Source organism: Microcoleus sp. M2_D5, assembly GCF_036701935.1.
GTDB lineage: Bacteria > Cyanobacteriota > Cyanobacteriia > Cyanobacteriales > Microcoleaceae > Microcoleus.
In genome coordinates this window covers 25,154-82,824 of sequence record NZ_JAUBRP010000003.1, presented here as the reverse complement: position 1 = coordinate 82,824, position 57,671 = coordinate 25,154, and the positions used below count along the sequence as shown (strand labels likewise).

Below are 57,671 nucleotides of genomic sequence, written 5' to 3'. Positions count from 1 at the left end.
GCAGCAGTCGATTTTTGGCGAACAGAAAAGTGCTTAAAAATCCGAAACCGCAGCAATAAAAGAAGAGGTAAAATCCTCTTCTTTTTATTATTTTTGGATACAGAAACTGGGTTTTTAACCATCCTACTTGGTAGAAGGGGTAAGGTGTGCAGTGCTCACCTTACATAATTTTCAGATGTTTGCCAGTTGCCAGTAAATTAGGCGATCGCTGTTTCTCTGTCTGCTGTAGTTGCCACGTTATGGAGCACCGGCTGGCGAGTTTTTAAGTTAAACCGGTATCCGTGGGGGAGGATGTGCAACTTGGCGCCGCAAATCGCTAAAGCTTCATCCTTCAAAAGTCCATCTATATTGTCGTGAAGTTTTTCCGACTCGTCGATGACTGTTACAGCGCTTTCGCCAATGACTTCCAACTCGTCACCGTGGACTAAAATAGCTGTATTTTCGTCAATACCAAATCCCAACACGGCAGGTTGCAGCAAGAGTGCGGAAACTAAGCGTCCCAGACGACCTCGCTGGGCGAAATGCTGGTCGATGACAACTCCTGGAAGGAAACCCATTCCTGGGCCCATTGCTACCACATCAACGCGGGGATTTGTCTCTGAGTCTCCTTCAATAATCATCATGTCTGGCATCATCGCCGCGCCGGCACTGGTGCCGCCAATGATAATCCCTTCAGAGTAGCGCTTGTGCATAGCCGCGTCGAGTTTGGTGTCTTTCAAGCAGCTAATAATCCGCGCTTGATCTCCGCCGGTAAAGAATATGCCGGTGGCTTGTTCGATCGCTTCTAAATAATCTGGATTGTTGGCATCTTCCGGTTTCTGGGTGTCAACAACTCGCACATCTTCAGCGCCAAGTCGCTCAAACACTCGGATGTAATTATCTCCTACTTCTCCCGGCAGGCTCGTGGCAGCAGTCATGATCGCAATGCGGGCTTTAGTGCCTCCGGCGCAACGCAAGAATTCCCGGAGAATTTTGCAGTCCCCCTCTTTGTCTTCCGCGCCACCGATAATTAGCAACTTCCCCTGAATTTCGTTGCTCGCCATATTATCTCTACTTTTAATTTATTAAATTTCACTTAAACACAAAATTCCTTTTTCCGAAAACTGCCAAAAGGTATATATAGATACAAAAAAAGCTCAGACTTCTACCACTTTAGAACGCACACAGCAAGGGTGATATGGAATGAGAATTAAATAAAATCCACTTTTCCTGTTTGTTGTGGGATGGGCGTCCCGCCCGCCCAGAAAGGACGGGCGGGACGCCCATCCCACAAGAAAAAAGGGAAATTATTTAATTGACGATCCTATGGGTGTTTACTCATCCTCGACGATCGACAAAACAAACTTACCCCCCCTAACAGGATATAGGAGGGGTCAAGAGATGAGCTTAAATTACAGGGCCCGCGGCCGCGCGGCGATCGATCCGGTTTCCGATCCGATTCTTCGCTAATCCTCCTCTGATTGCTCGTAGAAATCCGGTTGATGAGCGTAAGTCCTCAATGAGTCCGATCGCCCGTTAGTGCGATCGCTCGATCAAATTGCTCAATATGGTACTCGCGCGTTCTAAAGGGAGGTGTCTGGGTTTGCCGTTCCAGACAATCTGATATTCATTGCTGTTTTGACCATCGCCGTAGCCAGAAATTAGCTTCCGGTGAAAGGCTTCCTCAGCTAAGTGGTGGACTTTTTCTCTGAGAGCAGTTTGTGCGATTTTCATAATTTGCTGCCTCTTAAATTTTCTTTCACTGTCATAAACAATTATAAGTACACTGTGTACCTCTCAAAAGTTATAGCTTTTTTTGCGAGGGAGGAAAGAGGCAGTCATTAGTCATGAATGCTTAGTCATCAATACTTAGTCATGAATGCTTAGTCATCAATACTTAGTCAGATGTTGAAGGAACAAGGAATATTTTCCCACTCTCACCATCTCCCCCTCTCCCCATCTCCCCATGTCTCCCACTCCCCTTTCGGGCAATACTGAAGGCAGAATTGGTCGGAGTATTTGTCTGACTGCTGGAATATCTATGCCCCCAGGTAGTATCGCATCCACCGGCTATAAAGTTACCGTAAAAAGTTAGCTCAAAGGAGGTTAGAAAATGCTGCAAGAAAAAAGCACAGAAACAGCGCGCATCAATGCTCGAAAAACCGATATTTTCGATGTGTTCAACTTCAAACACTATATCGGGCCCAACCCTTATTTAGACACCGCGGCTTTAGTTTTTGATTTAGCGGTGACGGGGGGGAGCGAACCTTTGCCGATCGCACATTACCATACAATTATTAGCGATCGCTACCCGCAACTGCTGCACGAAACTTTCTCGAACCATGCCCAACTGTTCGGTCGTACCGCCTCAGAAGTAGCAAAACTCGACATGGGTTTGCACTTCCAACACTGGAACATCAAGCCATTTTCTTACTTTAACAGAATCAGCATAGAAGCACTTCACGCCCGCACCGCCAGAGCCGTAGTTTACGCAGTTTGGGATTGGTTTGAAGCCATCAATCAAAATCAAGACTTTCCCTTGGAAGCACAAATGGGCGCGCTGCAAAATATGTTCCGGCAGTCAGTTTACGGAGGGCCGACAGTTTATTCGTTAATGCGATCGGCATCCCAAAAAGGCATTCCCGCATTTTATTTGTGGGATGAAGGACTAATGCAATATGGGTACGGTAAAAAACTGGTTCGCGGCTCTGCAACTACTTTTGATTCTGACAGCCATTTAGACTCAGATTTTACCACGCGCAAAGACGATTGTAAAGCTTTTCTCGCTACATTAGGATTTCCTGTTCCCAAAGGCGATATCGTCTCCACAGAAAACGGAGCTCTGGCAGTTGCTAGAGAAATTGGCTACCCAGTTGCTATCAAACCAGTAGTCGGTCATAAAGGAATTGGCGTCACAGCAGATGTCCGAGATGGTGAGGAATTGCAGGCGGCTTTTAAAAGAGCAGTTAAGGCCATTCCCGAAACAGATCCGGTGCGAGTAATTGTGGAAAACAGCATCAAAGGATCGGATTTTAGGCTGCTGTGCGTTGACGGCAAATTTGTTTCGGCAACTGAACGCCGACCCGCTTCGGTAACAGGTGATGGCGACTCAACAATTCGCGAATTGATCCGCCGTGAAAACCGCAAACCAGAACGTTTGGATACGCCTACTTCGGCGATGAGCAAAATTCAGTCCGACGAAGCGATGGAAATGTATCTGGAAGAACAAGGGCTGTCATTAGATAGTGTGCTAAGTCGCGATCGCACGGTGTATCTACGCAAAGTCGCTAATCTTTCCGCAGGCGGCGTCAGCATCGACGCTACCCGCACTATTCACCCGGATAACATTGTTTTGGCTCAAGATATCGCCCTACATTTTCGGTTAACTTGTTTGGGAATTGATGTGGTAACAGAAACTCTCGCCAAATCTTGGAAAACCGGGAATTTTGGGATTATCGAGATCAATGCCGCGCCGGGAATTTTTATGCACCTTAACCCTGCTGTCGGCGAAGGAGTTGATGTACCTTCCCATATTATCGAAACTTTCTTTGAATCTGGAAAATCAGCCAGAATTCCGATTATTACTTTCAACAGAATTTCGGTACATGACATACAAGAAACCATCGACCATATTCTGTTGCAGCATCCCGATTGGACAATCGGTGCTGTTTGTCGCGGTGGACTTTTTGTTAACCGTTCTGAAAAAGTTTTGAATAAGAATTACCATCTGAACTTGCAAAGTTTGCTGCGGAATCCCAAGCTCGATTTGTTAATTGCTGAATATCCCGAAGAAATTTTGGAAGCTGAGGGAATGTTTTATCGGGGCAGCAATATGGTCGTGCTGGACAATCCGGGGGAAACTGAGATGATGTTGGTCAGAGAAAGCACTGATGACGATACTGTTGTGATGAGGGAAGGAAATAGTATTTCTATTCGCCGCCAAGGATTGATCGAACAGTATACTCTGGGGGATGATGAACCCTTTACACGGGTTTATTTGAAGGAAATAGGGACTGTTTTGTAAGCTGTTCCAAATTTAACTTTGCTTTGTAGGGCGGGCCAGGAGTGTCCGCCCTACAAAATTTTAAATAATTTTTCTCGTTCCTGGGTTATTGCGGGACACGAAGTTGGGGAACGCCCAGATTTGAGCTCGCTTCGTTACAGTTGGTTTCAATTCCTCAGTCGTGGATGCACTATTCCTAAGAAACCCGGTTTCTTCTCAGATTTTTCGTTACCAAACCAATATTTTGGTAGAAACCGGGTTTCTGAGGCTAAGTCGTATTTGTGCGATCGTAAGTTTTTAGACAATCTGGTTTCTGCCCTGTCGATCGTGCTATCAAGGACTTTTACAAGTCTTTAAAAAATAGCACTTCGGTGGCAGAAGGTGTGGAAATATGAATTTTGCGAGCAATTTGTTTAATTCGCTGACCGAAAGTTTACTGTCGCACCGTCGCTACATTCCTGCAGCGCTGACTCTTTGCACAGGTACGAGTTTGTCATTGGCAGCCGCAGCCGTTGTGTGGCATGGGGAAAACCAACGAATGCAAGCTGAATTCGATCAGCAAGCCGATCGCCTGAATGTGACTTTGCAGCAAAGCATCAACAAAAATTTAGAAGTTCTGTACTCACTGGAAGCATTCTACAGGGCGTCTACTGAAGTTACCAGAGAAGATTTTAAGCAATTCGCTCAACCTGCCCTTGCCCGAAATGCTGCTATACATTCTGTTAACTGGATTCGGCGCGTGCCTGCTGCCCAAAAAGCAGCTTACGAACGGACAATTCGAGCCGAAGGTTTTCCGGCATTTCAAATTTACGAACGAACTCCTGACAAAAAGCAGGTCAAAGCAAAAGTGCGATCGGAATACTTTCCCATTATTTACAGAGAAGCATTAGAAGAAGATAACAAAGCGATCGGTTTTGATGTTGCCTCCAGCCCGGATCGCAAAACAGCTTTAGAGAAATCGGTGAATACCGGGAAAATAGCTGCTTCCGGGCGGATTAGATTAGTCAGCAACAATCAACCGGGATGGCAAGTATTTCTGCCAGTACCCCGCCCCACAACTTCTGCTGATAACTCGGTCAAGGGCCGCCAAAACCTCATGGGAGTTATTGCGGGTCTGTTTCAGATCACGAGTATGGTCGATTCCTCTTTAGAATCGCTAAATTTAGACAAGATTAATTTTTACCTCTATGACAACTCTGCTATAGAGAAAGAACGCTTTCTGGTGCGCTACGACTCACAAGCTAAGCAGTTGATAGATAACCCAAAACACGAAAAGCCAGAGTTAGCTAATTTGCGGGGAAAAATCTGTCAAAATCCTAGTGCTTGCACTCGCCTATTTAACGTAGCAGACCGCCAGTGGAAGCTGCTAGTTTTGCCTGGAAAGGGGTACAACAGTCTGAGGACACATCAGGGTTCGCTGGCCATTGGGGCGATCGGGCTATTGATGACTGGCAGCTTGACGATTTACCTGTTGATGTCTCTAGAACGTACTGCAAAAGTAGAACAGCAAGTGTACGATCGTACAATTCAACTAAAACAGCGCACCGCTGAACTAGAAACAGCACTAAAAAATTTGCAAGAAGCTCAATTTAAACTAATCCAAACTGAAAAAATGTCCAGCCTGGGGCAGTTGGTGGCTGGAGTTGCCCACGAAATTAACAATCCTGTCAACTTCATCTCTGGCAACCTGATCCATACAGGCGCATATACTAGAGACTTGCTGGAACTTGTGGAAATATACCAGCAGCAATATCCGAACCCAACGCCCGAAGTGCAAGCGAAACTAAAAGATATTGATTTGGAGTTTATCAGTGAAGACTTGCCTAAAATCCTACAATCTATGAATATGGGAGCTGAACGGATCGGCCAGATCGTGCTTTCTCTGCGGAATTTTTCGCGCTTGGATGAAGCCCAAATGAAGTCGGTTAACATTCACCAAGGCATTGACAGCACCTTGATGATTTTGGATAGTCGGCTGAAACCCCAACCTGGTTTTCCGGGCATTAAACTTATCAAAGAATACGGAGATTTGCCATTAGTGGAGTGCTGGGCGGGACAATTAAATCAGGTATTTATGAATATTTTGAGCAATGCTATTGATGTTTTATCTGATGCAGAAAATCAAAAAAGGCTCGAAAATAACGCCTCGAATTCTGCCTTTTTACCTACTATTCGGATTCGCACTGAACTTTTAAGTTCTCATTGTGTATGCGTGCGAATTGCTGATAATGGAACGGGCATGACGGAGAATGTCAAAAAACGTTTGTTCGATCCGTTTTTTACTACCAAGCCTGTAGGCAAAGGTACTGGCTTGGGATTGTCTATCTGCTATCAAATAGTGGAAAAACATCAAGGTTCGCTCAGGTGCGTGTCGGCTCCGGGAGAGGGAACTGAATTCTGGATTGAGGTGCCGGTGCGGCAACAGTCTAAGCAATCTGTTTCTAAGGTTTCACCTGCGGCAGGTGTCAATCGATTTTAGATTTTAGATTTTAGATTTTAGATTGATTTGCGCGAGATAAATTCGGGTGGCAAGTTTCATGGGATACAGGTTTTTTATTTCTGGACGGATGAATCCGGGGCTTGTATCCTGGATGCGGGAATTGTCAATTGGAATTAGCGGAACAAATCTCGCTTCTAGCGGAGTCTTCCTGGGAGCATCTCAATGAAAGCAGCCCAGCTATAAATTGGAGACAGGAGGCAGGAGGGGGCAGGGGCAGGGGGCAGAAGGAAGGAGGAAGAAGGAAGGAGCCAGAAGAAGTGTTTTTACAAATATGAGATGCTCCCTAATTCCTGTTTATAAAACGTAAAATTTCCGCACTTTACTTGGGAAAGTTTCGGATTTCGCACTCTACTTTCAACGGTTAACTGTCAACGGTTAATTGTCAACAGTCAACTGTTATAGTTATTAGCAAACCTGTGCTAATTTCCAGTGGAATATTGCCGAAAAAAATATCTGGGGTTTTACCCGTCGTAACAATTTATAATTGTAGCAAGGCCAGATTACCAATTATTAACTACGATGTCTTTACAATCTATTAGCATACCGCCCACAACGGATCGCAAGCCTGTCGCTTTGATTGTCGCTTTGCATGGATGGGGTGCTAATGCTCGGGATTTGACTTCCTTAGCACCCTTTTTCAATTTGCCGGATTATCAGTTTGTGTTTCCCGATGCCCCCTTTCCCCATCCCCAGGTAATGAGTGGCAAAGCGTGGTATAACCTTCAAACCAAAGACGCTCAGGGATTGGTAGAAAGCCGGCAATTGCTGAGGGAATTTTTGCTGTCTTTGGAAAGCAGCACTGGCGTGCCTTTGTCTCGCACAATTTTAGGCGGCTTTTCTCAAGGCGGAGCGATGACTCTAGATGTGGGATTGACTTTGCCCCTAGCTGGTTTAATTTGTCTGAGCGGTTATTTACACCAGATTTCACCAGTTGCGGGGAGTGTTTTGCCACCTGTTTTAATCGTACACGGTACTCAAGATACTATTGTGCCTGTTAGTGCTGCTGTGCGATCGCGCGAGAATTTGACGGCTTGGGGAGCTCCGGTGCAGTATCGAGAATTTAACATGGGACACGAGATTCTGCCGGAAGTTATAGAGGTAATGCGAAGTTTTGTTGTAGAAACTGTGTCGAAATCTGATTAAAGGTTTAGTATATAGTATGGCGGAAGTCTCGGGCAGGGGAAAAAAATGAAAACTTTAACCAAAGCATCGCGCGATATTGCTGTACTTACTTCTCAGGATGTGGCAGAATTGGCTGTCCGTTTGGAAGTTGACGATTATACAGATCCTTTTGAGGGATTGAATGATTGGCATTTGTTGCGATCGCTTGCCTTTCAGCGGCCGGAGATGGTTGAACCTTATCTCCACCTTCTGGATATGGAAGCCTACGACGAAGCATAGACTGAAAAATCTAGCTTAAAAATTTCGACGGAATTGAGGAAGAAGTTAGCAGCATATTTTGTTGCAGATTAAACAGATGAGTGAGGGATTTTAGTCTGTTTTTATCTTAATTTCTTTCTTGATTCTTTTTTATGAGAAAAAACATACGGTTCGATCGTTCGGACTCGCAGTCAGAACGATAAAACCAATCTGCCAATTATTCAATTCCTCAATTTTTCAATCCTAAAATTCTTAAAATCTAAAATCTAAAATCTAAAATCTAAAATCCTATGATGGGCAGACGAATTTTAATCGGGGTTAGCGGCGGGATTGCGGCTTACAAAGTTTGCGAAGTAGTTTCAACTTTAGCGAAAGCTGGAGCTGAAGTTAAAGCTATTCTTACTGATGCGGCAGGGGAGTTTGTCACGCCTTTGACTTTTGCTACTCTGTGCCGCCATCCTGCTTTTACTGACAAAGATTTTTGGCAAGCAAGTCACGGGCGGCCCCTGCATATTCAACTGGGAGAATGGGCGGAAGTTTTTGTGATTGCTCCCCTGACAGCTAATACTTTGGCTAAGTTGGCGGGGGGTTTTGCTGATAATTTGCTGACTAATACTGTCTTAGCTTCTACTTGCCCAATTTTGCTGGCACCGGCGATGAATACGGATATGTGGGATCAGCCGACGGTTGCCGGTAATTGGCGGGAAGTGTTGAGTTATCGGCGCTATCATGCTGCGAATCCGGGGGCGGGAATGCTGGCGTGCGATCGCGCGGGTGTCGGCCGCATGGCAGAACCTTATGAGATTTTGCCTCATATTGAATCGCTGTTGTATGCGAAGGGCGATCGAGATTTAGCCGGTCTTCGGGTGTTGATTAGCGCCGGAGGAACGCGGGAACACCTCGATCCGGTGCGGTTTATCGGCAATCCTTCCAGCGGCAAAATGGGTATAGCTTTGGCGCAAGCTGCACTGCACCGCGGCGCGACAGTGACGCTGGTACACAGTATAACTGGCGAATTGCCGCTCTCAGGTGTGCGGGCGATCGCAGTTGCGAGTGCAGAAGAAATGCGGCAGGCGATGCTGCAATGCTTTCACGATGCGGATTTGACGGTGATGGCGGCGGCGGTAGCGGATGTGAGACCGGCCGAGCACAGTAGTGAGAAATTGCCGAAGCGATCGCTCCCGAATTGTTTGCCTTTGGCACCGGTAGCGGATATTGTGGCAGAGTTGGGAAATTTGAAACAGCCGCACCAAAAATTAATCGGGTTTGCAGCACAAACTGGGGATCTTGTCAAGCCGGCTTTGGAGAAATTGCGATCGAAGAAACTGGATGTAATTGCCGCAAACCCGATCGATAAAATAGGAGCGGGTTTCGGGACTAATACCAATCAAGCAATATTAATTAATGCCGCCGGCAAGCAAGTAGAAATCGCACCTTGCAGCAAGCTAGAAATGGCTCACCGATTGTTTGATTTTGTGAAGGAGGGGTGAGGGCGATCGAACTGCGATGATGTTACCAATTTCGGATTTTTCGCAGTGGTGGGGGCGGGTTTTTGAGATGGTAGGTTTCTAACATAAATGGTTGGTGAAACCCGCCCCTACGATGGCCTGTAGGGGCGGGTTTTACAAATAATATTTGAGGCCCGCCAACAATTTATATAAACCCGCCCCCACACAACCGATAATCTAGATTAACCTTTACTGCGATCGAAATAAGGCTACAATCTGCTAGAAATTAGCTGGTTCGGGGGATAATTCTGATTCCCCCAAATCCGTTGATTTCGAGTCAGCCGACAACTCAGTCTCGGCGACAGTAATTTCTAGTTTAAATCCTAATGCTTCGAGCAATTATACCAAACTGTAAATTTCCGCACCGCCGCTTTCAGTCAGCATCTTGTCGAGTTTTTCGTGATGTTCTTTTGCTGAATCAGAAAGAGCATTCATCCTGATTTTAGCCTCAATTACCTTTCTGATGGAATTTCTCAGGAGTGCGGGTTCAGGGTCTTTTTCTTCCAAAATAGCCCCGATAAAACCACCAGCGTGTTCGGCATCTTTGAGAGATTCAATTAGGGACTCGCGGTAGCTATCGCTGGTAGGCATTTTCATTGAATTTCCGTGGTTGTACTTCCATAATTTTATCGCAGTCGATCAGCAATTTCTATCGTAAGTGCGATCGACAGTGCATTAAGTGGGCAAATAAATCATACTTAAGACAGAGGTATTCGATAGACCAAATAGTAAACCTTATTTGAGGAAACAAAAGTTTAAATCAAACAGGGCATTGTGAATGAACTTAAGATCGATCGCACAAACCAATCTACTATTCGGCAGCCTGATAATTAGCCTCGGATTGCAACCACTTCCAGCAGCCGCGCAATCAGTCACCGACGCCCAAGTTTCCGCCCTTGTAGAAGCGCTGCGACAAGCCGCCCCGCCACAAGCCGCAAATGACGGAATGTACAGTCAGTGGCAAGTTTTACCGAACAATATTTCCCGCTGGGCAAAATTCTGTACCAAACAAGATTTAACACCGCAACAATTTGAGGCTGACGCGACAAAAGCCAAATCAATTGTTACCTGTATCGTGGGCGATTTGCTGCGCGACGAATACAAAGCTAGCAGCAACAATGAATTAACCGCTGTACGCCGCGCCGCTTGCTGGTGGATGACAGGCGACTCCGCAGCTTGTAAAAGTGGCGCCACTGCTACTTATGCGGATAAGGTTGTCAGCGTTTACCAGAAGCAGCCTAAAAAGTAAGGTTTGTGCTGCGGGATTTGGAATTTTTGACCGCAGATAGGGGCAGATTAACGCAGATTAACGCAGATTGGCGATCGGTTTCATTCCCCGATCGCCAATTCATCTTCTTTTAAAGTAACTGTTAGCCTAAATCCTAACGCATCCAATAACGCGATCGAAGTGTAAAGTTCAGAACCGCCACTTTCCGAAAGCATTTTATCGAGTGCCTCGTGATTTACTTTAGCTTGCTTTGAAAGATTGTTCGCCAGCAAACCTGCATCAATTACGTCTTGAATTTCCGCCCGCAGCAGTTGAGAATCCGGTGATTCTGCTTCTAAAGCCACACTCAGGTAAGCCGCAGCTTCGGCGAGGTTTTTTAGAGATTCAATTAGTGCGTTCAGCCAGCTATCACTGGTTTGCGCGATCGCGTTCTTCATATTCTGGACTTATAGTGTAACCCCGACAGAACTAAGGCAAAAAAATTGTTTATATCAAGTTCGGTTAATTGCTTATAAGAACCGGCCGGGCGGGTTTATGAGATTGTCAATTTTAGGCAATTATTATTGGTGAACCCGCCCCTACAGGAATTATATCTATTTAACCGAACCTGATATTACGCGCCAATTATTGGGGTAAGGTACGCACTGTGAACCCTACATATACTGCAAACAAACTTATCGGTAACTAAGCTGAATTACCCATTCTCTGCCTGACTTCTCATCAACTTTTGCACGCTGGCTAAAGCCCGATTTAATTCATAACTCTTTCTTTGTGAATTCTGCAAAAAAGCCTGCTGTTCTTCTTCAATCATCAACACATCCTGCCGCACCAAACCATCTAATAACTTTTGTGCAGCACCGAAACAACTATCTTTGATAAACTTGCGAAACCAAACAGGCAATTTGTGCAGCCGCCAAAACGCATTTAATGAGGTAAAATGAATTAAATAAGCACGAGTTGCTGTCTCGCTCACCGGACAAACCAAGCAGTAAATCTTAAAGTCGCTCCCCAAAGTTGAAACCCAGTGCGGGTAAACATAACTCACAGCCAGCGGTTCCGGGTGCAGTCGGCGCAGAGATTTAAAAAATAACTGGGAAATTGACCAAATTTTATCTATTTTGTAATAACTTTGTGCCTGATAGCGAGCAGTTACTTGATGCTCGTTTTCTTCTAAAGTATCTAACACTGGATTTGCCCAAGCTTGCCAATCATCGTGCAAGTGTCCGTGGTACATATCCATCAAGTTTTCAATTAAAAATGAATAGTGTGCCTGACAGTCGATGACTGAAACTGTGGCAATATAATTGAGATGTTCCCACTCTGGCAAATCCAATAAATCTATTTTATCGGCTTGGGTTTCGTCGCCGGCAAACAGCCAGATAAAACCGTTTTGTTCCTGGACTGGATAGGAGCGAATTTTGCAGTTAGGTAGCTTTTGATTTTCTGCTAAATAATCGACTTCGGCGCATTCTCCGCTTGTATTTAGCCGCCATCCGTGGTAAGCGCATTCGATTAAATCGCCTTTAATTTGGCCGTGGCTGAGTTTAACTTGTCGGTGCGGACATCTATCTTCTAAAGCGTTGATTTTGCCTGCACTGTCGCGGAAAAGTACGATCGCCCGATTCCAGATTTTAGCAGCGATGGGCCCAGTTTGCACCTCGCTGCTGCGGGCGATCGCATACCAGCGATCGAGATTAATGCCCAACTCGCGGATGTGAGTTTTTTCCCCTTTTCCAGCTACCGATTTTATCGCGTTGTTTTGCATTACAAATATTCCCAGATTACGCCCATAAAACAACCCAATTTTACAAAATAACAGCCCGGAAAGCAACGACCGTAAATTTTTCTAAATCTCCGTTCTGACAAATACCTATCGCTAGCTAAATGCTTCAACCACCCGGGCGACAATCGAAATTTTAATAATCTTAAAGCATTGCGAAATCCGTAGGTGGAACAGTCTGGATTAAAATCTCTCGCTGCACCTAATATGTAGCCTATTGTAGCAGGTGTCTCGACTTCCGATATATTATCTATAAAGACGATTTTTCCGTGCGGATTTAACAAGTTTTTAATTGCATGGAGGGCGGCGGGAAGGTTTGGCAGGTGGTGAAAAGTAGCAGAACTAACTATTAAATCAAATTGGCGATCGAGCGCTAATTGACTGGCATCCATTTGGATGTATTCGATATTGGGGGATGAGCGTTTTTGACGGGCTATATCTAGCATTTTTGCTGACAAATCAATGGCGACCACATTCTCGTAATACTGGGCTAATTCAAAAGCAAGAATTCCCGAACCGCAGCCAATATCTAAGACTGCACCTTTGCTGACTGATAGGTTGTTAGTAAAGAAATCGTTCTGGTTTTGCAACGAGGCCGCGAAATCGTATTCTGTTGCAAAAGCATCAAACGTTACAGATTTATTGCGAATTTTGCAGTTACTATTTAGCATTTATTATTGCTTTATACTCATTCAATAATATTTTAACCGCATATCCACCCCGCTTAACGCAGATATTTTTTTTGTTGGCAAGCTCTGCCTTTTCCCCTCAGCGAAACCACCCCCGCAAACGGTAACTCATTTTAAAAAAATAATGCAACTTTAGGAAATCTCTAAACCCTTATTGAATCAGTGATTTCCATTTATTCAAATCTAAAATCTAAAATCTAAAATCTAAAATCTAAAATGGTATGACAGGGGGCGGGTTTCACCGAGGATACCAGCCGATAATTGACGATTTATAAAGCCCGCCCCACTGCAAACCTTAGATTTTTAACACGCCTTCGGGATTCACCGTCAAGAGCGATCGCCTCTGCAAACCCTCCTGAGATAAAATAGCATTAGCTGCCAACAAACCGCTGCTAACCGCCCTTTCCATCAAACCGCACGGAAACGGCATTTTCACCCAATCTCCCGCAAACAACAGATTCGGAACAGCGCAGCAAGTTTCTGGTCTTTCCGCATAGCTACCGGGCGGATATCCAGAGAAATTCTTTTGATTTACCAATTCCCGGTGCAGCATATTTGCCTCTTTTAATTCCGGTACAATTTCGTACAATTCTTGCTCAAAAGTCGCCAGCAAAACTTCCTGATTCGGAAATTCCTTCTCCTTGTAACAATAAGCGTGCAGTTCCACTACACTACCGCCAGTTTTCTGATTCCACTCTATGAACTGATCCTGAATTTTGTGGTAAAGCGTAATGCTGTCAGTCAGTTTGTAGCCGGAAAGCGAACTGAAATTGCTGTGTTCCCAGGGAAATTCGCGATCGAACCAAAAACGGCCCACCGCAAACGGATCGGCTATTTTCAAACTCTCTATCCGACTCTGCACCTGCGGATTTACCTCACCGCTGGCCAAACTAAACAAATGCTGCATCCCCGGAACATCTGCCGCCAAAACATAATAATCAGCCTTCAATGTTTCTCCCAAATCTTGCGGCTGCGATTGGTTAACTTTTGCTGCTAACTGTACCTCATCTGCTTTTTCATCGACTACCTTAAATCGAGGCAAATCCCGCTGAGCAGGCCCGCTCAAAACTCGCCCTTCGGCATCAAAAACTGCGCCGTGACAAGGACAGTGAAATTGACCGTCGTTTTGTTTCTGAACTGTGCAGCCTTGGTGAGTGCAGCTCAGAGAAATTGCTTCTTTGCCCGACGGTGCGGCGGCAAATACGCTGTCCCCAGCGCCGAAATATTCGGTAGAGTTGCTGTCAGTTAACAACCTGTTTCGCTTCACCCAAAAAGGTATTTTACTTTGCACGTCTCCCGACTGATAACTCAGAGAATCAATCTTGCCGTTTTCCCAGCGAATTTCACTGACGGCGACATCTGTCAATACTTTGCCGCCTTTACTTTCAATGGCTCTGGCAATAGGCTGCACCAAACTCGTGCCCATATCTTGTCGCGTACCGTTGAATGCTAAACCCTCTGGATTTCCGAAAAAGTAAAAGTGGAAAAATTGCATTAATTCTCCCGCGCTCAATTCGTCGGGAGCGTTGAGGCTGGACTTGGCGAAAGGCAGAAAATACAAGTCATAAAGTCCGCGCGGAAATTCACCTTTTACCCAGTCGGCTACTGATATATTGTCGAGGCGAGCGAAACTTTTTTGAGTTTGAAAACCGCCTATTTCTCGAAATACTTGCCAGTGAGCAGGTTTGGTCAGATTGATTCCCCACTTGAGCCGATTGGGAGAAGATATCCCCAAGTCAACTATATTCCAGGGAAAAGCTGAATGGTTCGGACGGAAAACTTCGGGTTTGTATTTGCCGTCTCTAAACACAACGGCGTAGGATTCTAAAGATACAAAATTATCGGTAATTTCTAGTTCTTCGACAACACTTTTGAGGTTGTAGTATTGCGGAAAAAAACCGTGGAAACCGTGTTCCATCATAAAAGTTTCGTTCCCGACTTGTATCGGCCAACTAGCAATTTTGCCGCCGAGTTGGGGCGATTTGTCGAGCAATGTTACGGCGAAACCCCGCTGGGATAGCTCGTAAGCACAGGCGAGCCCGGCCAAGCCTGCCCCGACAACTGCAACGGTTTTGCGCTGATTCAGCATTCGCGGCAAGTCAAGAGAATCTTGCACAAAAACGGCGGGCTCTGGCTTGGAAAACCGAGAGTAGCCCAGCAGCCCGCCTGCGGCACCGACTCCGAGGAATTTGAGGGCGGTTCTTCGAGAAACTGGTTGGGATAGCGGTGAATTGGTTGATTGACTCATCAGCGGTACGCGGTAACGGGCTTTAAACACAAATACGCCATAAGGCATATATCATAGACCGAAATCAGGATATGTGAAGAAATACTAAGACACATCCCCCAATCGGATCGCGATCGCACTTGATATGGTTCGATCGCACACAATGTATAGCAGAAGCAAGAAGGCTTTAGTTATCGTCGCCAGAGAAGCAAGAAAAAAGAACGAAAGAGCGATCGACCGCATAGGGTAAAATTCTCTAAATAATTAAGTATTGTTATTTATATTGCTCAACTCTTAGCAACCGCCGCCAATGATGTTAAAAGACTAGGAGCTTTTCAGGCAAAATATTAGGCAAAAGGCAGTCTAGACAAATTGTATGAAATAACCTGGCAGATATCCGAGGCAAAACAATTAACCAGTCGAGCTTTAAGTAAGTTGGCGCACAAAGACTGAACTCTTTTAAAACAAGTAAATACACATAATATATCTACTGAAATTACTCAATATAGGGTCGCTCGATTTAGGGTATTCCTCACTCAACACCAAGACAAAACCCGATTAAACCTGAGAACTGCGGATGTGCCACAAAAAGTCAAAGACGCCCCTAGAGGTAATGCCTGTTAAATGCGCCTGGCTGCTATGTAAAAAACAAGACTTACATGAATAAAGCGGCTTTTTGCCTAAGTCCTGTTTGTGCAAAACTTCTGCATAATGTACAAAAATTTACATAAATGGTGAATTTCTTGGCGCGGGGACTCTGTTGGCGCTGCTGTCCACACCCTACGGTAGATATTTGCGGTTGGTGTTGAATGCTAAAATAATGCCGCGATCGCCAGCACAGTCAATCAATTTTAGATTTTAGATTTTAGATTTTAGATTTTAGAATTGAAGCATTCACTTGCGCGAGATAAATTCGGGGGATCCTCGATCGGATACAGGTTTTTTATTTCTGGACGGGTGAATCACGTGGCGGGTATCCTGGATGCTTGCGGTCAAAATTTTCACCCACATCCAAACTTTTGCCAACTGCTGCCGCCAACGGCGCTATTAACCGCCCCAAATTATGCAGTACCAATCCCAGCAGCAACGCCAAAAACACACGACTCAGAAAAAAATTAAAAAAGCTATTTTTTACTGTTTGATAGCAATATTTTTCTGCTGGAGTACCGCGAACCTCGCTACAATTGCCCAAAACACAGGCCAGGGCGGGCCGGGCGGGCTAGAAATGAGAAATTTGCTCGATCGGGGAAACCTCACTGAAGCCGTAACCAGAATAGAAGAAAGCTGGGAAGAAGACTATCAAACATACTTTGAACAAGACTTTAAAGGCCGTGCGAAAACGGCCGAAGCAATATCAAAAACTCTCTCCCGTTTAGCAGTTCAAACCAAGAAAAAACCCGCTTTAATTTACGCTATCGGGCGCACCGACCAACTAGAATTAATCTTAATATTACCCGATCGCCCGCCAATTCTCCGCAGCGTCCCGGAAGCCAAACAAGAGAAACTGCTCTCAGTAGTCCAAGAATTAGGTAGCGAAATCACCAACCCCGTAAAACTCAACACCACCACCTATCTAGAACCAGCCCAACAACTCTACAAATGGATAGTTGCACCCCTAGAAACAGATTTGGAAACAGCAAAAATTGAAACCTTGCTATTTTGCGTCGGCGCAGGTTTGCGAACCGTACCCTTAGCAGCAATGCACGACGGAAAGCAATTTCTGATCCAAAAATACAGCCTAGCCCGCATCCCCGCTTTCAAACTCACAGACAGCAATTACACCGACCTCAGAAACGTGCAAGTCCTAGCAATGGGAGCATCAGATTTCGCAGAAACGGCGAACAAAGAACCGCTGCCAGCAGTTCCATTAGAACTAGGCGCGATCGCCCGACAGTGGCCCGGTCAATCCTTTCTCAACCAAGACTTCACCCTAGTAAACTTGCAATCCCAGCGACTGCAACAAAAATACGGAATAATCCACCTCGCCACCCACGCAGAATTCCGCCCCGGAACCCCAAATAACTCCTACATTCAATTTTGGGACACCCAACTTAGACTAGATCAAATGAGAGATTTAAAATGGAACAATCCGCCCCTCGAACTGTTAGTATTAAGCGCCTGCAGAACCGCCTTGGGAGACAAAGAAGCAGAACTCGGATTTGCAGGTTTAGCGCTGCAATCAGGAGCAAAATCAGCCCTCGCCAGTCTGTGGTACGTCAGCGATGCGGGGACTCTCGCCCTGATGACCGAGTTTTACCAGCAGTTAAGAATTCGCAGGCCAAACGACCCTCCAATCATTAAAGCTGAAGCAATGCGGCAAGCACAAATTGCTGCGATCGAAGGCAAAGTGACGATCGAAGGCGGTCAACTGCGAAGTGCGCGAGGCGACATTCCCTTGCCCCCGTCCATCCCCAAACTAGACAGCAAAGATTTATCCCATCCGTATTATTGGGCAGCTTTCAGCATAATCGGCAGTCCTTGGTAAGTGGGCCTCTTGACCGACACAGGTGATAGGCTATAAAACATAAGTAATTTAATATCTGTAGCTGTCGCTCAACAAACCACCACCAACCTGTGACGAATCAAGCGGGAGCCTTCAAGGGGAAAGAAAGATGAAAAAATTAGAATTTTTGCTACAGAAAGAAGGCGATCGCGCCTGGTTGCCCCTAGAAACCTCCGACGTGGAAATTCTAGAAGGTAAATACCGCGTGGTTGCTCGCATTCAGCATCCCAACACCGACATCGAAATTCGCGTTACCCATACCTCCTTCGACCAAGGGGCGCAGCGGAAAGTCCAAAGCCGATCGGCCCGCACCAACCCCGAAGGATTAGTCGTGATCATTCCCTACACCAGGCTCAAACCCGGACTGTGGGAACTATCCTGCTTGCCTGATCCCAAAGCAACACCACTAAAACCTTGGCAGTACGGCGTTCAGTTGGAAGTATTGCCCGCAGAATCGGAAACCTCCGAACCCCTACCGCCGATCGACCAAACCGAACCTGCTGCTTCCACTCCAGCCCCACAAATCGCAGCAGCGGTCGATCGCGCAGCACCAAAAATCGCAGCAGCGGTCGATCGTCCCGCACCACAAATCCCAGCAGCCGATTCAGCACCGCAGCCGAACAAAATCTACCAATTCCCAATTCCCCAAACCCCCCAACCCAAACCGGGCGTCAAACTCGAACTCCTCCTCGATCGAGAAACCTTCGTCACCCAACTCGGTCGCCCCTTAATCATTTCCGGCAAAATCGACATTCCCCAACCCCCCCAACAAAGCAGAAAAACAGCAACTCTCATCCCCGAATCCGAAGCGAGAGAACTCAAACAACTCATCGGTTCAGCACAACTGCAAATTTACCTGCGCGATCCCCAAACCTCAAAAATTCTCGCCCAAATCCAGCAGCCGATGCCAGAACAAGTTCCCCCCTGCATCTTTGCCTGCGTCACCTACATCCCAACCGAGTGTAAAAGCCGCCTAATTTTAGGAGAAGCAATTCTCAGCAGCGGCGGCGTCACCCTAGCCACCAAACTATTCACAATTACAGCTCGTTTAGAGCACCTTCTAGAGGAAATTAAAGACAATTTCATCGAAGAAAAGCATCAAGCCGAACCCTCCCCAACAGCCTCAAAACCGTCTGGAAGCGCCAAAAATATATCCTTCCTCAAGCTAGTAGAAAAATCCTTAGACCCTCCCTCCCCTGCTGAAGTCCCAACCGCTGAAGCCCTACCCCCTCTACTGGCTTCGCGTCACACCCCAAGTGCAGGCGGTCTAGATTTGCCCGCATTCGGTAACAAACTGCCCGACAGCAGCCGATCGCAATTGCTGTCGGAAATCTCCAATTCGTCTCGAACAGCCCCAGAGTCGATCGACCCACAAACCAAAGCCTCAGACATCTCAAATCCCACTCAAACAGCCGAAATCGGAGCGATCGACCAAAAACCTGAAAACAGCCCTGAATTAGAAACAACCGCCCCAGAAACCCAGCCAGCACCCACAAAACAGGCATTTCAAACCTTAAACGTCGAAAGTCGATTTTGGTCGCGACTGAGTTCCCTCGCCAGCAACAGCGAATCCCCTGACTGGCTCAAAGCAACCACCCTGTCACCAACTTCAAAAGCCGCCGCCAATAGCAGCGACGAAATTGCCGTTGTGGAAGAAAGCAGCGCAACCCAGCAGCAACCCGAAACCAGCGAAACAATTTCCGATCCCAAATCTACTAGCCCGGAAGCCAGAGAATTTGTGGTTTTTGACGAGCCCCCGCAGCCGAAACAAGTTGCTCAAAAAACCAGAACAGCCGCCGCAGAAGACACTCCCCCAACTCCCTACGTTTTGCCAGAAGACGAGTTAGTACCGATGCCCATTTTGGAATTGCCGCGGGCCGAAATCATCGCGGGCCAGGCTGTAAAAGTGCAAGTGCAACTCCCGGAATTAATGCCCCGGATTTATGTGAAAGTTTGGGTGTACGATCGGCAAACCTACCTGATTCTCGACGGGCCGCGCTGGATTACCGAATTTAAAGCTAACGGGTTGGGAAATGTGCGAGCAAGTATCGAGTTAGAGATTCCCTACGGCTGCATGGAAGTCGAATTTGAGGCGATCGCCGTCGAAATGCAAACTCAGCGGGAAAGCCACAAAGTAAGCGTTCACCGCCAAGTTTTACCCCCAGCCGGGCCAACTTTACCCCTCGAAGGGTAAGCCCAAATCCGCGTGCATCCCCGTTCATCCGCTGACATCTGCGGTTAAAAAATCCTACTTACTTGCCCGCCAACTGCCGAAACTTCTTCTTAAACTTATTCTTATACACGTAGATCGATCGCTGTAAATCCTCAAGTTGCAGCGACATCTCGGCAGCCAAACCCGTGCGGTTCCAAACATCTTCCTGACACTTGCGGCGGCAAAAATTCATCGGTTCCGAGTAAACTTTCCCAGTAGATAAAGTCGGCTTCGGCCCGCACCAGTGAATCACCGTCGCCTGAGTGCGATCGCCCGCAGGCCCGCTTGACTCAACCGGAAACTGCTTCCTCAGCAAATCCTGGTCAAAATCCGGCACCAACAACTGCATATCCACATTCTGCACCCGCAGTCGATTTTCTTGTGCCCCCCGGAAAACCATCAGGTTAAAAAAGCCCATGTCTCCATACTTAAATATCTCTGGATGTTCATCATTAAAATCCAGAATCTTTCTATACTCCTCTAAGCTGAAAACACCTCGCTTCCCAAAGAATGTGCCTGGACAGACATAGCGAGAGCGATAGTCTTGCCAACGAAAATCTGGAAAATACTTTTCTACTCCCGGAATGTCAAAGAAAAATTCCGTGATATCCGCATCCGAGTAATCATTACAAGGCTGGTCAATAATAAAGTCGAAGTCTTTAAAATTAGCCAATTTGAGGACATCTCCCCAAACAATTGTATCTGCATCCATCACGAGAAAATTTTGCCAAGGACTTTCCCAAAAGGGAATCATATGACTTTTTCCCCAACCAAAGCTTCTTTTTCTCAGAAGTGGCTCAGAGACGCTATCGTGATTGATGACGCGCACTCCGTAAGCTTTTTCTAGAGGACTCACGGAAAACGTACCGTCAATCAACAGACAAATCGGCACATCTCCCAGGAAATAGCGGATGCTAGCACAGCAACCCTTTGCAAACAAATAATCTTGGTCGCAGCAAGCAATAATAACACCAAAATCTTCCATAAAACCTCACTTTTTTACTAATACCAGTAACCCAAAATAATGCAATTGTATGCCGATGTTTCCAACTTGTATGTCATCAGTTATTTCCAATTCTTTAATCGAAAATCGAAAATCGAAAATGGTATAACTTGCCCACCCACAGCGTTTCGGTTTTTTGTTCTGACAGCAGCTCAATTTTTGAGTTTGGCATTTTAGCCAGCTTAGCACTAAACTCCTGCGATCGTCCCTAGGCAAAAACATCGTTCAAACCGCTAGGAATCTCGGGCATAGTCGATCGGTCAAGCAAGTGAGCTTTCCCTGCGCCAACAGCGGGTCAATCGATTGCGCGATTTTAGATTTTAGATTTTAGAATTGAAGCATTGACTTGCGCGAGATAAATACGTTCGGCAAGTTTCATCGGATACAGGTTTTTTATTTCTGGACGGATCGATCGCGTGGCGGGTATCCTGGATGCGGGAATTGTCAAGCACTACCAGTTCAGTCGTACTCAAACAACAAAAAAGTTGTGTTAAAGTAGCGGGAAATTAAACCCGCCGACGAGCCGTCTCAAAAAGGGCGATCGTCCTGGCAAGTCCCGACGGCAGCGGGCCTCAAAAAACCAAAATTGGTCAAGCCTGAACCTTGGTTTGGATCGGGTCAATCTACCAGCCTTTAAGTCTCAGTTCCCCACTCATGGCGGGAAAATAGCCCCTGCCGGGTCGCGAGGTTTAAACTTAGGTTAAAAACCTTGACATTATAGGATATAAAGCTGTATAAGGGATGCGACAAGCAGCCACAATCCTACCTATAACTGTCTGTTAAGTCGGGCGTAACCGAGGACTCTGGGCAGTTGTCAGTTACAGGCAGATTGTGGTTGAACCCGTAGAACCAGTTATCGATCGCCCTGGGAGCAACTCAAGCAAATCTGGCGATCGAGAGATGAAATTAACAGGTGATGGTATAATCAACCGTAAAGTAATGTGGGCTTGACCTGAATTGATGCCTGGGGGTATAAGGGCTAGGCCCCTACGTTCAAGCAGAAGTAGACACGCCTACTGTGAATCAACGGTGAATCAACAGTTATGGATAGGTTCTATTTTGGCAGTTATTGTCAACAGGCAAGCAACCACAAAAATTAGCAGTTGGGAATTGCTGCTCGTCGAGTTGAATAGAGTGTGAAGGTGTGAGGAAAATGAACAGAACTTTTTGGAATTTACTGCTAGTATCCCCGGCAATTCTGGGGCTATCATCAGTCATGAGTGCCACTGCGATCGCCGCAGAAGCGACCGCAACCCCTGAAGCCAACCAACTAGCTAAAGCTCAGTCATCTGAGTCAAAAATTGCAGAAATAGTTGGAGAAATAGTTGCAGAACCAGTTGCAGCAGCCCCTGCTGCCCCAGAAAACCTGGCTTTAAACAGCAGCCTCGAAGCGGCCCCAACCCCGGTCGTTAAGGAAGCAGACGCTGAAAAAATCGCCTCAATCGAACCAGAAACCAGCGCCGCAGCACTGCAAACAGCACTGCAAACAACAGGGAGCGACATCGAGTTAGCAGCCCCAATCGCTCCGGCCAGCGCAGCAGCGACTGAACCCCTAGCAGCAGCAGGCACTGCCGAACCCTCGCCCCAAGCATCAGACTTGGCAGAGCAAATCAGCCAGACAGAAGTTGCTGGGAAAATTGAAGTGCCAGCAGTCGCCAGCACCCCAGCTACTACTCCAGCTACTAAGGTAGAAATTGCTCAGACACCAGCCGCCGGAATGGGCGGCCCCATCGTCCCTGTTGCTCCCCAAGCACTGCCGGCCCAACCGTCGGGAACCATGTCCCAGGTGACATCAGTCACTCAGCTCTCCGACGTGCGGCCGACAGATTGGGCATTCCAAGCCCTGCAATCCCTAGTCGAACGCTACAGTTGTATCGTAGGCTATCCCGACGGCACCTACCGCGGCAACCGCGCCCTGACTCGCTACGAATTTGCAGCCGGCGTCAACGCTTGCTTAGACAACATAACCAAACTAATTGGGTCAACAGGTAACTTGGTTACCCGAGACGACTTAGCCATCCTGCAACGCCTGCAAGAAGAATTTGCAGCCGAACTGGCTACCCTGCGGGGACGAGTAGATGGCCTAGAAGCTCGCACCGCAGAACTCGAAGCCAACCAATTCTCCACCACCACCAAACTGGCTGGAGAAGCCGTTTTTGCAGTCAGCGACACCTTCACCGGAGATGGTTTGAGCCTTGAGGACGACAAAACTGTCACCACCCTAGGCTACCGGGTGCGGTTGAACTTATTGACAAGCTTCACCGGTCGAGACTTGCTCAGAACCCGCTTGCAAGCAGGCAACATCGCCCGCTACGACAGAGCCACGGCTACCGGTACCAACATGGCTCGCCTAAGCATTGAGGGGGGTGAGAGTAGCAATTTCATACTTGAGGAGATGTACTATAGTTTCCCGATGGGTAACGCTACATTCATTGTCGGTCCTCAAGGACTTGACCTGGATGAAATTGCAAACACAGCTAGTCCCTTTAAGTCTACAGGTACAACTTCAATTTCCAGATTTGGATCTCGTGGTAACCCGGCCGTATTCCGCGGGCCGCAGGGAGCTAGCGCAAGTATGACTTACAACTTCGGCAACTTCCAAGCTACCGCAGGCTATCTGGCCGGCGACAGCGATGCTCCTAACCCCGCAAACGGCAGGGGCGTTTTCAACGGTTCTTTCAGCGCTTTGGGTCAGATAGGCTTTTTTAGCAAACCGTTTGATTTGGGCCTGACTTACACCCGGAAATACAATCGCGCAGGCGATGTTGGCCTCATGGGCGGCACCGGCAGTTCTTTGGCGGAGCAGCCCTTCGGTCAAGCACCCACCGCATCCGATAACTTTGGCGTGCAAGTTAACTTCAAACCCAGCAGTCGCTTTCAGATTGGCGGTTGGTACGGTTATACCAAGGCCGAACAACTGCGGGGTGGCAACAATGACGCTACCATCCAGAATGGTGCTATCACTTTGGCCCTAGCAGATTTTGGCCGGCAAGGCAACCTCCTCGGTTTTGTCTTCGGTGTACCGCCAAAAGTTACTGAGAGTGATGTCGCCAGAAACCGCAACACCTCTTATCACCTAGAGGGTTTCTATCGCTTCCAAGTCAATGACTTTATCTCAGTGACACCGGGCGTTTACGTGATTCTGAATCCCGAACACAACAACAGAAACGACGATATCTGGGTCGGACTCCTCCGTACTACCTTTAATTTCTAAGGTTTCCAGACATCTAGTTACAGCTAAAAGCGGTAGGCGACTGCCGCTTTTATTTATTGGTCATCAGGCGATTTTAGATTTTAGATTTTAGATTTTAGATTTTAGATTGTCATCAGTTAACAGTCATCAGTCATCAGTCAACCGTCAACAGTTCACAAATTATGAATTTTGGCGACAAATCCCAAATACCGAGGTGTAGCCGTGCAGAAATGTGCTACCGCCGACGGGGCCGATTTCGCCGTTGCAGAAAAAGCCGCTCAGGGGGATGTTTTTGAGGTATCGGCTGAAGAGTCGGGAGTCAAAGTTCGACTGGCCGTAAAGCCCTTCACCGCGGCCCAGACAAGAGAACATTAAGGCGCCGGCGCTAGATGTACCACTGTACTCGGCGGCCCGCTGATAGCGATCGAGCAGCATCTCTAGGTCTTCTGCAGAGGTGCGCGCGTCGCGCAGGTGAAATTGGATGCGCTGTCCGGGACGGACTCGATCGCCGATCGCAATTGCCCCCACTTTCGGATCTACTCCCAACAGATTGCGGATTAAAAAATCTCCCGGCTCTAATGTCAGCTTGAATTCATCGCTAACTACGCCTACAAATAACGAGTGCTGAGCTAATTCTCGGTCTTCTTCGCTCAAAGTTTGAACTAACTCTCGCAAGGCCTCTAAGGGCGATCGCTCGATGCCCCCGCTGCCCGTATCGTCGGTTTGTTCTTCGAGTTTCAGCAAAATATTCCGCTCTCCTTCCGTCACCCGATAAGGATGCCCGATCGGTCTGCAGCCTTGAGCTACGATCGTTTCCAAAACTATATTGCCGCTCAAAGCTACCCCAACCGTCCCTTCTCGGTAAAGCTGATAGTCGCAAAACAGCGCCGCGCCCCTGCCCGCACCGTCCCCGCCGGCGAGCCCCCCTACCTTCGCCGCACCCGGATAGGCATAATCTAGCCCTTGCAGCAAATCGTTAATTTTTGCGGAAAAGGGGTCGGCCAAGATGATGAACTGCGGTTCTTCCTGGGCCGGCACGCCCAAGAGATCCACCCAAGTATCCGGGGGACTGTCTAAGTCCGGCAGTTCTTCTGCACCGACGTGAAAAGTTCTGACATTCACTCCCGGCAAGCGCGCCAGACTCAGGCTGACTGCCGGAGCTCCCTCAACTTCTTCGGTGAGGCCGCCCCGGTTCGTGCCGATGACTCCTCCCCCGCCGCAGCCCAGGATCGCGGGCACTGGCAGCAGTTCTCGGAGTAAAGGCATCAGCCGAGAATACTCGCTGGCAAAGGCAGACGAGATAAATATCAGCCCTAAATCGGCCGGGCCTTCTAGGTCGCGATCGGCTTGTTCTATAACTTCTTTGAGCGCTGATTCCAAAGAGGGACGGGTTGATAAAGCGCTGACCCATTGCATTTGGTTTTGGGTGTACATAAGGCAAATTTCTCTATAAAACTATCTCTATACATTAGGCTAACCGGAACTGGCCACTGGGGGGACGCTATTCTTGGGCGATCGATTCCCCATCGATTGCCGTTCTTGTGTTAACATAAGTTAACATGAGTGTCCCATTAATCTGTTTAGTGTAAAATGCCGTATTCAGCTAAATCTTAAAAGATAAAGCTCAATACAGTTTGACACACCAACCTCGTGTAATGTTTTCATCAAAAGTAAGGTCAGCTCGACCTACATTGATGCCTGGGGACTCTTCCCCCGCCCACGGGGTAGAGAAAAGCAGGAAGTAGAGACGGCTGCTGCGATCGTACTTATGGATGGTTTCTCTCTGGGCTGCTGCAACAGCAGCGCATCTCAAGCTATTATTAGCTGGAGTCGCCAGACCGAAACAGCAAATCCCACCCAAACTAACATCCAAAAAGAAAACCTTTCTTACTTAATAAGGTCAACGGCCCAGGTCTAAAGACACGCTCGCTTCGAGCCTAAGACTTAAACCACTGTTGACCCGCCGTATACTTTAGAAGTCTACGTTTTTTGAGTTATGACACCAAGCGACTGCTTAGCTACTCCCTTGCTCTGTCGTTAACGGTTAAACATCTTTATTTGGGTTAAGGACGTGCCGTTAGCCGAACAAGCTCACTAAACAAAGGCGCGTGCTAACATTACCTAGAAATAGGTCGGGGACAACCATATTCTCCTACACTTTCCTACCAACAAGTTTTATGACAACAACACCCTCCGTCAACATCCAAGAGAAAATTGAAGAAGAACTAGAAAGCGCTCGTACCGTCTGTGACCTCAAGGGCGCAACTTCCGGGGAATGCGCGGCGGCGTGGGACGCAGTTGAAGAACTGCAAGCAGAAGCTTCCCACCAAAAGCAAGTCAAACCTAAGAATTCTTTTGAAAAATTTTGCGACGACAATCCTGACGCTGCTGAGTGCCGCATCTACGAGGAATAAACGAGCCATTTAGCTCTATGCCGAACCTCCCGCGCCGAAATCTAACTTTTGGCGCGGGAGAATTTTATTTTAGGGGTTGAGCCTTGAAATAATGGTGAGATTTGCCCTCTATCCCAATACGGTTCAAATCCGCCAGCTTCCCCCTCGCCCCCCAAGGGGGACAAGAATTTGCTCTTGCGTCCCCCAAAAGGGGCGAGGATGGGAAGGAGATATCTCAAGAATAAACAGTTTTAACTCAAGCGTATTGCCGTCTATCGTGTCTCAAGTACCTTTCAAAGCGCGCCAAGTACCTTAGAAAATGTAGCAGTAACTAAAACATTAAGACCGTGTTCTGGTTGCTGATTTTTTAGCATTTTTGTAGTAAAATTTGTGACAAATAAGTGAGTATATTTTCCCAAAGATGTTGAGTCTTTTATTGGCAGCCACCGGGCCTTGGTTTCAACCGCTAGTGTGGATGGATTACCGGTTGTCTGTGTTATTAACAATTTCGATCCCGCTGGTAGTGCTGATTTGGGCTGTTGTGGCAAAAGCTGAGGCGATCGTCCGTTTGTCGATTATTTATTGGCGGGTGGCGAGTTTGCTGGCAATTACACTTTACCTGATGATGGCTGCGCTGCCTGTGAGCTTTGTATCGTCGGTGATTGGGAGGGCATTAATTCCTGCTAGTCTGTGGTTTTGGGAGGATTTAAACGAAGAAATTGCCGATCGACCGCAGTCGCCCCTGAAACTGGCTTTTACAGCTTGGCGGTGGGCGATTACTGTTTACAGCGGTTTGGGCGCTCTAGCTCAACTTCCCTTCTTAAGCTGTGCTTTTAAATCGCAAATTGAGGTAATTGACGAACCTTTTTGCCGCATTTGGTTAGACCCACCTTGGCTCTACAAACAAATGTTTCACCCTAATACAACCCCTCAATTTTTGGGATTGTTGGGGATGATTGGTTTAGCTATCTATGTAATTTACTTGTCATACTTTGTGCTGATTAGACTAGGAAAACAGGGGAGGTCAGCTACCGGAAATTAAGTTGAGTTTTAGTTAGTATTTCCTTCCTAAATTGCAGCTAAATTATTCCACCAAAATCTCATAAATCCCAAATAAAAACAGCCGGGGCGCATCTAGGATAAAATCAAACTAACAGCCGGGTGGCTGACGTGACCCGCCCAAAAACGGATACAAGCCGTGGACTCCAGTCGTGGATATCTAACAATTTTAGACTAAGGTTCCAGCTTCCAGATTCATCTGTCGAGAAAATCTAAAATCTAAAATCTAAAATCGACTGACAGTAATGTTATTGGGAAAGACTGTGATGGATAGCAAACAAGCCTACTTACAGTGCTTAGACAGGCTGATTTGGGCGATCGATCGCCTGGAAGCAAAAGTCGAACCAAGTGAACTCGCTCGGATTGCCGAACTGATTGTTCAGCCGATGATGGGGCCATGGCGGTTTTTTCACACTCCCGAACATATTTTTGAGGTGGGGGGAGATGAAGATGCGATCGAGGTTTTGGCAGCTTTATTTCACGATACCGTCTACCTACAAGTCGATCGCAGCATTAACTTTAACGTCAGCTACTACATCACTCCTGTTGCAAAAGAGGTTAACCAACACCTACAAATTCGGGATAAATCTGAACTGCCTGCGGATGCTACCTTCGAGATGGTAATGCTGGTATTCAATTTTGTACCGGGCGAAGTCCTCAATCCTTTGGCTGGACAAAACGAATTTCTCAGCGCTGTCGTAGCAGCAAAAGCTCTAGAACCATTTCTCAAACGCGAGCAATTGCTTCAAATTGCCGGCTGCATTGAAGCAACAATTCCGTTTCGTGCCGCCGATGCGGGAGTAACGGTAAGCCAGCGTCTTTATGAGCGCTTGCAAGCAATAAATAGCCTGTTTAACCTCAGTTTAACGGACGAGGAAATGCGGGAAACGGTCAAAAAAGCTGTGCGAATCTCTAACCGGGATGTGATGAGTTTTGCTCACCATAGTTCAGCCCATTTTTTGGCAAATACCTGGAATTTACTGCCGGAAACCAATCACAATCTCATATGCTGGGGTTTTTACACGGTTCGCGACTACCGAGTTGCTTTGGTGAAGATGGAAGGTTTTCTGAATTATCTCAAGCCAGAAATAATTTTCCGACAGTTTGAGGGATATCCAGACGATCGCACCTATCAGCGCTGGGAAACTACTGCTAAGTACAATCTCGAAATTGCGAAGCTTTATTTGGGGTGCAAACTGGCTGCCCTAGCCCTGCTAGAAGCTCTTTCTTCGGATTTGGGGATTGAGGTTTCTCTGGCGATGATGATGGGAGGAATTCCGGCTCAAGTTCCTAACTGCGTGCGCCTGGAAAGCTTTTTTCCAGAAATAGAGAAACCTTATAAACCTAAAATTAGTTTAGAAGCGGAAGTATTGAATTTATTAGAAAATGGGCGGGCTAAAAGCACTTCTAATACCGATTTGGAGAGTTCGCCCCTGACAACGTTTGTGGTAAAAATTGTTGGCTTTGACGAAATGCGCTATCAGTGCGATCGAGCTAAGGAATTTTTTAGAGAAAATCTCAACGCCGACGAGTTTATTTCCGACTTTAACCCGACAGTTACAGAAATTGTCATTGATTCAATTCTCAAGTTGTTTGACAGCCGGAAATCTACTATCTACCGATACTACGATATCACTTCTAAGTTAAAGTCGCAACCCCAGAGCAATTTTCTCGCTCGCCCTTTTCGTTCACATGGTTAACTAGCATTAAATACAGTATTTTTGCATCTTCTATATAAAAAACTATTACTTAGCTTATATAAGAGTGGAGCGATTACACCGTGACAGGATTGATTGCCTCGCTTTCCCTACGTCAATCAGCCTATCCATCCCGGCACTAACAGCCCTACAGGTATGGTGTGGGACTTCCGGCAAAGATGCTAAAAGTTGATAAAAAATGGAAATTCGCTGCTGTTTGCCTTTGACAATTATTTTATACAAAAGGGATTTGATAGCGGGCTGTCACTCATTTGAGCTACCCCAAATAAGCGTCACTATAAAAAGCGACTGTTAAAGCACTTCCCCCCACAGCTACAACTGGGGAATAGCAAGTTCAAACAACTTGCAAACCACTAATCCCCAATCAAACAATGCAAACCACAAATTCTATTTACGCTCAATTGCCCCTTTGCTCTTCACTGCCCACACTGAAACGAAATAATAGCACCACTGCCAATCAAAACGTCCGCTATCTCCAACAATCCTTAGTTGAAAACGGATATCCCGTCGCAACTGATGGATTCTTCGGCCCAAAAACCGAACAAGCAGTCATCAGATTTCAAAAGGAAAATCAGATTGCTGTTGATGGCATTGTCGGCCCTCAAACTTGGAGTCTATTAGGCGCTTGTTATACAGGTGAACCCGGATGTTAAATCCAAGTTAACTAATCCTAGGCGCAGGGGTAGCAAGAAACTGGGTTTTTTCACAGCAATACTTCCTTTCAGCCCCCAGAAACGCTCAACAATCTGGTGGTTTAGCGAAGCCAAAACCCCGTTTCTGCCCGTCACAAGTGCATCCAGGACTGTTAATTAACATCATTTCCGCACTTCTCTGCTTTTAAACAACTTGCAAACAACCAATGGAGAATCAAACCATGCAAACAACAAACGCAATTCGCACTGAATTACCTTCCTGCCGTTATTTTCCCCTACTCAAACGTAACGATGGCGTCACCCAAAATGAGGACGTTCGCTACCTTCAGCGACTCTTGAATGCCAGCGGATTTTCTTTAAATACTGATGGAGGATTCGGCCCGAAAACCGAACAAGCAGTCATCAATTTTCAAAAGCAACAAAAAATCGTTGCTGATGGCATTGTCGGCCCTAAAACTTGGAATAAATTGGGTGTCTGTACAACTATATTTTAAAGTTTGTGCAACCATCTTTTAAAGAGAGTAGGGCGTGCAGTGTGCGCCCTATTTTTCCGTCGAAGTTTCCACCCCACACCACCCCTCCGGGGCTCCGTACATTCGATACTTGCGAGAGCGTTTGAAATACAGCATGGCTACGCGATCGTCTGGATTAATTTGTAAAATGTTTTGAAATACTTTTTGGGCGGCAACAAATTTTTGAGCGTAGTAAAAATTTAGAGCTTCTTGAAAAATCTCCGCAGTTTGCTGCTTGAGTACAATGCTTTCCTCTGTTTCTGTATCGTAAATTTCAAACACCGACACAGCATTTGTCTTTCCTTTCACCGTTACTCGATCGACAAATCTGTACTTATATTTTTCTGGATCGTCTAGGCGATCGATAATTGCACCGCTAACTAGAATGCCCGCGCCGTAAACCTTAGTCAATCCTTCCAAACGAGACGCGAGATTCACCGCATCAGCAATCACCGTACTTTCCATCCGTTCTCGTTCGCCGATGGTACCCAACATCAAATTGCCCGCGTGCAAACCGACGCCGATCGCGATCGGAAACAAGCCATTTTTTTCTCGCTGCTGGTTATAGAGATTTACTTCTTTCTGCATATCAATTGCTGCTCGCACACCATCTTCAGGGGATGTAGGAAACAGTGCCATGACTGCATCCCCAATGTATTTGTCAATAAACCCGTTATTTTTCCTAATTGCAGGGCTAACCCTTCCCAAGTAAGTATTAATAAATGTAAAATTTTCATCCGGTGTCATATTTTCGGAAAGCGCAGTAAACGAGCGAATATCAGCAAACAGCACTGTCATATCTCTTTCCTGATGTTCGCCTAATTTTACTTCAATAATACTCGGCTTTTCCAGCAAGTTTAGAAAATCGTGCGGCACAAACCTGCCGTAGGCTGCATTCAGTTTTGCTAGGCGAATTTGCGTATTAATTCTCGCCAACAATTCCTTTTTTATAAAAGGTTTAGTTACATAATCATTGGCTTCTAAGTTAAAAGCTTCTACCAAGTCAGTAGTTAGATTTTTTGCCGTCAGCATCAGAATCGGCATTTCTAAAGGCGAGTATTTTTTGCGGACTTCTCGACATACTTCATAACCCGTCATCTGCGGCATCATTACATCGAGTAAAATTAAGTCCGGCTTAAATCCTGATTCAATCAGATTTAAAGCTTCTAAGCCGTTGCTCGCTTGAGTAATTTCGTAGTTGGCTAGAGAAAGACTGTTGATGATGACATGAATATTAATCGGCTCATCATCAACTACCAAAATTTTTAATTTTTCACTTTCTAGCGACTCGCTATTGTCTGATACCTGAGAATTTATTATAGAGGATTGGCGGGCTAGTTCAGGAGTGATAAAAATGGGAGAACCCTCGGTTAAACGCGGCTGTATGCTGCTAAATTCCGGTTGACTCTCAGATACGGGCAAAGTAAAGGTGAACTGGGAACCGACGCCTACAGTTGAAGATACCGAAATTTTACCTCCGTGCAATTCCACTAATTGCTTGGCAACAGTTAACCCTAAACCCGTGCCGCCATATTCTCTAGCAGTGGAACCGTCAGCTTGTTCAAAGGATTCAAAAATTCGTTCTAATTTATCTTCGGGGATGCCAATACCGGTGTCAGATACACTAATCGCTAATTGGGAATTAGGCAGTGATTGTGCGTTGCCCGTTACCAATTCTGCTGAAATTTCAACTCTGCCGCTTTCGGTAAATTTAATTGCATTGCCTATTAAGTTGTAAAGTATTTGCTGCAAGCGATTCTCGTCTGCTGCTATTGGCGGCAATTCAGGAGCGACTGAGTTAATCAACTGCAAGTTTTTTTTGCCTACTAATGGCTGAGACAAAGTGAGAATTACAGAGACTATTTCTCGAATACCGACTGACTTAATTTGCAGTTCTATCGTTTTGTGTTTTAGCTGAGAAAAGTCCAGAAGATCGTTAATTAAAGAAGACAATCTTTTGCCCGATGATGAAATTAAAGCTAAGTTAAAATTTGTTGGTTCTGGCAGTTGTCCGGTAGCACCGTCTATTAAAGATTCTGCAATACCAATAATGCCGTTGAGCGGAGTGCGGAGTTCGTGGGAAGTATTGGCTAAAAATTCGTCTTTCAGTTTGTCGAGTCGCTGCAATTCGGTATTTTTAGTTTCTAAGGCAGTAAAAGATGCTTGCAGTTGTTGTGCCATGCTGTTAAAAGCAGCGGCAAGTACGCCCAATTCGTCGGAGCGATCGAGCTTGACAGTTTGGTCAAATTGTCCTTCAGATAAAGCTATTGCTGCATTTTTTAATTTTATAAGAGGTTTGATAATCCAGCGAGAAGTGAGAATTCCTAACACACTTGCCATGCCCAAAGCTGCCAGACATAGCAACACTGTAGTTCGGTTGCCCGCATGAATTTGTTCCATAAAGTCGGCTTCGGGAACGACAACGACAATCAGCAAATCTAAACCCTTGTCGTCTTGAAATGGCAGGACTTTTAAAAATTTCTGCTGGCCGTTGATTTCAACATTTATTTGCTGCGATTTTGTAATTTGGTGCAAGTTTTGAAAGTGACTTTCTAAATATTTAGCTGTAGTTTGCGTTACTGCGTCGCTGCTTTCTGTAACTTTAAACAGTTCTTTTTGACCGTTTTGGGTGCGGAAAGGTTTTTCGGCTGTGGAAGTTGCCAGCAGCGTGCCGTTTCTTTCGATAATAAAAGTTTGACCAGATTTACCTATTTTGAGGCTGTTTAAAAATTGACCGATACTGTCGAGACGCAAAGCAGCAATTAATACTCCTTCTAGCTGTTTCTGGCTGTTGTAAACTGGTTGCAGCGCGCTGAGGAGTAAGGTGGGTTCTAGGAAGGATATATAAACTGAACTCCAAGTTGGTTTGGCTTCTAGAGCCGCATAGGCGTAGGAAGGGTGCTGTCGGATGTCGAATTTTTTAACGGAGGCGGCTACTGTCGTGCGATCGCCCGTATCATTAGTATTGTAAGAATAAAAATTAAAATTTGTAGAAGGCCCCGATGCGTTAATCAATAAAGTGCCATTAGACATCTTTTCGCCAGTGCGATATTCTCCATCTTGATTAGCGATCGACGTAAAATTGATATAAGGATATAATTGCACTTGTCGCCACAGATACTTTTCCCAAGCTGACAAGTCTTTCATGTTTACAAAACCCAGTTTCACCGCATCCAGCTTGCTTTGATTGATTTGGTGCGGAGTTTGCAGATAAGTTCTCAAATTTTGCTCAATGCGATTACTTACCTCTCCCATCAATTGAGCCGCAAGGTCATTCACTGCTCTTTGAGAGTTCCTAAATGATAAATATCCCACAATACCCACCGCTGCAAATACTTGCAAGACAAAGGGAACTATGAGTACAGTTTGCAGCGTTGCTTTTTTTGAAAGTTTTGCCACTAAGTGCTTGAGAGAAAGAGTGGACATAACATTAGTTTAGGTTGAAAAACCCAGTTAATACTTGGAGCTAGTTCTTACCGCTGGTAAGTATTATAAACCATTTTGTACTTAAACACAACTTACACAAGGAAGACGCGATATCGGTTCTACAATCTTTCATCTTATACCAAATTATTAAAAGTCAAAGCGAACCGTAGAGACACGGCATTTCCGTGCGATCGTCCCCGCGCCGGACAAGGCATTTCCCTGTCCATACCGATGTTCGCATACAATATATCTGTATCACTACTTTTGATCCAAAGCTTCTATCCCCGACTCTCCTTGTGGCACTCCAGACATTCCATTCTTTAGAGAGCGCTGAGAGTAAATTGCTGCTAAGGAATGAGAATTAAATAACTTCCACTCTAGAAAGTGGGATGGGCGTCCTGCCCGTCTTTTAAGGACGGGCGGGACGCCCATCCCACAATAACAATTAAAATTGTAAGTTATTTAATTCGCGATCCTAACTTATCTTGAGGCTTTCTTTCGCAAATCTTATTGAATATTTTTTGCGTCTAAGTAAAAATTTTCTCGAAATAAAGCTCCAAATATTTTTGAAATTAAGCAGCATTTGCCTGTTTTAGTTGAATGCTTGGTTCTGTTTCTGCATCATACAGAATATTCCAGGTTTATGAATTATACCGCGCTCTCACGGGGTTTATTTACAGTTCTAGGATTGAAACTGATTCTGTTGCTCTAAACCTGGTCGATCGCAATCTAAATCTACATTAAATATGCTGTAAAATATTGAACAAGTAGGTTTTGCAGACGGAAAATTTGCAACCTTTTTGAGACAATTTATATTATGTGCGCTTACTTCCGGCTGTTAAAAAAGGTTTAATTAAGGATAAAATATTGGCTCGCTGCCCCTGAAATTAGCCACAAAATTAAGCTATATTATAGCAGATTTCAGGAAAGTGAGATTTGCTATGGCTGACTCTATCGCTCGTCGCTTGGAACAATACACGGTAAAACGATCGCACGAAGTTTTAATCGTCAAGGCCGAAATAGACGGCGAATTCGATGAAATTGCTATTTTTAAAGGCTTTTCTAGCTCCCTGACGCGATCGACCGCGAGCGATCCAGAGGTTCCAGTTTTGCCGGAGGAAGCAAAAATTGTCAGTGTCGATCGCGTGGAGAGCCCCTACAATCCAAATAACCCCCGCTATCTTCAGCAGGGGTTATCTTGGGAAACAATGCAATCGCTACTCTCCGAGGTAGGAGTTTAGCAAGATATTAAGGACACAACATTGTTCATTACTGTCAACTTAAGCCTGAAACCATCTCTAAATCAGGGTTGTAGCCGAGTCTAGATCCCCCTAAATCCCCCTTAAGAAGGGGGACGAAAGAGTGCTTCCTGTCCCCCCCTTGTTAAAGGGGGTTAGGGGGGATCTAGACTCGGGCATAAACGAGAGATACATAAGGTTTTCAGTCTTAACTTGACACCAATTAACAATGCTGTGTCCCTACCCGCGAGAGCTAGAGCGTGCCGCCGGCAGCTTGGAAAAGAGCTCTCGCGCGTTTGATTGCTTGCTTAGCTTGAATTTGCTCTTGCAAAGTGCCGGTAGTAGCCTTTTGCAAACGAGCTTCTGCTTCGGTGTAAGCAGTACGAGCAGCTTCTTTATCAATGGTTTCGCCTTTTTGGGCGCCGTTGACAAGAATAGTAACTTTGTTTTCTTGGATTTCTGCAAAGCCGCCCATGAGAGCAATAGACACCCATTCCTTGCCGGGACGGACGCGCATCACTCCAGTATCCAAAGCTGTCAACATTGGAGCGTGACCGCTCAAGATACCCAGTTGGCCTGTGGTGCTCGGCAGAATTACTTCTTCAGCATTAGAATCCCAAACAGTTTTGTCTGGGGCCACTACGCGCACAGTTAATGTCATAAATTGTCCTTAGTCATTAGTCATTAGTCAGCAGTCAGCAGTCAGCAGTCATTAGTAATTAGTCATTAGTCAGCCGTCGGCTATCATCAGTCACTTAGTTGTTAACTGTTAATTTTTAACTGTTAACAACTAATGACCAATGACTAATGACCAATGACCAATGACTAATGACTAATGACTAAAATTACTTGGCGTCAGCTTTCATTTTTTCAGCTTTGGCGATCGCCTCGTTGATATCGCCCACCAAATAGAAAGCTTGTTCCGGTAATTCATCAAGTTCGCCAGCCAAAATCATCTGGAAACCCTTAATGGTATCTGCCAGCTTGACGTACTTGCCGGGGGAACCGGTGAACACTTCAGCCACAAAGAACGGTTGAGACAAGAACCGTTCAATTTTGCGAGCGCGAGAAACCGTCAAGCGGTCATCTTCCGACAGCTCATCCAAGCCCAAAATCGCAATAATGTCTTGCAATTCCTTATAGCGTTGCAGAGTTGACTGCACCTGACGAGCAACACCATAGTGCTCTTCGCCGACAACGCTAACTTGCAACATCGTAGACGTAGAATCCAGCGGGTCAACAGCCGGATAAATCCCCTTCGCAGCCAAACCGCGAGACAACACAGTTGTAGCGTCCAAGTGAGCAAAAGTCGTAGCCGGTGCGGGGTCAGTCAAGTCATCCGCAGGTACGTACACAGCTTGAACCGAAGTAATCGAACCTTCGGTAGTCGAAGTAATCCGTTCTTGCAAGTCGCCCATGTCTGTACCGAGAGTCGGCTGATATCCCACAGCCGAAGGCATCCGACCCAACAGAGCCGATACCTCAGAGCCCGCTTGCACAAACCGGAAGATATTGTCAATGAACAGCAGCACGTCTTGCTTGCTGACATCGCGGAAGTATTCGGCCATCGCCAGAGCCGACAGACCCACGCGCATCCGAGCACCAGGCGGCTCGTTCATTTGACCGTAAACCAGAGCAATTTTCGACTTGCTGCGGTCTTCCTCGTCAATAACCCCCGACTCGATCATTTCTTTGTAGAGGTCATTACCTTCGCGGGTGCGCTCGCCCACACCACCAAACACGGACACGCCGCCGTGAGCCTTGGCGATGTTGTTCACGAGTTCCATCATAATCACGGTTTTGCCGACGCCTGCGCCGCCGAACAAACCGATTTTGCCGCCGCGACGGTAGGGGGCCAGCAGGTCGATCACCTTGATCCCAGTTTCAAACACCGAAGGCTTGGTTTCCAGTTCGGTGAAAGTCGGCGGGTTGCGGTGGATGGGCATACTTTCGGAAGTATTGACCGGGCCGAGGTTGTCTACGGGTTGGCCGATGACGTTAAAAATGCGGCCTAGAGTTGGAATGCCGACGGGAACTTGGATTGCTTCCCCGGTATCTACTACTTCCATGCCACGCACCAAGCCGTCGGTGGTACTCATGGAAACTGCACGCACTTGGCTGTCTCCGAGCAGTTGTTGAACTTCGCAGGTAACGGCAACGTCTTGACCTGCTTCGTTTTTGCCGGAAATCGTGAGAGCGTTATAGATTTGGGGCAGTTTGCCGCCTGGGAATTTTACGTCTACAACCGGCCCAATGATTTGGGTGATGTAGCCTACGTTCGTTTTTTCTGCGGTGGATACCATGAATAGTGCCTTTGTTAGGATGCTATTTTTCCCGTTATGGAAAAAGTCTTAACATTTAGAAATGCTATTCCTCAGATTACCACTGAACAGACGCACTATTTAGATTTGTATGGGTCTGGTTAAGAGTCATTTTTATGGTTGCTGCCCTCGCTTTTTTTCCTGCGAGCCGCAGCCAAAGCCCCGATCCCCAGGATAGTCCCGAATACTGTGACTGGTTCTGGGACTGGTTCTGGGACTGGTTGGGGGACTGGTTGGGGGACTGGTTGGGGGACTGGTTGGGGGACTGGTTGGGGGACTGGTTGGGGGGCTAACTCAGCGGACACGGTGAATTCGTTGAAGTCTAGCTTGGTTCCGGGTTCGGCAGCGTCGAAGGAGATTTTTGTGCCATTAGCCAGTTCGGCCATTGTGAGAGATGAAAATTGCTCTGGGCCTTTACCGCCGTTGATGTTTGCAAAGGAGCCGCTAGAGTTGGGGTCGAGGCTAAATTTACCAAACACAGCAAGCTGACATCCCGCCACCAGACATTCATCTCTTCGGAATTGGGTGCCAGCGGCCCGCCATTGGGAGCTGTTCATGAAGGTGCTCGACGAGACGTATTGCTCGAAAGGTCTGCCGCTACCCGTGTCGCTCCACAGCAGCAGCGCATAAATTTGATCCTTCAAAAATCTGAAGTTTTGGGTGATGGAGCCGTTTTCGGAGGTGACTGCGTTCCCGAAGGTTCCTTCCCAGTTGTTGGCAGAGCCGTTATCTGAGGGTTTAGTCTCGTAGAACAGTCTGGCGATGTTTGTGTAGCCATTGTTTTCTGGCTCAGCAGCCAAAGCTGCTACCCACAAGCTGGACTGGTAAGGGCTGCCAGAGCGGTCGAAGGTAAAGTTTATACTGGTATCTCGATCGAACTGGATGCCGCCAGTGCCAAACATGAAAGCTCGGACGGGCAGGCAGATGCCGAGCAACATTGTGGTTGCCAAGGTGGCGACTGTAAAAGATGTTTTTTTGACTAGCGTTAAGGTAGTCATAACCCTGATTCCTCCTGTATTGTTAGGTAGTTAGGCCCAAAATGCCCTAAATTCCATGTTGCTGTGAGGCGAATAGACGATCGCGAGCCTGCGATATTTAGGACGATCGTCAAACCTGAAGAAGAGGCTCCACACCAGTGAATATACATACATATCTCACTTAAGGGTGTTTTGGAGTAAATGAGTGCTTCTTCTAAGAGTTTTCACCGACACTAGATTGGCACAGTTTAATCTGTAACAGCAAGATTTTCATCCTGCCTAGACTTCCAAGCTACTACATTTACTTGGTTTCGGTAACTGTCTAAAGTTGAGTGCAAGACTTGCCTCTATGGGCTTTCATCAAAAATACATAAAAATTTTACTCGATATTTATGAAGTTTTGGTAAAGTCCCTCCATAAAATATAAAGTTTTTGAGAGAAAGTCGGCTGTTCGGTTAGTTGCTCCTGAAAGCGGGCTACAAGCTGCTTGCCCGATGCAGAAAGAAGCGAGAGCGCCGGCGAGTAGGGAGTTGAGCAAATTTTTTGCTACTTTAAGGAAGATGTATAACAGGCGATCGTTAGTTACGTAAGTTTGACTAAATTTCCGAGTTTTTTAAATCCCTAAATTTCGCGTTATGTGCCATATTTTCCGCCACAGTCCCGAAGGAATTAACCCGGTTGTTTAAGGTAATTGTGATAAGGAAGCAGTGAAAGTCAAAAAAAGAAACCAAGTTTGATTTACCTCGCATGATTCCTAGTAAAAAAAATATGTAAATCATACTAATGCTCGCGAATTAAATAACTTACAATTTTAATTGTTGTGGTGGGATGGGCGTCCCGCCCGTCATGAGTGGACGGGCGGGACGCCCATCCCACAAACTTGTGGAAGTTATTTAATTCTCATGCCTAATTGAAAACATACATTTCCTTTTTTAGTCCTAATTATTCGATAGCCCAAAATAGGATGCTCCTATTGACATGAGAAAATTTTAGGAGTAAAAATAGGAGAAATAAATACGATCGCACTTTAAGCACCATCTTTAAACACAATGACACCCAACAAACTACATTTGATCGGATGGTTATTCATTGTTAGCTGGCTGAGTGCTGCTGCGGGTTCGGCCAAGGCGCAACCCATCGCCCCGGCAGCCGACGGCACTAACACAGTTGTTACTCCCAACGGCAACCGCTACGATATTTCCGGGGGGGCATTCAGCGGAGATGGGGCTAATCTTTTTCACAGTTTTACTCAGTTTGGCCTCAGCGAGGCTCAAACGGCTAACTTTTTGACCAATCCCAACATTCAAAATATTTTGGGAAGGATTACTGGGGGTAATCCTTCTTTAATAAATGGCTTAATTCAAGTTACGGGCGGGAATTCCAATTTATTTTTGATGAATCCTGCTGGCATGATTTTCGGGCCGAATGCCACTCTCAACGTGCCCGGATCTTTTAATGCTACTACGGCGACAGGGATAGGTTTTGGGAACAATCAGTGGTTTAGTGCGATCGGCAATAACAATTGGGCAAAATTAATCGGGGCTCCGAACAGTTTTGCGTTTACAAATTTGCCAGGGGGAAGCATAATTAATGCAGGCAATCTGACGGTGACACCAGGTCAAAGTTTAAGTTTGATCGGCGCTACGGTTGTCAATACGGGTCAGGTAAATGCGCCTAGTGGCAATATTATCATCAGCGCCGTACCGGGTAACAATTTGGTGCGAATTAGTCAAGCTGGAAATTTATTGAGCTTGGAAATTGGGCCGACAGCAAATCACAGTTCGCTGCCGAACAATTGGACGCAGCCAGTATTATCTTTGCCGGAGTTGCTGACTGGACAAGGTGTGGGACAGGCGACGGGTTTGACGGTAAATCCTAATGGGGAAGTTGTATTGACGGGGAATGCTGCTGTGCCGGTAACTGCGGGAACTGCGATCGCATCCGGCACTCTCAATGTCTCTGGCAACACGGGCGGTAGTGTAACTATTTTAGGCGATCGAGTAGGTGTTATTGCGGGCAATATCGATGCTTCTGGGATTAACGGCGGCGGTACTGTACTGATTGGCGGAGATTATCAGGGTTTGGGGACGGTGCCCAATGCTCTAAGAACTTATGTGAGTAGCGACTCGACGATTAATGCTGATGCTGTTAGTAATGGGAATGGCGGGCGAGTTATAGTTTGGGCGGATGAAACTACTCGCTTTAATGGCAATATTACGGCCAGAGGTGGCTTGTTTTCTGGGAATGGCGGCTTTGTGGAAGTTTCGGGAAAGCAATCGCTGGATTTTCAAGGATTAGTTGATTTGCGATCGACCTTTGGCATCGCTGGTACCTTATTGTTAGATCCTACTGATATTACTATTGTCGAAGGTCCGAATAATGTTCCTGCGGGGCCAACATTTGTTGACTCCGGCCCTCCTTCTGTGATTAATAATGGGAGGCTGCAAGCACAGCTAAATTTTGGAAATGTTACTATTTCTACGGCGTCAGGTAATACGGAGGAAGGCAATATTAACGTTGACGCACCGATTGCTTGGACTAATAATAATTCGCTGACTCTGAAAGCGAATAATAATATTAATATTAATAATACCGCTATCACCACTCAGGGAGGCACTATTACTCTGAATGCTGATAGCGATAATCTAAACGGTGGTGCTCTCAGTATCGTAGGTTCCACGATGGATACTAATGGTGGTAATTTCCTGGGTAATGGTCAGGGGACTCTTGGGGCCGTGCGGGGAATCAATGTCCAGAACAGCAAAATTAATGCCGGAAGTGGAAAAATTGACCTCAATGGTACGGGAAGAAAATCGACAGGGGGAAACAATGTCGGTATTTCTATTTCGGGTGCTACCACATTACAAACTACTGGCAGCGGCAATATTACTTTCAACGGTACTGGCGGCAACGGGACAGATGGTAATCAAGGGATATCTATTGACGGCAGCACAGTACGGGCTGGGGGAAGTGTCAGCCTGACTGGAACAGGTGCGGGGACAGGAATCGAAAATACAGGCGTTAATCTCAACAAGGCTACAGTGGAGTCCACTGGCACCGGGACTGTGACTCTCATCGGTGTTGGCGGTAATGGGACTCGTGACAATCGAGGGATATTCGTTGAGAACGGTACAGTGAAAGCGCTCTCTGGAAATGTTAGTCTGACGGGTACAGGTGGTGGAACTGGGTCTTCCAACCACGGTATAGAGATATTAAATGATGCTAAAATCCAAACCGCAGGCTTGGGAAAGGTGACGTTGACGGGGACGAGCAGTGCAGGCACCACCAGTACAATCGGGAGCGGTAATTCCGGGATCAGGCTCCGCAGAGGCACGGTAACATCGGAGGATGGAGATATTGTTTTAACCGGTACGAGTGTAGGGACTGGATTTAACAGCTACGGGATTAACACGCCCCTGATTTTGGCTGACGAGATACCGACCACGGTACAAGCTACGGGAACGGGTAATATTAGTCTCACGGGAAAGGCTAACAACTCCAATAATTCCATTACACTCGCCCAAGGTGCGATTGAGGCGACTTTAGGCGGCAATGTCACTTTGACGGGCGATGAAATTTCATTGTCATCAATAACTCAAATTAAAGGTACTGGGATTATCCAGTTGCAGCCGCTTACTCCCAGTTTAGATATTACTGTGGGCGGTAATACTGCGGACGATCGTTTGAATCTCAGCAGTGCTGAACTCGCGCCTCCGGTTTTAAATGGGTTTTCCCAAATGATTATCGGGCGCACGGATGGGACGGGGAATATCGCAATTGATCCTGCTGGTGTTACTTTTAATTTCCCCGTCACAATGCAAGCTGGCGCAATTGCAGTCGATGGAAACATTACAGGTGCAAACAACGCTTCAATTACTTTTAATGCTCCAACGACTAACTTAAACGCAAATATTCTCACCAACGAACAGAAGATTGACTTTGGTGGCAAAGTCTCTCTCGGTACGGGTTCTAATGTCACTCTCGATACTGGGTTAAATAATGCAGGTGACATTAATTTTGGGGGAACGGTTGACGGCGATGGCAACCTAGTTTTGACTACGGGAACAGGCGTTATTAATGTCAACGTGCAAATGGGGGAGACATTGCCTTTACGTTCCCTGAAAACAATCAATTCTTTCGATGTTAAGAGTCCGATCGATTTTTCGATTGAAACTACAGGCAATATTACAGTTGGTAGTATGAGAAATCCCGGAGGGGCGATCGCCCTTACCAGCACTAATGGCAATATTGATACGACAGCAGGGGCAATTGATACAAAATCCACTACCGGAAATGGTGGCCCGATCGCACTCAGTGCTAACAATATTACTGCTAGTAATCTTAACTCTAGTTCCACTGCTGGCAATGGCGGAAAAATCACCCTCACAGGCAAAACAGGCGACGTTGTTGCAGTTTCAGGAGTAATTAATTCTAGCTCTACTTCCGGTGCGGCCGGAGATATCGCGATCGCCACTCCCAATGAAGTCAGGATAAATAGCATTGATGCTAATGGATTGCCCGGTACTGGATCGTTAGGAAATGTCACCGTCAACAGTGCTGGTTTCACTACATTTAATGCTGTCAAGGCTACCAGTTTCACCACCAATGCTGGCGGTACAACTCAAGTCAAGGGAAATGTTACTACAACTGGCAGTCAAACTTATGGAGATGCAGTTACAATTGCCAACAATCCGATTCTTTTAGGTAACAGCATTACTTTCAATAATACTGTTGATGGTACCAGCGATTTGACGGCGAATGCGGTTAGCGGTAATGTTACATTCAATGGTGCAGTTGGTGCTGCAAGTGCGATCGGCAATTTAACAGCTAACTCTACAGGAACAACCGCATTTAATCAAACAGTCAATGCTGCGAGTTTGACTGCAGATTCTGGCGGCACAACTCAAGTCAAGGGAAATGTGAGTACAACTGGCGCTCAAACTTATGCAGATGCAGTTACAATTGCCAACAATCCGATTCTTTTAGGTGACAGCATTACTTTCAATAATACTGTTGACGGTAGCAGCGATTTAACTGTGAAAGCCGCTAGCGGTAATCTTACCTTCAAAAGTGCGATCGGCGAAACAACTCCTCTCACAAGTTTAACTGCCAACAGCAAAATATCTTTAGGCGGGAATGTCACTACAACCGGCACTCAAACTTATGCAGATGCTGTGACGGTTGCCAATAATCCGATTCTCGCAGGCAGCGACATTACTTTCAATAATACAGTTGACGCACCTGGAAATCTCGGTATTGCTGCGGACAATGTTAATCTCAAAGGAACTGTAACAACCACCAACGACGGCACGCTCACAATTACCAATAAGGTGAATCTCAATATTGAGAAAAACCTGAATTTGGACGGTGAATTTATTCAAAATGGCGGTGGAAATGTTGCGGTTAGCGGAAATATCACCACAACTAATGATAACATTAGTTTTAGCGACCCTGTGACATTAAAAGCTCCTGTGAATTTTACACTGGGAGATGCAACTATTGCTTTCGGTTCTACTTTATCTGCAGGTAGTAACCCGCTGAATTTAACTGCAGGTGAAATTGATTTTTCTGGGAATGTTTCTGGTACGGGCGCGCTGATGCTGCAACCCGCAACAGCCGAACAAAATATTGTTGTTGGCGGAAGTGATAACAATACTAGCGCTTTAGATTTGACTGCATCGGAAATTAATTTGATTCAAAATGGATTTAGCTCGATCGCGATCGGGCGATCGGATAGCAGTGCAAATGTTAGTATTTCCAATAATCTCACATTTTTAGATCCAGTAAATATTCAAACGGGAACGGGTGCGATCGCACTTGATGGCACTCTTACCGGAAATGACAACAGCAGTGTTGCTCTCAAGGCTGCTACAATTAATTTGAATTCTGGCATCAATACCACTAAAAATCCGATCGATCTCAACGGCACTGTCACACTCGGCAACGATATTAATCTCACTACCAGCGGCGGAGATATTAAGATAACAGGTGCGATAGACGGCAATCATTTGTTGAACTTAGATGCCGCTACAGGCAATGTGCTGGCACAAGGAAATATTGGAGTAACAACGCCCTTATCTGTGTTGAATGTTACTGCCTCAAATTCAGAAGTTATTGGAAACGTTAACAGCAATTCTGGTTTTAATATTACGGGCTTAAATACTAAATTAGACGGGAATATTACCACTAATAACGGCAACCTTAATATTAGCAATGCTGTGGTTTTGACAAAGGATGCGGTATTTAGTACGGCAGGGGGAAATATTGCTTTGGGTGCGATCGACAGTGACAGCATTAATGCCCGCAACTTAACTCTAGCCTCCGGTAGCGGCAGCATCACTTTTAACGGTGCGGTGGGTGCCACCAGCAAATTAGGCAATCTTGCGATCGAAAATGCTGGCAATGTGACAGCCAACTCGACAATTAACGCGCAACAATTGACAGCACTAAACACAGAAAAAGTCAACTTATTGGGAGATGTCACCGCCGCCAAAGTCGATATTACTGCCAAGGGTGATCTAACCGTTAAAAATATTACTGCTAATGGCGGAGAAATTCTATTTACAACCGGTAACAATTTCACCGCAGGCAATTTGAATACATCGGCAAACAGTGGCGGCAACATAACTGTTAAGGCGATAACTTCAATTACAACCGGACAAATTAACTCTAGCGGTATAGTCGGAAATGCCGGCAATGTGTTCTTAGATCCGATCGGCGATATTCAAGTAGAGTTTATCAATGCCCAAGGCGGTACAGGCGGCACCGGTGGCGATGTCACAGCAATAACAGGCAGTTTTTTCCGCGCTACGGGTACTTTTTCCACCCCACTTTCGCCGACGGGAGTTGCTAGCATTTCTACTGCTGGCGGCACAGGTAGCGGAAATATCGCAATTACACACGCTGGGGGAGATAGAGGGACGCCGATTCAACCGTTTGTGGTGGGGGATGCTGCTAGCAACGGTACGGCGGGTGCAATTACCACGGGACAATCTACCATTACATCGCAGTCGTTTCCGCGTTCTAGTAGTGTTGGTAATATTGTATTTTCGACTGACGACGCGATCGACCCGCCGCCAACACCAACTCCCACTCCGGTAGAAACTCCGACTCCGACTCCGAGTGAAACTCCCACTCCGGTAGAAACTCCGACTCCGACTCCGAGTGAAACTCCAACTCCGGTAGAAACTCCGACTCCGACTCCGAGTGAAACTCCCACTCCGGTAGAAACTCCGACTCCCACTCCGAGTGTCACTCCCACTCCGACTCCAGTTGTCACTCCAACTCCGGTAGTCACTCCAACTCCGACTCCAAGTGTCACTCCCACTCCGGTAGTCACTCCAACTCCGACTCCGCTAATAACTCCAACTCCGACTGCCGTTGTCACTCCGACTCCGCTAATAACTCCAACTCCGACTGCCGTTGTCACTCCCACTCCGGTAGTAACTCCAACTCCGACTGCCGTTGTCACTCCAACTCCGGTAGTAACTCCAACTCCGACTGCCGTTGTCACTCCAACTCCGGTAGTAACTCCAACTCCGACTGCCGTTGTCACTCCAACTCCGCTAATAACTCCAACTCCGACTGCCGTTGTCACTCCAACTCCCACTCCAAGTGTCACCCTAACTCCCACTCCGAGTGTCACTCCCACTCGAATCGATCCTACGGAAATACAAGTGCCCGCACCTGTGACAGCGCCAAAATCGCCCACTGCCGCCGATACACCCACACCCAAACCGTCAACCTCCGATGAACAAGACTTTAAACGCCCCGAAAGTCGATCGCTAGAAAATCCGGGTGTTGCTGCTGCCAATCGTCGAGTTTTAACCATCGATCGAAGTATCACCAGTCAATTACCCGCTGGCATCGTAGTCTCTTCACTCGCATCCCAACAAGCACCAACAGTTAACCCTACTTCTAATTTAGTTCTGGGATATGTTCCGTCTCCCGATCGACTTTTTGAAGGTAACGACATACAGAAAACAGTCTGGGGAATCGAAGAAATGAGGAATCAAGAATTTGCAGAATACCTGGGGGTAGAAGCCAACCTCCTAGAGGAAAAAACCTTGATTTCGACATCCCAACAAACTTTACAAAATATCGAACAGCAAACCGGCAAGCGGTCTGGTATTATCTACATGGTCTCGCGAGAAGATCGACTGGAAATAATTTTAGTTCCTCCTGCCGGGTGGCCGATTCACTACAGCGTCCCCGAAGCCAACAGAGCATCTCTTTTCCCCACCGTCCAGGAGTTTCGCGCTGAAATTACCAATCCCGCAAAACGCACTACTACCACTTATCTAGCCGCCGCCCAGCAACTATATAAATGGGCGATCGCACCCCTAGAAAAAGACTTACAAAACTTAGGAATTCAAACTTTATTACTGTCAGTCGATCCGGGATTGCGGAGCCTGCCCTTTGCCGCTTTGCACGACGGTAAAGGCTTCTTGATTGAAAAATACAGTTTCAGCCTAATTCCGAGTTTTAGTTCGACTAATACCGATTATAAAGCTGTTAGAGACGCCACAGTCCTAGCAATGGGAAGGTCAGAATTTGTTGACCAACAGCCCTTGCCCAGTGTGCCGATCGAATTGCAGGCGATTTCGGCTCAGTGGCAGAGTCCATCTTTCCTCAATTCTGCTTTCACTTTAGATAATCTCACGTCGGAACACGCCAAGGGAGGATTTCGGATCGTTCACCTAGCAACTCACGCTGAATTCAAACCCGGAAAAGCGAGCAATTCCTACATTCAAATGTGGAATTCCAAATTGCGGCTCGATCGCATAGAGAGTTTGAATTGGCGCAATCCGCAGGTAGACTTGTTAGTATTAAGTGCTTGTAGAACTGCTATGGGCGATCGGGAAGCAGAGTTAGGTTTTGGAGGTTTAGCAGTAAAATCCGGCGCCAAATCTGCTTTAGGGAGTTTGTGGTATGTTGACGATGGAGGCACCTTGGCGCTGATGAGCGAATTTTACCACCAGTTGCGAGGAACCACAACTAAGGCAGAAGCTTTGCAACTGGCTCAACAAGCAATAATCTCCGGTAAAGTGCGGCTGGAAAACGGACAGCTAGTAACAACAGGCGGCCAGTTAAATTTACCTGCTAATTTACAACAAACAAACCAAAATTTTTCTCATCCTTACTATTGGAGTAGTTTCACCATGATCGGAAGCCCTTGGTAAGCTGCCATACTTTAGCTCGTGCGGGATAAAATTAACACTTCTAGGTTGTAATGAGGACTAAAGTCTGAGCGAGTTTTATTACGACTAAAGTCCTCACTATTAAGAGGTTTGATGATGAGTTATGATGGGCAATTAATTAAATTTTATATTTTAAATACAAGCCCGCAGATGAATCTGGGGGCTTGAACTAACGTCCAAACTTTTTTTCTCAGCGCGACTCCTGTGGGGATTGTATCCGTATTTCAGTCAGAGGGATTCAACAATCATCAGAAACCCGCAGATGCCTTATCTAGGGTTCATCTGTCTCGGATTTGGGGCCGCAGTTCCGTAATTGACTCGACAACCGATGTTGAACAAACTCGCACTGCACTCAAGAGGAACAATCTGCTGATCGAGGAGGGCGCTGCAACTGACATACTCGTCGTTATTAGTATCTCTTACCATACATTCGATCGGGTTAGCTCCCGATCGCGCCGACCAACTCTTCATACCTACGACTGCAATCATATGCTGCCAGTAGAAAGCAAATAGCGACACTGCAAACAGTACAGCAACTCCTAATCCTACTTTCAATTTCCAACTATTTAGGACGTTTCCCAAACTGTTTTTCACGTTTTCCACCCCAGAAAGTGAGCTTTCGGTAGTTATTTCTGGAGTTGGCAAGTTTGTTTGTGTTTGTTCTGCTGGAATTTCCGACATAATGTATCTCCTATGATTGCTGGCATTTGGCTAAGCTGGCAGTTGCGATCGCTATTGCAAACTTTATCAAATTTTAGCAAAACTCGCCTGTACCGACAACAGATTCGGGCAGCACCGCCAGGGAAGTATGTATATTCACCAAGTGCGAGCGCGATTTCTATGCCTTTTGAGGTATTGCCCAATTCGCGTTAGCGGAGTCCTCGAAGAGGATCGGCTATTTTGCTTCTAGGGCAATAGAATTGTTGGCGATGCCCTTTGAAAACGGCCCAAGTGAATCAGCTTTTTTTGGGAACCGCAGAGGCCGCAGAGGGCGCAGAGAAAGAGGAAAGAGAGATATATTGACTTTCACCAACCATTTATGGTTTCGATAGCAGTTCCAATAACTCAGATTCCGAAAGTAGTTTTATTCCCAAAGATTGAGCCTTTTCCAGCTTAGAACCCGCGTCTTCTCCCACAACCACATAATCTGTTTTAGCACTCACAGAACTTGTGACTTTACCTCCTGCTTTTTGAATCAAATCTTTAGCTTCATCTCGTTTCAAGGTGGGCAAAGTTCCGGTAAGCACAAAAGTTTTGCCTGCAAGTTGTAAATTTGTGCTGGCTAAATTGGGCTTTTTCACTTCTGACTGCAATTGCAATCCCGCAGTTTTCAACCGTGCAATTAAACTTTGATTTGCCGGCACTCTAAACCACTGATAAACAGCTTGAGCAATTTCCGGCCCGATGCCGTAAACCCCCTCAATCGATGCCGCCGATACCGCTGCTAACTCTTCCACATTGGCAAACCTTTCTGTCAGCAATTGAGCATTCACGCTGCCGACGTGGCGGATGCCCAAGCCGTAAAGTACCCGCGAATAAGGTTGATTTTTCGATTGGGCGATCGCACTTACCAACTTTTCTGCTAACTTCTTACCCATGCGTTCCAAACTCATCAATCTTTCCGCTGTCAAATCGTACAAATCCGCCGCAGAATGCACGAGATTGCTATCAACCATTTGCTGCACCAACTTTTCCCCAACACCGTTAATATCCAAAGCATCCCGGCTGCAAAAATGAATCAGCGAACCCCTCAAAATCGCCGGACAAGATGTATTGATGCAGCGAGTAACGGCCTCCCCTTTTTCCCGAACCACAGGCTGCGCGCATTCGGGACAGCAACTAGGCATTTGAAAAAGTTGAGCATTTTGGGGGCGAAGTTCCGGCAAAACTCGCACAACTTCTGGTATAATTTCCCCAGCTTTTCTGACAATTACAGTATCGCCAATATGGAGATTTAGGTCGGAAAGTCGATCGCTGTTGTGGAGAGAAGCCCGCGAAACCGTCGTTCCCGCCAACTGCACCGGTTTGAGTTCCGCTACAGGAGTCAGAGCCCCGGTTCTGCCTACTTGCACGGTGACAGCTTCTACTATTGTAGGCACTTCGGCAGCAGGATACTTCAGGGCGATCGCCCAACGCGGAAACCTCTGAGTAAAACCCAATTGTTTTTGCAGCCCAACCGAATTAATCTTAACAACAACCCCATCCGTCATGTAAGGCAAATTCCGCCTCTCTGTATCCCAATATTCGTAATACTCCCGAACCTCATCCAAAGAATCGCAAATTTTGCGATTTGGATTCACCTTAAACCCCATTCTTCGCAACAATTCCAAGGAATCCCACTGCGTGTTCTCCTCGTTACCCCGATCTAAATGCAGAGTATAAGCAAAGAAATCCAACCTGCGCTTATCCACAATTTTAGAATCCAACTGCCGCAGCGTACCCGCCGCAGCATTGCGAGGATTAGCAAACAATTGTTCCCCCGCTTTTTCCCGTTCCCGATTAATTTCCTCAAAAACAGCTAAAGACAAAAAAGCTTCTCCCCGCACTTCCACAACAGGCGGCGGATTATCTAAATTGAGCTTTAAAGGAATCGAGCGAATAGTCTTGACATTTTGAGTAATTTCCTCTCCGGCAATGCCGTCTCCCCGCGTCGCACCCCGAACTAAAATTCCATTTTCATAGGTTAACGCTAAAGCAGAACCGTCAATTTTTAACTCGCAAACATAGGAAACCCCCCCCAACCCCCCCTTGCTAAGGGGGGGAGTAATTTCTCTGTTTTCCTGATTGCTAATGGAAGATGTTATTCCCTCAAGTCCCCCCCCTTGATAAGGGGGGGTTAGGGGGGGTGCATTTCCTTCTTGACCGGAGGTTAGGGGAGGTGCATTTCCCTCAAGTCCCCCCCCTTGATAAGGGGGGGTTAGGGGGGGTGCATTTCCTTCTTGACCGGAGGTTAAGGGAGGTGCTACCCTTTGCCAGCGTTCCTGCCATTTAGCAAATTCCTCAAAATTAAAAGCATTTTCCAAACTGTAGAGAGGAATATTGTGTTTGACGCTAAAAAATTGAGTAGCAGGCTGTTCTCCCACGCGCTGAGTCGGACTTTCCGCAGTAATTAATTCGGGATAATCTGATTCTAAGTCTTGCAACTGGCGATAAAGTCGATCGTACACTTCATCTGGCATAATCGGCGCATCGAGAACATAATAAGCATAGCTAGCTTCCTGTACCTGCTGCCTCAACTTTTGAATTTGCTGCTGAATTTCTGCTGCCATATCGATTTAAGGTTTTTGATTTTAGATGTTAAATTTTTGATTATAACTTTCCATTTTAGCTCAAAAAAAAGGATCGAGCAACCTCTCTGCTGCCAGACCGATTTTAGATTTGAGATGAGCAATGTCAATTTGAGCTAAAAACCAAGATATAGCAACTAGAAAATCAAAACTTATCCTAATTGTCACCCTGCCCAAAAACGGATACTTACTTTCCGACTAAAGTTGCCAGTCGGCCCAAACTTTCGACTCTTGTTCAACCTACCCGATTCATCTATGGAGTAAATTTCAAATCCTTCGACTGATTGAACGCCCAACGACGTTGCGCCAAACCTCTCAGGCAGAATTATCAATTTTACAATCCACTAACTCGCCTTTCTAAATACCCAATTCAGCGCGTAACCCCTCACAAATTTAAGTCTGGAAACTCGGTAAATTTCTTGTTTTCCCCGGACATTGAAGGTTGAAGATTATCACCATCTTTTTCGATGTTCAAGTTGCTATTGGCGCGGGATTTTGTAAATTCGTGAGCGTTTGGCTTTGTGAAAGCGAGCGGTTCAGCGTGTTCTACCTGAAATACATTGGCGTAGAGGTTGGCAATAATTTGTTTGCCTCCTTGGGTCAATTCCAAGTAGTTCAAAGCTGCTGGAATGTAGGGAAAAACTCCATTCCAATAAAACTTGGCGTAATTTTGCCGCAAATCTCCCGGAGACTTGTAGCCCAAGATTTTATTAGTGCCGACTTCCTCAAATTCGTAAAACAGGGCACTTATTTTTCGCAGGTAATTTGGATCGCTCAACTGGCCGATCAAATCGGCTGCTCTAGCGAGTCCAGAATAATTGTTTCTGTCTTGATGAGTTTCGCTAGCAGGAACTGGGAAGCGCGTCAATTCAATATTGCGCTTGATTTGTTCGGCATCAATTAATGTGTGGCCGCCGAAGCGTTCGTCAATTACGAGTTTTCCTCGATCGACATGATAAGGAGTTAAACTGGCAGAAGTTGCCCCGATCGGCACAGAAACCATGCCACCGTCAATACCCGTAGCATATAGTCCCACAGCTTCTTGGTCTTGGCGGCAAACACCTTTGACGTAGCCGATATCGTGACACAGCAGCGAGATCAGGTAGTGCAGCCAATCTTCCGGCGACACTCCACCTTCGCGAATATGTTTGCCGCGGAGAATCTCTTGTCCCACCAAAGCCACGAGCATTGTGTGTTCCACATTGTGGTAGAGAGCATCGCAATTAGCGATATTTTCCAGAGCCATAGTCCCTGCCCAGGCGATAATTTCAGGGTAGTCAGGCTTGTACTTGCCGTAGGTGCGACGGTAGCCGGCCTGCAACTCTTGCACAAAAGCGTCAATCAGGATAGCAGTTGCATTGAACATCATAAATTCTCTCACTCAGGCTGTAGTTACAAACTCGATCGAAAATATCTTGGCCTTGCTGAAAAAATAATCAATGGGCATTCCAGTAGGTTTGACCCCTCGGCGTTGAATTTTAAATTTCAGCTAGTCTTGTCAGGTCAGAAAATTGCTTTTTTGGCTATGCTTCCCAAGATAACCTAATTTCGGAAGCATCCGAAGCAACAGATCGATTTTTTGGTATTAAATGTTAGTGAAACAATTTACATCGTTTCACTGATTAATTATTAGAAGTCCTAGGTTTCAAACTTATGAACTGTCTGTTTCGGAGTCTCTCCACTGCTGCCCTGGGTACTCGGCGCTCGATCGCCCAAAAATACCTAGGATTGTGTGCATTCACTGCTTTTTGCACCGCCGCACCGGCAATGGGTGCCGAGCGAATTTACGTAACTTACGGGCCTCTAGAAGAATCAGTTCCGATCGAGTCCCTGGCACTGTTCGCCAAAGAAGGCAAAATAGACTCGAACTTGGACGGCTTCGCTCAGTACCTCAAAGAATCTCAGCTAGCTGAGATTCGCAGCGCCCTGCAAGCGGAAGCTGAAATTAGCCACGTGACGATCGCCCAATTTCTCTACACGCCTCAAGGAGAAGTGCTGCTGAAACGCTTGGGCCGAGTAATTCAAACCAAAGCTCGGCAGCCCGGATTTTATGCCATCCGAGCCGCCCTGATTTTAGCAGCCTCAGATCCAGAAGGCCTGACCATACTCAACGTGCTGCGGAAATTCCCCACCTATGGCATCAGGATTGACATCGCCCGCGCCTTGGGTATCGCCAACGAGCTGACATCGCTGATCAACCGTTCCAATCAGACGATCGCCGGAGTCGCCCAGTTGTCCGAAGCACAAGCAGCCTTAGAACCCACCATACCGCCCGCCGAAATGCAGCAGCCCCAGCTACCGGGCCCCTATACTTGGAAAAAATCATCGGTAACTCTGACGAGTCCAAATCGCCCTCGCACCTTTGAGCTGGACATTTACCTGCCACAGCGGAGACCGCAACCGGCCCCAGTAGTAGTAATTTCCCACGGTTTAGGTTCCGATCGCATTTCCTTTCAATATTTAGCCAAACACCTAGCCTCCTATGGCTTTGCCGTCGCCGTCCCCGAACACCCCGGCAGCAACGCCCAACAAATCCAAGACTTAGTAACAGGCAGAGCCAATCAAGTAGCAGAACCAGCAGAATTTGTCAACCGCCCCCTCGACATCAAAGACCTGCTCGACTATTTAACCGAACTTTCTACAACCGATCCGGCCTACCAAGGGCAGCTCGACTTGCAGCGAGTCGGCGTCATCGGCCAGTCTTTCGGTGGCTATACAGCTTTAGCATTAGCCGGGGCAGGGATTAATTTTGCACAACTAGACAAAGATTGCGGACTCGAAAACGATACTTGGAACCTCTCCCTACTGTTGCAGTGCCGCGCCCGCGGCTTAGAGCGCAACCAGTACAATTTTGGCGATCCGCGCATCAAAGCTGCGATCGCCGTCAACCCGATCGCCAGCAGCATTCTCGGAGAAACAAACCTCAGCAAAATCCAAATCCCAGTCATGCTAATCGCAGGCAGCGCCGATACAGTCGCCCCCGCTTTGCTCGAACAAATTCAACCGTTCACATGGCTGACATCGCCCAACAAATATCTCGTACTGATGAACAACGGGACTCACTTCTCAACGATCGAGGAATCCCCTCAAAGCCTATTTCTGCCACCACCACAGGCGATCGGGCCCGAACCAGCTTTAGCCCGCCGCTACCTCAGCGGACTCAGCCTAGCGTTCATGGAAAGCTATTTGAACAATAAATCCAATTTCCGCCCGTATTTGGAGCCATCCTACGCTTTAAGCATCTCCAGAGACACTCTCGGACTGAGAATTTTGCGATCGCTCACCCCCCAGCAACTCCTGCAGTTCAGGATTTCTCGACCTCCTCGCATCCCTGCCTCTCCACCTGCGATCGCTCCTGTTCCTTTACCTTCTCCACCTCCCATAGCTCCCGTTCGTTAGGGTTGAGGTGCGCCGCGCGTGCACGCTGTCATCTCTTTTCGTGCGGGGGCGATCGCCCATCTCTTTCCTTTCATCAGCTTTCCTAATCACAGTCATCAGTTTAACTGTCGTCAAACCCCTTTACAAACCTTAACGATAGGCGTAATAATATAAACATCATCCGAACATTGAAAACCAAATACAGCAATCATAAAACCATGACAACAACCTTACAGCAGCGCGAAAGCGCCAACGTCTGGGAACGCTTTTGTGAATGGGTCACAAGCACCGACAACCGCATTTATGTAGGTTGGTTCGGAGTCTTGATGATTCCTACCCTCCTGAGCGCCACCATCTGCTACATCATCGCCTTCATCGCTGCCCCTCCAGTGGACATCGACGGCATCCGCGAACCAGTAGCAGGTTCCTTAATGTACGGTAACAACATCATCACAGGTGCAGTTGTTCCCTCATCCAACGCCATTGGCTTGCACTTCTACCCAATCTGGGAAGCAGCTTCCCTCGATGAGTGGTTGTACAACGGCGGCCCTTACCAACTGGTAATTTTCCACTTCCTGATCGGTGTATTTTGCTACATGGGTCGCGAATGGGAACTGTCCTACCGCTTAGGTATGCGTCCTTGGATCTGCGTAGCATACTCTGCACCAGTTGCAGCAGCCACCGCAGTATTCTTGATCTACCCAATTGGACAAGGTTCGTTCTCCGACGGTATGCCCTTGGGTATCTCCGGCACATTCAACTTCATGATCGTGTTCCAAGCCGAGCACAACATCCTGATGCACCCCTTCCACATGTTGGGAGTTGCCGGTGTCTTCGGTGGTAGCTTGTTCTCCGCCATGCACGGTTCTTTAGTTACCTCTTCCTTGGTTCGTGAAACAACCGAAACCGAATCTCAAAACTACGGTTACAAATTCGGTCAAGAAGAAGAAACCTACAACATCGTTGCAGCCCACGGCTACTTCGGTCGTTTGATTTTCCAATACGCTTCATTCAACAACAGCCGTTCCTTGCACTTCTTGTTAGGTGCATGGCCAGTAGTAGGCATCTGGTTTACCGCTTTGGGTATCTCCACGATGGCTTTCAACTTGAACGGTTTCAACTTCAACCAATCGATTATCGACTCTCAAGGTCGCGTTATCAACACTTGGGCTGATGTCATCAACCGCGCTAACTTGGGTATGGAAGTAATGCACGAGCGCAATGCTCACAACTTCCCGCTTGATTTGGCTGCTAGTGAAGTCACTCCAGTAGCAATGGTTGCTCCTTCCATCAATGGCTAAGTTTTAGTTTTTGATTAACAAAAAGCGCTCCTAGAAATAGGGGCGCTTTTTGTTTTGGGAAAAATATTTTTACTGCGGGGAGGCGAAGTATCCCAGCAGCCAAGGAAGTTATATCGAGTCCCTCGCTTCTGGTAATTCCTGTTAGGCTGGATTGATGTCGGCTTCTCGTGGGAGACTCACTCATGATAAATTCAAGTTTCTTTAAACATCACAATACATTCATAATTTTCTAAATCTAGAAATCGGTCAATTTGCAAAGTTCCTATTTGTTCAAATCCCTGTTTTTCGTGAAACATTAGGGAACGAGTATTAGCTATTGGCTGGGTAACAATAAACAGCGAAATCAATGAATTTGGAAAAACTTGATAAATTTCGTTATACATAAATTGAGCCACACCTCTACCCATCCAATCTAACTTGGTTGCTACTCTTGCGAGATAAAAATGCCTATCGCTGGTGACTCTTTTCTTAAAAACCTCATCTTTCCAGATAATTTTATCCAAGATTTCATCTGATATTTGGGGTTGTGATATAGCCACAAATCCCACAATTTCCCCATCGGTTTTAGCTGAGACAAAATATTTGCATGAATTATTTAAGCTTTGGACAATCTCATCTTCAGTAATTTGTGTTAGCAAAAAGCCGCGATCGAGCGACGTATTTTGACCGCGCGCATGAGAATTGTGAATATTGGCGATCGCCTGTATGTCCTCTCCATCGGCTTCTCTAAAAGTTAGATATTCCATAGCATAGTGTGTAGGAACGCTGTCATACATTTGCGATTTTAACGCTCAGGTTTGTCTATTCTAACAGCTAGATATAGATCGCATACCAGATTTAGTTTTGTAAATATTTTAGGGGCGAGATCCTTCGGACAATATCATGACTGTAGCTATGTCTGCACTTGTGGGCGATCGCAAATAACTTCCAGGTAGCCTGATAGATACTGGAAAGTTCTGAGAATATTGTTTATTTATTTTAAAAAAAATATGCAGTAATTTAAGGAAAAATTTGAGTAAGTAAGATGATTGACTATAAAAAGAACGAAAACTTGTCTTTTGAGGAATATTACGACTTCTTAAAAAGGAGCGATCTTGCTAGTCAGTACCCCATATCTGAGAACTGTCTATTTTGGAAACCTTGCAAACTTTGGAGTGAATTCACAGTAATTTAGATCGGCAAAGGGATGAGAAAGAAGAGTGGATTTTGGGTTTCCTTGTGGGGAGTCAGAAACCGGGTTTCTTTCCAAAATCGGGCGTGGGGATGCCAAAATTGTCGCAGAAACCCGGTTTCTTGGATTTTGGCTATTCTTCAAAGGTTAAATGCTGGATTAATCGATCGCTAGTTGAATCTTCTAAAAAGTAACGATAAGCATCTCCTGACTGAAATTGCGATCGCACTCCATCTATTTTAGGCAAGCTTCCGCGGCGCAGATCGATATATTCTTGATAGCTGGAAAATTCCCACTCCTCAGCTTTTTCAACTATATTAGCACATACAGGGTTTAAGTGAATATAGCGAGTGAGATGTAATAAATATTCTTCTCTATCTACATGAATCGCCTGAAATCTGCCCTGAAACAGTGAACCGACCTTGTGATAGCGTTTATTGATAGCCTTGGCATAGGACAGAGTAAACGCCTGCATCAGCTTTGAAAAACGATCGGTTTTTAGGTAAACTAATAAATGATAGTGGTTCGGCATCAAACAATAAGCAATGATATCGACACCATTAATAATCAGATGGTTTCTTAATTGGCGTAAAAAATAAATATAGTTTTCTCGTTTAAAAAAAATAAGCTGACGGTCATTACCTCGGTTATAAACATGGTAGTAATTACCCGCTTGGAGGATAACTTGGCGACGTGGCATATTGTAATCTCTGCGTGGGGTTCAGAAACCGGGTTTCTTCCTAGATATTGGTGACGATGCCAAAATTATCGCAGAAACCCGGTTTCTTGGAGGAGCGCGGGAGTCAGAAACCGGGTTTCTTCCTAAATCTCG

At 46.3% G+C, this 57,671-nt stretch carries 39 protein-coding genes (1 of these 39 cut by a window edge); 20 read left to right on the top strand and 19 right to left on the bottom strand.

The window, feature by feature from the left end; all coding sequences use genetic code 11:
• Positions 1-37, top strand: partial view of a hypothetical protein gene (locus QUA50_RS01890; protein ID WP_333260900.1) — the 3' portion only. It extends 212 nt beyond the left edge of the window; only the last 37 of its 249 coding nucleotides appear in the window; its start codon lies off the left edge, out of view; it ends in the stop codon at positions 35-37.
• A 160-nt stretch (positions 38-197) separates the two neighbouring features.
• On the opposite strand, the gene QUA50_RS01885 is transcribed toward QUA50_RS01890, so the two are convergent.
• Positions 198-1,043, bottom strand: a complete 846-nt coding sequence (locus QUA50_RS01885) for a cyanophycinase (protein WP_333260815.1) — start codon at positions 1,041-1,043, stop codon at positions 198-200.
• Between the two features lie 472 nt (positions 1,044-1,515).
• On the bottom strand, positions 1,516-1,713 hold the full coding sequence (locus QUA50_RS01880; protein WP_015175364.1) for a hypothetical protein: 198 nt from the start codon (positions 1,711-1,713) through the stop codon (positions 1,516-1,518).
• Between the two features lie 379 nt (positions 1,714-2,092).
• Between QUA50_RS01880 and QUA50_RS01875 the strand changes: the two genes are divergently transcribed.
• The 5 genes from QUA50_RS01875 to coaBC all read left to right on the top strand — a co-directional run bounded on the left by QUA50_RS01875 (position 2,093) and on the right by coaBC (position 9,352).
• Positions 2,093-4,003, top strand: a complete 1,911-nt coding sequence (locus QUA50_RS01875) for an ATP-binding protein (RefSeq protein WP_333260817.1) — start codon at positions 2,093-2,095, stop codon at positions 4,001-4,003.
• A gap of 370 nt (positions 4,004-4,373) precedes the next feature.
• Positions 4,374-6,461, top strand: a complete 2,088-nt coding sequence (locus tag QUA50_RS01870) for a CHASE domain-containing protein (protein ID WP_333260820.1) — start codon at positions 4,374-4,376, stop codon at positions 6,459-6,461.
• A 540-nt stretch (positions 6,462-7,001) separates the two neighbouring features.
• Positions 7,002-7,625, top strand: coding sequence for an alpha/beta hydrolase (locus QUA50_RS01865; RefSeq protein WP_333260823.1), 624 nt, complete (start codon positions 7,002-7,004; stop codon positions 7,623-7,625).
• 45 nt (positions 7,626-7,670) lie between these two features.
• Positions 7,671-7,883, top strand: a complete 213-nt coding sequence (isiD, locus tag QUA50_RS01860) for a protein IsiD (protein WP_106150386.1) — start codon at positions 7,671-7,673, stop codon at positions 7,881-7,883.
• A 269-nt stretch (positions 7,884-8,152) separates the two neighbouring features.
• The gene (gene coaBC, locus QUA50_RS01855) at positions 8,153-9,352 is read left to right on the top strand and encodes a bifunctional phosphopantothenoylcysteine decarboxylase/phosphopantothenate--cysteine ligase CoaBC (protein ID WP_333260826.1); all 1,200 of its coding nucleotides are present in this window, start codon (positions 8,153-8,155) and stop codon (positions 9,350-9,352) included.
• Positions 9,353-9,709: 357 nt separating this feature from the next.
• Here the strand turns inward: coaBC and QUA50_RS01850 are convergent, their stop codons facing one another.
• Positions 9,710-9,967, bottom strand: a complete 258-nt coding sequence (locus tag QUA50_RS01850; protein ID WP_333260829.1) for a transcriptional regulator — start codon at positions 9,965-9,967, stop codon at positions 9,710-9,712.
• 181 nt (positions 9,968-10,148) lie between these two features.
• Between QUA50_RS01850 and QUA50_RS01845 the strand changes: the two genes are divergently transcribed.
• Positions 10,149-10,619, top strand: a complete 471-nt coding sequence (locus tag QUA50_RS01845) for a hypothetical protein (RefSeq protein ID WP_333260831.1) — start codon at positions 10,149-10,151, stop codon at positions 10,617-10,619.
• A gap of 80 nt (positions 10,620-10,699) precedes the next feature.
• On the opposite strand, the gene QUA50_RS01840 is transcribed toward QUA50_RS01845, so the two are convergent.
• The 4 genes from QUA50_RS01840 to QUA50_RS01825 all read right to left on the bottom strand — a co-directional run bounded on the left by QUA50_RS01840 (position 10,700) and on the right by QUA50_RS01825 (position 15,363).
• Complete coding sequence (locus QUA50_RS01840) at positions 10,700-11,035, bottom strand: transcriptional regulator (RefSeq protein ID WP_333260833.1); 336 nt, start codon at positions 11,033-11,035, stop codon at positions 10,700-10,702.
• 257 nt (positions 11,036-11,292) lie between these two features.
• Positions 11,293-12,363: an aromatic ring-hydroxylating dioxygenase subunit alpha gene (locus tag QUA50_RS01835; protein ID WP_333260836.1), complete on the bottom strand. Its 1,071-nt coding sequence runs from the start codon at positions 12,361-12,363 to the stop codon at positions 11,293-11,295.
• On the bottom strand, positions 12,363-13,049 hold the full coding sequence (locus tag QUA50_RS01830; RefSeq protein ID WP_333260838.1) for a class I SAM-dependent methyltransferase: 687 nt from the start codon (positions 13,047-13,049) through the stop codon (positions 12,363-12,365). Before QUA50_RS01830 ends, QUA50_RS01835 begins: the two co-directional genes overlap by 1 nt.
• 313 nt (positions 13,050-13,362) lie before the next feature.
• The gene (locus tag QUA50_RS01825) at positions 13,363-15,363 is read right to left on the bottom strand and encodes an FAD-dependent oxidoreductase (RefSeq protein ID WP_445243139.1); all 2,001 of its coding nucleotides are present in this window, start codon (positions 15,361-15,363) and stop codon (positions 13,363-13,365) included.
• A 994-nt stretch (positions 15,364-16,357) separates the two neighbouring features.
• On the opposite strand from QUA50_RS01825, the gene QUA50_RS01820 reads away from it, so the two are divergent.
• Positions 16,358-17,779, top strand: a complete 1,422-nt coding sequence (locus QUA50_RS01820) for a CHAT domain-containing protein (protein ID WP_333260840.1) — start codon at positions 16,358-16,360, stop codon at positions 17,777-17,779.
• A 127-nt stretch (positions 17,780-17,906) separates the two neighbouring features.
• A complete protein-coding gene (locus tag QUA50_RS01815) occupies positions 17,907-19,991 on the top strand; it encodes a hypothetical protein (protein ID WP_333260843.1) in 2,085 nt (694 codons plus the stop codon).
• A gap of 58 nt (positions 19,992-20,049) precedes the next feature.
• Here QUA50_RS01815 and QUA50_RS01810 read toward each other — a convergent pair whose 3' ends face one another.
• Positions 20,050-20,994 carry a hypothetical protein gene (locus tag QUA50_RS01810; RefSeq protein ID WP_333260846.1) on the bottom strand — a complete coding sequence of 315 codons (945 nt, stop codon included), beginning with the start codon at positions 20,992-20,994 and terminating at the stop codon, positions 20,050-20,052.
• Between the two features lie 1,171 nt (positions 20,995-22,165).
• Between QUA50_RS01810 and QUA50_RS01805 the strand changes: the two genes are divergently transcribed.
• Complete coding sequence (locus tag QUA50_RS01805) at positions 22,166-24,226, top strand: iron uptake porin (protein ID WP_333260848.1); 2,061 nt, start codon at positions 22,166-22,168, stop codon at positions 24,224-24,226.
• 159 nt (positions 24,227-24,385) lie between these two features.
• Here QUA50_RS01805 and QUA50_RS01800 read toward each other — a convergent pair whose 3' ends face one another.
• The gene (locus QUA50_RS01800; RefSeq protein ID WP_333260851.1) at positions 24,386-25,621 is read right to left on the bottom strand and encodes an FIST N-terminal domain-containing protein; all 1,236 of its coding nucleotides are present in this window, start codon (positions 25,619-25,621) and stop codon (positions 24,386-24,388) included.
• 208 nt (positions 25,622-25,829) lie between these two features.
• Positions 25,830-26,078, bottom strand: coding sequence for a hypothetical protein (locus tag QUA50_RS01795; protein ID WP_333260854.1), 249 nt, complete (start codon positions 26,076-26,078; stop codon positions 25,830-25,832).
• Between the two features lie 304 nt (positions 26,079-26,382).
• Between QUA50_RS01795 and QUA50_RS01790 the strand changes: the two genes are divergently transcribed.
• The 5 genes from QUA50_RS01790 to QUA50_RS01770 all read left to right on the top strand — a co-directional run bounded on the left by QUA50_RS01790 (position 26,383) and on the right by QUA50_RS01770 (position 30,522).
• The gene (locus QUA50_RS01790) at positions 26,383-26,619 is read left to right on the top strand and encodes a Calvin cycle protein CP12 (RefSeq protein WP_333057930.1); all 237 of its coding nucleotides are present in this window, start codon (positions 26,383-26,385) and stop codon (positions 26,617-26,619) included.
• A 400-nt stretch (positions 26,620-27,019) separates the two neighbouring features.
• Positions 27,020-27,640 carry a DUF3177 family protein gene (locus QUA50_RS01785; protein WP_333057931.1) on the top strand — a complete coding sequence of 207 codons (621 nt, stop codon included), beginning with the start codon at positions 27,020-27,022 and terminating at the stop codon, positions 27,638-27,640.
• Positions 27,641-27,902: 262 nt separating this feature from the next.
• Positions 27,903-29,357 carry a hypothetical protein gene (locus tag QUA50_RS01780; protein ID WP_445243138.1) on the top strand — a complete coding sequence of 485 codons (1,455 nt, stop codon included), beginning with the start codon at positions 27,903-27,905 and terminating at the stop codon, positions 29,355-29,357.
• Between the two features lie 389 nt (positions 29,358-29,746).
• On the top strand, positions 29,747-30,028 hold the full coding sequence (locus tag QUA50_RS01775) for a peptidoglycan-binding domain-containing protein (RefSeq protein WP_333226791.1): 282 nt from the start codon (positions 29,747-29,749) through the stop codon (positions 30,026-30,028).
• A 221-nt stretch (positions 30,029-30,249) separates the two neighbouring features.
• Positions 30,250-30,522, top strand: a complete 273-nt coding sequence (locus tag QUA50_RS01770; protein ID WP_333260860.1) for a peptidoglycan-binding domain-containing protein — start codon at positions 30,250-30,252, stop codon at positions 30,520-30,522.
• A gap of 48 nt (positions 30,523-30,570) precedes the next feature.
• On the opposite strand, the gene QUA50_RS01765 is transcribed toward QUA50_RS01770, so the two are convergent.
• The gene (locus QUA50_RS01765) at positions 30,571-33,966 is read right to left on the bottom strand and encodes an ATP-binding protein (RefSeq protein WP_333260863.1); all 3,396 of its coding nucleotides are present in this window, start codon (positions 33,964-33,966) and stop codon (positions 30,571-30,573) included.
• 941 nt (positions 33,967-34,907) lie between these two features.
• Between QUA50_RS01765 and QUA50_RS01760 the strand changes: the two genes are divergently transcribed.
• Positions 34,908-35,207: a DUF7734 family protein gene (locus QUA50_RS01760; protein WP_333260866.1), complete on the top strand. Its 300-nt coding sequence runs from the start codon at positions 34,908-34,910 to the stop codon at positions 35,205-35,207.
• A gap of 250 nt (positions 35,208-35,457) precedes the next feature.
• Here QUA50_RS01760 and atpC read toward each other — a convergent pair whose 3' ends face one another.
• From atpC to QUA50_RS01745, 3 genes are all read right to left on the bottom strand, one after another.
• Positions 35,458-35,865 carry an ATP synthase F1 subunit epsilon gene (gene atpC / locus QUA50_RS01755; RefSeq protein WP_333260869.1) on the bottom strand — a complete coding sequence of 136 codons (408 nt, stop codon included), beginning with the start codon at positions 35,863-35,865 and terminating at the stop codon, positions 35,458-35,460.
• Positions 35,866-36,049: 184 nt separating this feature from the next.
• Positions 36,050-37,507 carry a F0F1 ATP synthase subunit beta gene (gene atpD / locus QUA50_RS01750; protein WP_333260871.1) on the bottom strand — a complete coding sequence of 486 codons (1,458 nt, stop codon included), beginning with the start codon at positions 37,505-37,507 and terminating at the stop codon, positions 36,050-36,052.
• A 119-nt stretch (positions 37,508-37,626) separates the two neighbouring features.
• Complete coding sequence (locus QUA50_RS01745) at positions 37,627-38,523, bottom strand: PEP-CTERM sorting domain-containing protein (RefSeq protein WP_333260874.1); 897 nt, start codon at positions 38,521-38,523, stop codon at positions 37,627-37,629.
• Positions 38,524-39,551: 1,028 nt separating this feature from the next.
• Here QUA50_RS01745 and QUA50_RS01740 point away from each other — a divergent pair.
• Positions 39,552-47,684 (top strand): CHAT domain-containing protein, encoded by an 8,133-nt coding sequence (locus QUA50_RS01740; RefSeq protein ID WP_333299381.1) that lies wholly within the window; start codon positions 39,552-39,554, stop codon positions 47,682-47,684.
• A gap of 285 nt (positions 47,685-47,969) precedes the next feature.
• Here the strand turns inward: QUA50_RS01740 and QUA50_RS01735 are convergent, their stop codons facing one another.
• The gene (locus QUA50_RS01735; RefSeq protein ID WP_333260880.1) at positions 47,970-48,383 is read right to left on the bottom strand and encodes a hypothetical protein; all 414 of its coding nucleotides are present in this window, start codon (positions 48,381-48,383) and stop codon (positions 47,970-47,972) included.
• Between the two features lie 12 nt (positions 48,384-48,395).
• Between QUA50_RS01735 and QUA50_RS01730 the strand changes: the two genes are divergently transcribed.
• Complete coding sequence (locus tag QUA50_RS01730) at positions 48,396-48,575, top strand: hypothetical protein (protein ID WP_333260882.1); 180 nt, start codon at positions 48,396-48,398, stop codon at positions 48,573-48,575.
• A gap of 164 nt (positions 48,576-48,739) precedes the next feature.
• On the opposite strand, the gene ligA is transcribed toward QUA50_RS01730, so the two are convergent.
• Both ligA and QUA50_RS01720 read right to left on the bottom strand, forming a co-directional pair.
• Complete coding sequence (gene ligA, locus QUA50_RS01725) at positions 48,740-50,971, bottom strand: NAD-dependent DNA ligase LigA (protein ID WP_333260886.1); 2,232 nt, start codon at positions 50,969-50,971, stop codon at positions 48,740-48,742.
• Positions 50,972-51,374: 403 nt separating this feature from the next.
• Positions 51,375-52,355 carry an Npun_R2479 family HD domain-containing metalloprotein gene (locus QUA50_RS01720; RefSeq protein WP_333260906.1) on the bottom strand — a complete coding sequence of 327 codons (981 nt, stop codon included), beginning with the start codon at positions 52,353-52,355 and terminating at the stop codon, positions 51,375-51,377.
• Positions 52,356-52,642: 287 nt separating this feature from the next.
• On the opposite strand from QUA50_RS01720, the gene QUA50_RS01715 reads away from it, so the two are divergent.
• Together QUA50_RS01715 and psbA are read left to right on the top strand one after the other, a co-directional pair.
• Positions 52,643-54,388 (top strand): alpha/beta hydrolase, encoded by a 1,746-nt coding sequence (locus QUA50_RS01715; RefSeq protein ID WP_333260889.1) that lies wholly within the window; start codon positions 52,643-52,645, stop codon positions 54,386-54,388.
• Between the two features lie 197 nt (positions 54,389-54,585).
• The gene (gene psbA, locus QUA50_RS01710; RefSeq protein WP_333148960.1) at positions 54,586-55,668 is read left to right on the top strand and encodes a photosystem II q(b) protein; all 1,083 of its coding nucleotides are present in this window, start codon (positions 54,586-54,588) and stop codon (positions 55,666-55,668) included.
• Positions 55,669-55,859: 191 nt separating this feature from the next.
• On the opposite strand, the gene QUA50_RS01705 is transcribed toward psbA, so the two are convergent.
• Both QUA50_RS01705 and QUA50_RS01700 read right to left on the bottom strand, forming a co-directional pair.
• Positions 55,860-56,414 carry a GNAT family N-acetyltransferase gene (locus QUA50_RS01705; protein ID WP_333398233.1) on the bottom strand — a complete coding sequence of 185 codons (555 nt, stop codon included), beginning with the start codon at positions 56,412-56,414 and terminating at the stop codon, positions 55,860-55,862.
• 558 nt (positions 56,415-56,972) lie between these two features.
• Complete coding sequence (locus QUA50_RS01700) at positions 56,973-57,539, bottom strand: transposase (protein ID WP_333267159.1); 567 nt, start codon at positions 57,537-57,539, stop codon at positions 56,973-56,975.
• Between the last annotated feature and the right edge of the window lie 132 nt (positions 57,540-57,671).

What these genes read in the sequence shown, in the direction of transcription:
- psbA (WP_333148960.1), top strand. Translation starts at nt 54,586, where the DNA reads ATGACAACAACCTTACAGCAGCGCGAAAGCGCCAACGTCTGGGAACGC.
- QUA50_RS01880 (WP_015175364.1), bottom strand. Translation starts at nt 1,713, where the DNA reads ATGAAAATCGCACAAACTGCTCTCAGAGAAAAAGTCCACCACTTAGCT.
- QUA50_RS01705 (WP_333398233.1), bottom strand. Translation starts at nt 56,414, where the DNA reads ATGGAATATCTAACTTTTAGAGAAGCCGATGGAGAGGACATACAGGCG.
- QUA50_RS01870 (WP_333260820.1), top strand. Translation starts at nt 4,374, where the DNA reads ATGAATTTTGCGAGCAATTTGTTTAATTCGCTGACCGAAAGTTTACTG.
- QUA50_RS01740 (WP_333299381.1), top strand. Translation starts at nt 39,552, where the DNA reads ATGACACCCAACAAACTACATTTGATCGGATGGTTATTCATTGTTAGC.
- QUA50_RS01865 (WP_333260823.1), top strand. Translation starts at nt 7,002, where the DNA reads ATGTCTTTACAATCTATTAGCATACCGCCCACAACGGATCGCAAGCCT.
- QUA50_RS01775 (WP_333226791.1), top strand. Translation starts at nt 29,747, where the DNA reads ATGCAAACCACAAATTCTATTTACGCTCAATTGCCCCTTTGCTCTTCA.
- QUA50_RS01800 (WP_333260851.1), bottom strand. Translation starts at nt 25,621, where the DNA reads ATGCAATGGGTCAGCGCTTTATCAACCCGTCCCTCTTTGGAATCAGCG.
- QUA50_RS01760 (WP_333260866.1), top strand. Translation starts at nt 34,908, where the DNA reads ATGGCTGACTCTATCGCTCGTCGCTTGGAACAATACACGGTAAAACGA.
- QUA50_RS01850 (WP_333260829.1), bottom strand. Translation starts at nt 9,967, where the DNA reads ATGAAAATGCCTACCAGCGATAGCTACCGCGAGTCCCTAATTGAATCT.
- QUA50_RS01770 (WP_333260860.1), top strand. Translation starts at nt 30,250, where the DNA reads ATGCAAACAACAAACGCAATTCGCACTGAATTACCTTCCTGCCGTTAT.
- QUA50_RS01720 (WP_333260906.1), bottom strand. Translation starts at nt 52,355, where the DNA reads ATGTTCAATGCAACTGCTATCCTGATTGACGCTTTTGTGCAAGAGTTG.
- QUA50_RS01840 (WP_333260833.1), bottom strand. Translation starts at nt 11,035, where the DNA reads ATGAAGAACGCGATCGCGCAAACCAGTGATAGCTGGCTGAACGCACTA.
- QUA50_RS01700 (WP_333267159.1), bottom strand. Translation starts at nt 57,539, where the DNA reads ATGCCACGTCGCCAAGTTATCCTCCAAGCGGGTAATTACTACCATGTT.
- QUA50_RS01805 (WP_333260848.1), top strand. Translation starts at nt 22,166, where the DNA reads ATGAACAGAACTTTTTGGAATTTACTGCTAGTATCCCCGGCAATTCTG.
- QUA50_RS01825 (WP_445243139.1), bottom strand. Translation starts at nt 15,363, where the DNA reads ATGCCTTATGGCGTATTTGTGTTTAAAGCCCGTTACCGCGTACCGCTG.
- QUA50_RS01765 (WP_333260863.1), bottom strand. Translation starts at nt 33,966, where the DNA reads ATGTCCACTCTTTCTCTCAAGCACTTAGTGGCAAAACTTTCAAAAAAA.
- QUA50_RS01780 (WP_445243138.1), top strand. Translation starts at nt 27,903, where the DNA reads ATGTTATTGGGAAAGACTGTGATGGATAGCAAACAAGCCTACTTACAG.
- QUA50_RS01875 (WP_333260817.1), top strand. Translation starts at nt 2,093, where the DNA reads ATGCTGCAAGAAAAAAGCACAGAAACAGCGCGCATCAATGCTCGAAAA.
- QUA50_RS01790 (WP_333057930.1), top strand. Translation starts at nt 26,383, where the DNA reads ATGACAACAACACCCTCCGTCAACATCCAAGAGAAAATTGAAGAAGAA.
- QUA50_RS01845 (WP_333260831.1), top strand. Translation starts at nt 10,149, where the DNA reads ATGAACTTAAGATCGATCGCACAAACCAATCTACTATTCGGCAGCCTG.
- ligA (WP_333260886.1), bottom strand. Translation starts at nt 50,971, where the DNA reads ATGGCAGCAGAAATTCAGCAGCAAATTCAAAAGTTGAGGCAGCAGGTA.
- QUA50_RS01885 (WP_333260815.1), bottom strand. Translation starts at nt 1,043, where the DNA reads ATGGCGAGCAACGAAATTCAGGGGAAGTTGCTAATTATCGGTGGCGCG.
- atpD (WP_333260871.1), bottom strand. Translation starts at nt 37,507, where the DNA reads ATGGTATCCACCGCAGAAAAAACGAACGTAGGCTACATCACCCAAATC.
- QUA50_RS01715 (WP_333260889.1), top strand. Translation starts at nt 52,643, where the DNA reads ATGAACTGTCTGTTTCGGAGTCTCTCCACTGCTGCCCTGGGTACTCGG.
- coaBC (WP_333260826.1), top strand. Translation starts at nt 8,153, where the DNA reads ATGATGGGCAGACGAATTTTAATCGGGGTTAGCGGCGGGATTGCGGCT.
- QUA50_RS01835 (WP_333260836.1), bottom strand. Translation starts at nt 12,363, where the DNA reads ATGCAAAACAACGCGATAAAATCGGTAGCTGGAAAAGGGGAAAAAACT.
- QUA50_RS01735 (WP_333260880.1), bottom strand. Translation starts at nt 48,383, where the DNA reads ATGTCGGAAATTCCAGCAGAACAAACACAAACAAACTTGCCAACTCCA.
- QUA50_RS01810 (WP_333260846.1), bottom strand. Translation starts at nt 20,994, where the DNA reads ATGGAAGATTTTGGTGTTATTATTGCTTGCTGCGACCAAGATTATTTG.
- QUA50_RS01730 (WP_333260882.1), top strand. Translation starts at nt 48,396, where the DNA reads ATGATTGCTGGCATTTGGCTAAGCTGGCAGTTGCGATCGCTATTGCAA.
- atpC (WP_333260869.1), bottom strand. Translation starts at nt 35,865, where the DNA reads ATGACATTAACTGTGCGCGTAGTGGCCCCAGACAAAACTGTTTGGGAT.
- isiD (WP_106150386.1), top strand. Translation starts at nt 7,671, where the DNA reads ATGAAAACTTTAACCAAAGCATCGCGCGATATTGCTGTACTTACTTCT.
- QUA50_RS01785 (WP_333057931.1), top strand. Translation starts at nt 27,020, where the DNA reads ATGTTGAGTCTTTTATTGGCAGCCACCGGGCCTTGGTTTCAACCGCTA.
- QUA50_RS01745 (WP_333260874.1), bottom strand. Translation starts at nt 38,523, where the DNA reads ATGACTACCTTAACGCTAGTCAAAAAAACATCTTTTACAGTCGCCACC.
- QUA50_RS01830 (WP_333260838.1), bottom strand. Translation starts at nt 13,049, where the DNA reads ATGCTAAATAGTAACTGCAAAATTCGCAATAAATCTGTAACGTTTGAT.
- QUA50_RS01820 (WP_333260840.1), top strand. Translation starts at nt 16,358, where the DNA reads ATGCAGTACCAATCCCAGCAGCAACGCCAAAAACACACGACTCAGAAA.
- QUA50_RS01815 (WP_333260843.1), top strand. Translation starts at nt 17,907, where the DNA reads ATGAAAAAATTAGAATTTTTGCTACAGAAAGAAGGCGATCGCGCCTGG.